Below are 57,671 nucleotides of genomic sequence, written 5' to 3' on the forward strand. Positions count from 1 at the left end.
CACACTGATACATCCCGAACTCAGAGGTGAAACGCTGCTGCGGCTACGATAGTTGGAGGGTTGCCTCCTGCCACAATTGCTCGGCGCCAGGTCTCTTTTTCCTAAAAAGCTCCTTAGTTCTAACATTGTACTGAGGAGCTTTTTAGTATTTATCTCTCTACTTTTAATATTTGCACACAAGAAATATTGAACACAACACGACAAAGATATATCGCGCTTTAACTTATCTAGTCTGGGGGAGCCTTCAAAATTATCTATACTAATTGCAAAACTTGATAATAATCATAAACTTACTTTTCTAAAACTCTTAAAAAAGCGTCGTTTTGCTAAGGCTGGTAGCGCAGAAGAGAAACGTAGCAAAAATTTGATTTCTTCCCACTTTGTCCATAATTGCTAGACGCTATATATATCAATAGGCTTCAGTTAAAATCCCCCAGCCTGCTGTGATCCCCTTTTGAAAGCAGTGCTGTTTCATTCCCTGAAAGTCCATAATTTACAAGCGTATCAATCAAAAAAGTCAGGTTGTTCAACAACTTAATTTCCTGATGAACCAGGCCATCGCACTTAAATTTTCTGCTTGAAACAGTAATTTTTCGATTGTCGGCTCACTAAAATTTCTGACTGATACTCTTGAAAAAATCCTAATTTGAGCGAATGAAACAGCCCTGGGGGTAGGTGGATTGGGGGATTCTTCTGAAGATTAAAACTTTAACTGAACTCTATTTATCTATAAATTAGACATTTGCTCCAGTTGCAGTTCCACCCAATCGTTGTTGAATTTTGGCTTTAGCTGCTTTAAATTCTGTAGCGAGTTGCTCACTTTGTTGAGTGTTCAAGTTATTGCGGATGGCAGCAAACATTGTGCTTTCTTCTTGACGAATGTGGTCGCCAACGATATCCATCAGATTTCTGATTCTATCTTTGAATTCAGAGGTTGAAGGACTCATACCTTTAATTTGATTTAAAAGCCGCTTCATTTCAGCTTGTTCATCATAAAGTTCTTGGGTATCGCTTTCACCGTAGAAGGAACGAACTCTGGGGTAAACTACTTCCTCTTCAGCTTCAGCATGGGCAGTTAAATCTTTGTAGATTTGACCAAAGTATTCTTGAATCTTTTGAGGATTATTGCTTTGGAGCAATTCAGTAAACAAGATATTTACTTTGTTATGATCCAAGCGAATCACGTCTTGGATGTTCATATCTTGTTTGTCAGAACCTTGGGTAACAGCACTACCTACTGCGCCGCTAAAGGCTGCGATCGCATCTTGAACTCTTGCCCAAATTCCTTGGTCTGCATCTTGTCCAGTTAACTCACGCACACCTAAGATTTCGAGAATACCTTTGAGTTGCTCTTGGTGAGCGCGGTTTTCAAAGTTAACAGGATTGATAGGCCCAATTGCTGCCATCACATCAGCACCAACTTTTTGTGCTGCTTTATGTACTAACAAGCCACTCAAAACTTGTTGATGCTTTAATAATTCGTGCTGGGATACTTTTTCGTAGAAACTCAGCTCCGAGCCTTGCATCAGTTTGCGAACTTGTTCAACCATTTGCTGAACAGTTTGTTTCGGTTCTTGTTGAATACCATACTGCACAATTACAGTTTCTATAATGCCCAGATTTTTGCGATCATCTTCCAGAAAATCCCGGATGCGATCAGAGATTTCACTATCTGTACATTCCCTCAAAAATAGCTCTTCATTTTCAATCAGTAACTGTTGAACTAATTTAATACTAGCTAATTTACTAGCTATAGCATTACGCTTTGTATCATCTAAAGTTGATACCATTTTGAAGTTCTCCTCAAAAATTAATCAGATTATTACTAGTCACAGCTTGTCATAAGACTTAATCATCTTTCCTCTTTCTTTTGAGCGATTAATTGCGTCACTTCAGATAGAAAGGGATGTTTTTTGAACATAATAAAATCTGATTCTACTTTTGGATATACACAAAAGAAATTTTGTCTCCATCGTTAGATAGATAAAATTTTTAAATTATTTTTCTAAATTTTTCAAAGAGAGTCAAACACGAGATAAGAGTGCAATGTCAGAAAGCCCTGGAATCGGAGAGCAAGCACTAAATAAAGCTGCCGAAATAGGATTATCTAGCCAATTGGATGAGGTAGAAAATCTAGATGTCAATATTAAAACTGACCCACTAAAAATGGTTCAGGGACAAGTAGATGCTGTAGAAATATCAGGTGAAGGTTTGGTAATGCAGCAAGACCTCCGAATGGAGGAATTAGAAATGCAAATGGGAAATGTTGCCATCAATCCTTTAAGTGTAGCTTTTGGCAAAATTGAACTGACTAAACCAACAGAAGCTAGTGCCAGAGTTGTGTTGACTGAAAATGATATTAACCGTGCTTTTAATTCTGAATATGTACGATCGCAACTTCAAAACCAGAAAGTACATATTAATGGTCAACTCATGAGTATAGAACCGCAATCTGTAGAATTTAGCTTACTTGATCATCAAAAGATATGGCTCAATGCAACTATTCAATTAAAGGAAACCTGTGAAACTCAAAAAGTTGCTTTCTCGGCAATACCTAAAGTCAGTGCTAATGGAGAAACTGTATCTTTAGCAAATGTCGAGTATGGGGAAGGGGATGAAATTTCGCTCGAATTGACAAAAGCTTTAATTGAGCAAACCAGCGAAATTCTGAATTTATCTAACTTTAATTTAGAAGGTATGAGCTTGCGAGTTAAGCAGATAGAAATAGAACCAGGTAAATTAACTCTGCAAGCAGAAGCTTATGTAGAAAAGATTCCCTCAGCTTAAACAAAGGATAATTATTTATGGAAATTATGGAAACTTCAGAAACAACATCGGCTTCTAGTCCTTTTCCCAATATTCCACCGATTATTGAGAGTGATGATCGAGAGTATCGTGATACTGGCGTACCTAGCACAGTTGCGATCGCGGGACATCCTTTACACCCTTTAAGTGTAATTTTCCCGATAGCCTTTTTAGCCGCAGCTTTAGGAAGCGATTTTGGCTATTGGTTAACTCGTGATTATTTCTGGGCGCGGGCTTCTTTGTGGTTGATTGGACTGGGATTGGTTGGAGGTTTAATTGCAGCTGCGATCGGGTTAAGCGACTTTTTGAAGATTGAGCGAGTCCGTAAACGCACGGCTGGTTGGGCGCACCTGATCTTGAATGTTTCTATCTTAGTTTTAACGCTGTTGAACTTTCTTTTGCGTTGGGGTGACGCAGAAGCCCGGATTTTACCTTGGGGATTATTAATATCTCTAGTAGTGGGAACGTTGACTAGTGTTTCTGGGTGGTTTGGTGCAGAACTTTCCTATCGCCATAAAATTGGTGTAGTAGGGGCTGGTAGTAAAAGATATCCATAATTTGATTTGAGATTCAAGTTATGACGGCTAAAATTTTAATTTGTAGAAAATGCGTCACAACCGTAACTCAAAAATATTCATCATCTTTTCTTTGCTCATCGTTACAGCGATGGGCTTTTTATTTAGGGATTGCTAACTAAAAAGATATCCTTCCCCTACACCCCCATATCCTTACAGACGTACACCCTCTTTCAGATCAGAGGGTAGGGTAAAAAATAAACATATCCTCTATTGAAAATTGGATATTTTGCTTATGATATATTTGGTTGTATTTTAGGTTGGTTGTGGCTAGGAAAATTAAGGAAAATAGGCAATGCAAAAAAGAGTAAAAGTCAAACCTAATTCTAAACAACAAAAAGTTGAAGAACAAGCAGATGGAAGTTTAACTGTATATTTAAAATCGCCGCCGATTGATGGGAAAGCGAATGAAGAATTAATTAAGGTTTTAGCTGATAAATTTGATGTGCCGAAGTCTTATGTCAGTATTAAATCAGGTTTATCTTCTCGACAAAAGTTGATTGAAATTCAAACTGAGATTTAATATTCCTACTATTTTAGTTATTGGTTTTGACTAAACGTTCATCTAGCCAAGCTAAAGCTGCACCGGATGTCTCTGCTAGGATGCTGATGAGACGATATAAAGCGATCGCACTAATCACCACAGCCGAGGGAAAACGATTCTGCAAAAGTGCGATCGCTGTAGCTTCAAATACACCTATCCCCCCAGGCGCACCGGGAACTACTAGCCCTAACAGCCAAGCAATACTAAAACCCCCAAATAATAACGGAAATTGGCTAAAGTTGATGGGGTAAATTGCCAACATAGTCAAAATAAACCCCAAACTACGCAGTCCTAAAAATCCGACTTCTCCTAACAAGGGGCGAAAGGGATAACGTTCAAGATTGATAGTTACTGGTGACTGATTACTATTAAGCGATTTTTTATTTTTTAATCTGTATAAAAGGCGAATTACTGGATTTAAAAACCAAGGATGTATGCCACAAAGTATCACAAATAAAATTACAAATTGTAATATTTGGAGAGCTAAATTAGTCTGAGTCACAGCCAACTGACTGCCAAATAAAACCACAATTATCAAAGCGGCTGCTGCCATAAGTAATGGTTCTAATAAGACACTAATGGTTGCTATCCCTCCAGAAATATTGGCATTTTTTGCAGCCATAATCCGCCCATAATAATGCCAAACATTACCCGGAAGATATTTGGCAATATTAGTTTTTAAATAGGCTTGAATAAATGGAATCGATGGTACGGGTTGATTTAAATCGTGCAAAACCCAAGTCCAAATCCAGCCAGCCCACGTATGTGCTAATAAAGTTACCCCTGTGGCGATCGCTAAAATTGCCCATCCTGCTGCATCAATTCTGATAGTTGTTACTCCTACCCAATTATCCTTTAAGGCTTTAGCAACAAAAAACAGTGTCCCACCCAAAATCAACCAGCGTAAAAATTGCTTCATCACTTTAGCTAAGTCTTATCTCTCTACAGTCAGATGTAATTATTACATAATCATTGAATATAATGCGACTTAAGCCAGATGTTTGATTAATATTTAGTAATTAATATGGGAAATTGTTGGTCAAACAAAAGTCAACTAAAACAAGAATTTAACTTGCTTAATTAACTATTAAACCAGTAAATAAACTTGTTCATAGTTGCAAGGAGGTAATGATGACAAATTTAACGGCGTTATGGAAAAACTTCAGAATACGCCAAGTTATAACAGTATTTTTGGCAGGTATGATTTTGATAGTCAGCACTGCTTGTAGTAGTGGAGATGTGACAGGGGCAAATCCTCAAAATCCTGCTGTACAAGCTGGTGGTGCAAACAATCCTTATAAGAATGGTGGAGATAAATATACTAGAAATTTAAGCAATAACGCTTATTTATCTTCTAGTTTATTAATTGCTACAAATCCAGAATCAGAAATCCTCTACCCTGGTGCAGAAACTCCTCAAGGTAGAGTCGAAAAGGAAAAAGAATTACCAATAATTACAAAGGAAAACTTTCAAAAACCTGAACCTGGAAATTTAATTCAAAATGAACCAGATTTAGGAAGTCGTGTGCAAGAACGGCTGGAAACTGTCAAAGAACAATTTCAAGATGCAAGCAGCTTTGTTAAAGAAAAAGCTGATGAAGCAAGTGCTAGACCAGAATTGCAAAAAAATCCGGCAGTCGGCAGATAGAATTTTTGTTCTAGTGTGGGAGACTTCCATAAATTTTTAACTGATACCAAATTGAAACAGGAGTAAAACTATGAACAGAGTCATTAATTGGTTCAAGAATATTCGCCCTTTGAAAGTGTTAAGTGTTTTCTTAGCAGGTGTTTTTCTGATTTTGACCCAAGCTTGTAACAGACCTACTATTGCAGGTCAACCACCACAACCCAGCGCCCAATCACCTAATACTGAGCGTTACGATCCCACCAAATCTTATAACCTCAATTCTCCTGAAGGTGGGATGAATAACTTTAGTGATGTAGATCCGAGAGCGAAAAATTTTGAAAAAGCTGCTAGAAATCGAGCCGAAGATTTGAGCCGCAATGCCGAAAGAAATATTAACGAAAAAGGTATTGATAGCCCAGAACAATATGCTCGGAATTATCGCCAAGGTACACCTTTACCAGAAAGAATAAAAAACTTAGGTGAAGATATTGGTAGTTCTGTTCAAGGAACAGCCGAAGGTGTAGCGAAGGGAACAAAACGTGGTTTAGAAAATATCAAAGAAAACACCAGTAATACAGCTCAAGACTTAACTAAAAATGCTCAACGCGCAGGCGAAGATGCTGGTGATACAGTAAACCGGACATTGAGAAATATTGACTAGAATTTAGTTAATTTCCAGTAGGAAATAAAAAAGAGAGGAGTTAGAATCATTTTTTCTAACTCCTTTATTCTTATTGGTATATAGCAATCCTATAGCAATCCTAAATGAGTTGTGAAAAGATATTTTTTTTTAACGAACCGCATAGACGCGCAAGCGGCTTCCAGCAGGGTAGGACGCAAAGGACACAAAGAAGGAAAAGAAAGAAAAGAAAGAGAATTTCATAAATTATTTTACGAATACCAATGTTGCAGGGCAACTCTGTGAACTTCTCGCCAAGGCAGATTGTGTTGTCTGGCTAATTCGGCGCAGTCTTCATATTCTGGCTGTACATTGGTGATTGATTTATCTGGTGATGTTCCTTGCCATGCGACTTTGACACGTACTTTGCCATATTTTGTTTCTACTTGTTGAATTTCTCGTTGCAGGATGGCGCGTTGTTGGGTGGTGCGGCGAATACCTAAAGTGCTGGTTTCACGGAATAAAACTGCTTCACATTGGGTTAAATTATCCTGATGACAGATAACTGTTAATAAGATACCAGGACGGGATTTTTTCATACCTATGGGTTGGGTGAAGACATCCACTGCACCTGCGGCAAATAAGGCTTCAAACACATAGCCAATTGCTTGGGGACTTAAGTCATCAATTTGAGTTTCGAGTACGGAGATGGGTTCTAAAATCGGGCTGATTTCTTGAAAATTGCGGACATCTGCCTGAAGGCTGGTGCTTTCACCCAGCCACAGGCGTAGTATATTGGGAATAGGAAGATTGATAGTTCCCGCTCCCAATCCCACTTGTTTAAGTGTCATCGATGGCGGATTACCAAATTCTTTGACTAATGTGGTAGCGATCGCAGCTCCTGTTGGTGTTACCAGTTCCTTTTCAATGCCGTTACTGTAAACCGGGCAACTTCTCATTTCCCATAATTTCAACACTGCTGGCACTGGTACTGCCATTTGACCATGTGCAGCCCGCACTGTACCGCCACCTGTTGGCAATGCCGCGCAGTAAAGTAAGGGGAATCCTGAGCGATCGCTATCAATGCCCAACCAATCTAAACCCAAACAAGTGCCGACAATATCTACAATCGCATCCACGGCACCGACTTCATGGAAGTGGACTTTTTCAGGGGCAACCCCATGCACTGCCCCTTCTGCTACTGCTAATTGTTGGAATACTGCTAAACTCCAAGCTTCCGCCCGTGTTGGTAACTTTGCCTGACGAATCATCTGCTCAATTTCTGGCAGATGGCGGCCATGATGGTGATGATGTTCGTGGTGATGGTGATCGTGATCATCCTCCACTAAATCCACATGAACCTTAGTTGCCTGTTGACCATTTTTTTGGACAAGTTCCGCTCGTAAATGGTACTCTTGGGCAATTCCTAAATCATTTAATTTTGTAACCAAATACTCTACAGGAACACCCAGACTGACTAAGGCTCCCAGGCACATATCGCCAGAAATTCCCGTTGGACATTGAAGATAAGCTATTTTACTCATAGGGGTTAGTCAATAGTCACTCGTCATTAGTTATTATCCCCCTGCTTTCTTGTCTTCCTTGTCTCTCGTCCTCCTTTTCCAAATCACCGTGTTTCTATGGCAAAAATTTTCACAGTGCATCCGGATAATCCCCAAAGTCGTCGAATAGAAGAGATAAAGTCTGCGCTCTCACATGGGGCGGTCATGCTTTACCCTACTGATACGGTCTATGCGATCGGTTGTGATTTAAATGCCAAGTCGGCGGTGGAAAGAGTGAGGAAAATCAAGCAGTTAGCGAATGATAAACCACTAACATTTTTATGTCCTTCATTGTCAAATGTAGCGACTTATGCGTTTGTCAGCGATACAGCTTATAGATTGATGAAGCGGCTGATTCCCGGCCCTTACACATTTCTACTCCCCGCCACTAAGTTAGTACCGCGACTGGTACAAAATCCTAAGCGGAAAACAACTGGGATTCGCGTACCGAATCATACTGTATGTCTGGCTTTGCTAGAAGCGTTAGAAAACCCGATTATTTCCACTTCAGCACATTTGCCAAGTTATGAGGTTGATGATGGGAAATTTAGCTCAGAAGGTGAACCGCAGCTATCACGGGTAGAGTTATTTGATTATCTGGATAACTTAGTGGATGTAATTGTAGACACTGGTGAAGAACCAACATATCAAGTATCGACAATTTTGGACTTGACGGGAGATGAACCAATGATTACAAGACGGGGGTTAGGTTGGGAAGCAGTAGCAGCTTGGGTTTAAGAAACATACTTCACAAACTGAAATTGCCGTTTCGCAAACCTAGGTTAAAAACGCTCCAGTTTGGGGATTGTCATACTAAGTCATGGCTGGGAGTGGGTAGTCAGGATAGGAGTAAAAGTATATCTAGCAAGGATTTGCACCAATTGTGGACGCGATGCTTATATTTGTGTTGTCTGCAATTTGGTTACGGTGTCAAAAAGCGACACATTACTTTCACTGTAACTTTTTTAAATTTCCTACAGTCATATACATAAGCAGTGCTGGCAATGAATCTTGTATGGATGAATACTTAATAACTTTCCAGACAAGAACGTTTTCAGATGCTATCTTTGCGTTGTAGTTACGGTGCTATACCCTACCCTAGGAAAATTCATGAAAGCTAACCTTGTAAATCTACCAACCTCCACACCCAATTTTGTTGTTAGCAATGTTGCTATTGAAGAATTCTCAGAGGCAGATACTTTAATACAATTGCTGTGTCAGGAAATACAGGCGCAGGTCAAGGCAAGTTCTGGATGTGTAAAAGCTGTAGCGCAACGCATAGCCAAAGAAGTCAGAAGAATTTGTGATAAAAGTTCCCGTATCCAAACATCTGGACAAGTTCAATCTTGGCAGCTAACTTTAGCAAAACATCGTCTGCACAAGTGTCTGCACTACTACCAACTTGGTTCTCGGCGCGGACGGGTAGAGTTACACAGTAGTTTGGGTGCGATGGTTTACCGTCATGTTATGCCATCCGGCTCAGAATACGGATTTGACGCACGTTACAATTTAATAGAAGATTTTCTGCAAGCTTTTTATATTGAGGCGATTAAAGCTTTCCGCCGGGAAAATGAATTGGCTGAAGATTATCAACCACGCACTCAGCTGCAATTAGCAGAATATATGGCATTTACAGAACAGTATGCCAAACGCCGCATTAATTTACCTGGCGGTAATAATCAACAGTTAATTATCTTACGCGCCCAAGGTTTTGCCCGTCGTCAACCCCAAGAAACTCCTGTAGATATTGAAATGGCGGTGGAGTCAGCGAAGGGTGAAGATGCAGAATCTTACCAACGTAATCCAGCCGTGCAGCAAATTCGCTCTAAAATGATTGCTCAAGGTCATGGTGATTTGTCGGAAGAATCAGAACGCGATCGCGTCATCTCAGAATTAGTAAAATATTTAGAATCTCAAGGTCAATCTGACTGTATCGACTACCTCAGCTTGAAGCTGCAAGACCTGTCTGCACCCGAAATTGACCAAATTCTCGGTTTAACTAGCCGCCAGCGTGATTATCTGCAACAACGCTTTAAATATCATGTCGAAAAGTTTGCCAAGCAGCACCAATGGCAATTGGTTCATCAATGGTTAGGTGCAGGTTTAGAACAAAAATTAGGTTTGTCTTCTCAGCAGTGGGAAACTTTTATCCAAGTACTTTCCCCCCAACAACAGCAAATTTTGCAATTAAAAGCAGCCAGACATAGTGATCAAGCGATCGCTAAAGCCCTAAAATGTACTCCCAAACAATTACAAAAACGTTGGACTCATCTCCTAGAAATTGCTTGGTCTATCCGTAACGGTAATAGCGAAGTCCAAACCGGTTGAGTTTCAGTGCAGAGTATCGCTGAAGTCAACACACAGAACACAAAAGTTTTCTTCACCCAAATTTATCTGCGTGTATCGGCGGTTAACTACTCTGAATCTCAAGCATTTTTCACTACTTTCTTAGTACACAAGTACCAAAAATATCCTACTTTTTTCCCCTTTGAAAATTCATATTAAGTAACTGTCTATATGTCCCTGCTTCCATGAAATTCTAGAATATATAGAAAATTGACGGAGGACTTGAGAATGACTATGACTCAAGGCAAACGGGCAAATCAGGCAGGGCGGATTTTAGAAAGTAATGTAGACGCAATATTAACCGGACATAATTATTTCCAAATCGGAAATCATGTCACCAAAGAATATCTTTTAACTGCTCATTTATTACCTAAACGCTACGCTAAACAAGTTTATATCGGCGCAGGTCTTTATAATACTTTGTTAAAAGTAGATTTTTTTGTTGTTGGCTTACCCATCACACCCACTGGATTAATTATTGAATGTAAATGGCAAGAAAGTGGCGGTTCTGTAGATGAAAAATTTCCGTATTTGAGTATGAACATTCAAGAATATTATCCAGCTCCAACAATTGTGGTGATTGGTGGTGAAGGTATGCGCGAAGGTGCAATTCAGTGGCTCAGACAGCAAGTGAACCTAAATCATAACTTACTCGGAGTTTACAGTTTAGATAGGTTTATTGCTTGGGCTAACAAAAATTTTTAGTAAGAAGTAATTAATAATTCGCTGATAAGTCCTCGCTTTTTAGTATTAGAGTTAATCGAGCGAGATGCAGCGATATCATAAATATTAAAACTGATTTCTGTGTAGATTTTTCTGATAAATTCGCAATCGGAATTACAAACCATCACCTTAACACCACGATTTGCTAACTCAGCACAAACATTTCGCAACCGGATTTGGTCTTGTTCACCAAAAGAATTGCCATTATAACCAGTAAAATAACTAGTATTGCTAATAGGATGATAAGGCGGATCACAAAATACAAAATCATCGCTACTATTAGCATAATTCAGCAAATTAATAAAATCTGCTTGCCTAATTTCCGATGACTTCAGAGCTTGAGATGCGGCTCTGAGTAAATTTTCCTGACAAATACTCGGATTTTTATAACTACCTAAAGGCACATTAAATTTACCTTGAGAATTAACTCGATATAAACCGTTGTAACAAGTTTTATTGAGATAGATTAACCGCGCCGCTTTTTCTAAATCATTATTAGTTGTATGAGAGCGGACACTATAATAATAATCTCGATTATGTTTAGCTTTATGCTCTTGTAATAAGCTAATTAAATCTTCCACTTGATCCCTAACGCAGCGATAAGTAGTAATGAGTTCAGCGTTAATATCTGTTAAGATTGCTGTGGTTGGTTGTAAATGAAAAAAAATCGCACCACCACCTAAAAATGGTTCATAGTAAGTCTGATAAAACTTCGGAAAATAATTAATATATTGTTGGATTAACCTACTTTTACCCCCTGCCCATTTTAAAAATGGACGTGGGCAAATTTCTGGAAGCATTTGAATAACCATTGACTGATAAGTTCACTAATTTAAGCTAGTAAATATAACAAAATATCGCTAATGCAGCATATTCTATATTAAGTGAGTAATTTTCATCTGCATAGATTACAATTAGGTAGATAAAGCATATCAAAACAAACGTCAGTTCATAACAAGGCAGTTTAGATTTCCATGTTTGACGGATTTTGGGATAACGTTTTTCGCTACCCCCGCTACTTAGTTACTATCCTCGTTGGGCTTCTGGTGAACACATTCGAGCCATTATTGCCCTTGTTAAAACGTCCAGTCACCTTAGTTGCTGTTGTCGGCTTATTACTGGGCGGTCTTACCTTTGTAACTCTTACCCTCCGCGCTATGCTGGGTTTGAGTGCAGTTTAGACTGGGAACGATGGGAGGCTGTTGCTTTTGGTGTTACTCAGCACTCAGCAACGCCACTTGCTACAACGGAGGAAACCTCCGCAACGCAGTGGCTCCTCAGCACTCAGCACTTTATTTATAACCTCTGTGAACAGGCAAAGATTTTATGGCTACAAATCGCCGCGTTTCCCGTGTTGCTGAATTAATCAAACGGGAAGTTAGCCAAATGTTACTCAACGGCATTAAAGACGACCGTGTGGGTACAGGTATGGTCAGTGTCACTGATGTAGACGTTTCTGGCGATTTGCAGCACGCCAAAATCTACGTCAGTATTTATGGTACGGAAGAAGCTAAAGCCGAAACAATGGCAGGCTTAAAGTCCGCCACTGGTTATGTACGTAGTGAACTTGGCGCTAGAGTCAGGCTACGTCGCACCCCAGAGGTAATTTTTATCGAAGACCGTTCTATAGAACGCGGTACTAAGGTATTATCGCTGTTGAATAAACTCCAGTATGAGCGATCGCTAGAACCTGACGACACTGAAGAAGACATTGGTGCAGAAGAAGATTAACAATAGTCATTAGTTATTGGTCATTAGTCCTTGGTCATTAGTCATTTGTATTGACCAAGGACAATTTTTCCAGATGGTTATGCAATTTGGATATGTTTTAGCTTATCTGTCAAAATATTCAGTCATACAAAACTTTCTTCTCTAACCTCTATTGTTTCTCTGGTTTGGGAGTTTTTTGATTATCTTGCTTTTCTTCGGGCGGAAAAGCTTGTTTACCGACATTTTCGGCTGCTTGTTTAAATAAAGGTTCGATTTTATTGCGCCAGTATTGAGTATCGGGTAACTTTTCGGGATGATTTTTGTAATCTAAAACTTTATCCCAATTACCATCGTCAATTGCTTTGTTGATATCATTAAATAGAGCATCAGCCTTAGACCAATCTTGCTGCCATTGGCTAATGATTTTACCTGTTTCTTGAATACCAGCAGAAGCATTGGCAGGAATTGACTTTAATAATGCGATCGCACCGACTAAATCTCCTGACTCATACTTCTTCTTCGCTTGTTCAACAACCTTATCGCTATTTTCATTCACTTTTGCTGGTTCTGATTTTTCTCCATCAGCATTTGCTGTCTGTGGTGGAGTTGTGGTTTTAATCGCTTTTGGTTTGGGAAGGGGTCTGGCTGCAATTAGCGTACTATCATCAACCGTCTTAATTGCAATACCTTTATCCCGCAGACAACCCAGCCATTCATCATTGTTAGAAATCACATCTGCATAAGCCCAAGCCAAACGCCCAGAGTTTAATCTCACTTGTATCCAATTGCGTTTTGTCCGCAGGCCAGTCACCTCAAAAGCTGTGTCCTCACCAATGGTTTTGAGAACATTATCAGAATTAATCGAACTCGGTTCCGAACGAATATTAGAATTACCTGTTACCATTGCCAAGCACTTATTCCCCGCATGAACGTTTTGACCTGTAAAATTAGCGGTGAAATTCTTAACATTCGGATAGACATTCGCCACCAAAGCCGCCACACTACCAGCTAAAAGTATCCCAATTAATAATGGTAAGGGGTCAGATTTACTAGAAGTTCTGCGGGTAGGTTTGCTAACACCAGGATTTGCTGGCGCGAGTGCGAGAGTTGGTTGAAAAGACGAAGCAGGTTTAGCCCCAGAGTAAGCATGATTTATCAGGGGTTCTGGTGGTGCAGCTGGTGTTAACACAGGACTCATCACATTTACACAAGCTTGCAGTGCTTCGGTGGCTGTTTGGTAGCGGTCTTTAAAGTGATAATGCACCATCTTCGTTAAGATTGATGCCAAGCGATAGCTAACGGGGGCCAAATGTTGCCAGCGAATCTCGCCTGTATCTGGGTCTTCTTGTAACTCAGAAGTTGATACCCCTGTAATTGCTTGAATGGCAATCATCCCTAAAGCATAAATATCACTATTGGGGCGAGGTTTACCTTGTCCTTGTTCGGTAGGCATATAGCCAGGAGTCCCAATAACTACAGTGGCCGTAGTTTGTCCACCCACCGTCACCATTGAGGAACTTAACTGTTTAACTGCGCCAAAATCTACTAAAACTAATTTATGATCTGAAGAACGGCGAATAATATTATCTGGTTTAATATCGCGGTGAATCACACCTTGCTGATGGACAAACTCTAAAATCCCTAATATTTCCTGTAACATTTGCAAAACTTGATTTTCATTCCAGCGTTGACCAGAAATGAGTTCATCAGTTAAGGGATGTCCTTCGATATATTCTTGAACTAAAAAGAATTCCTGATTTTCGTCAAAGTAAGCCAGCAGCCTGGGAATTTGGTCATGATATCCCAAACGTTCCAAAGTTTCTGCTTCGTTTTGGAACAGGCGTTTGGCAGTTTCAAAAATTTTGGGGTCAGAACTGGTAGGCTTGAGGTGCTTGACAACGCAGATAGGGTTTCCTGGCCGCCTTGTATCTTGGGCGATGTAGGTTTGACCAAACCCTCCCTTCGCCAGCACTTGAATTACTTGGTAACGATTATCCAGTAGCTTACCGATCATATTCCCTCCCCAGAGTTATTACCTAATTTTCCAGCTGGTAATAAATATCTCCAAATTTTTTTCCTTGAAATCCGCTATCTTGAGAAAAGATTTGAAATAAATACGTAGCTTTTTTATAAACCCTGTTTATTAACTGTGCCAATTTTAGATTTTAGATAGCCGATTTTAGATTTTTTTGGTTTATACTCCGCCAAGTCAAGGCGTAATATCAATCAACTTTCAAAATTTAAAATCCTCAAACTCTTTACCCTAGCGGTTAGAGTCAATCCAAAATCCAAAATCCAAAATCCAAAATCGTTTGACGACCGATGCCACCTAAAATAACCAATCCACTTGCATGGCAACAGGCTGAACTCCTCATGCAACCAGCTTTCATTAGAGTTGTGGATAACATTCGCAAGCAACTCGACGCATCTGCTTGGAAGGGAACCTACCATGATGTGCTGATTTGGCCGCCTAGTACCACTGATGAAATAAAAGCCTTGGTAACAAGACTGTTGCAAGAGATGGAAAGTGCCGCACCAGAACAAGCAGAGGAAATCCGTAATACCCTGTCTCGGTTGCCAATGCCCCATCCAGGATATCATTTGCAATTGCAACGTCAAGAGCAGCAAGTCAGCGTTGATTTGTGGGAATTGTGTTATCAAGTTTGTTTCGCCAATTACAGCCCGGAGAATGAGGCTGTGGATATTGATACTAGTTTAATTGATGAGTTGGGTGAAGTAGATTGGCAAAATCTGGAAAATAAGACAAAAAATTTAGTGGCGCAGGTGTTTGCAAGTTTACCTGATAGTTAAGTAAAAGTATATTGACTGAGTTGGCGATCGCTCCAACTTCAAGTAGGTTTTAGCCCTGAACTCTGTGTGAAAATTAATAAAACAGAGGATAATTATTCACCATGACGGAATTACTTGAACAAGCAATTATCAAACTCAAAAGCTTACCAGTTAATCAACAAGATGCTATGGCAAAAATGATTCTCGAAGAACTGGAAGATGAACAGCAATGGGATGCAGCTTTTGAGCGTTCTCCAGATGCACTAGCTTTCTTAGCTGCCCAAGCAATGGCAGAATATCAAGCAGGTAAAACTCAACAACTAGATCCAGATACATTGTGAATTCTCGCATCACGTCTCAGTTTCGCCAAGCTTTTGGTAACTTACCTGAAAATGTGCGAGAGCAAACCCGTCAAGCATATCGCCAATTTAAACAAGACCCAAACCATCCCAGTTTACGTTTCAAAAAAGTGCATTCAGAATTACCTATTTATTCTGTGAGAATCAGCAGAAGCTATCGAGCCGTTGGACAGTTAGAGGGAGACACAGTTATTTGGTTTTGGGTGGGGTCACATACAGAGTATGAAAGGCTACTATCTCAGATGTAATATACCAGCTATTACAGGCAATAATTATGGGGAATGGAACGCACCATCAAGTAAGCCTGTCGGACTACGCTCAATTTAGCTGTGTTTATTTCTGGTCATCTGTGGTTTAATTGTCAAAACTTGGGCATTACCCAACATCCATCATTCCAACACTGCTCATGATTGACATTGACGGTTCCTACGGGGAGGGAGGCGGACAAGTTCTCCGTACTTGTCTGAGTTTAGCCGCTATCACGGGTGAACCTATTCGCATTGCCAATATTCGCGCCGGACGCAAAAAGCCAGGGTTAGCGCCACAACACCTGACGGCAGTCCGCGCGGCAGCGAAGATTTGTCAAGCTCAATTACAGGGTGATGCTTTGGGTTCGATGATGCTGGAATTTATTCCCAGTCGCCCAGTGCAGCCGGGAAACTATACTTTTGATGTCAGTGAAGTGCTAGAAGGTGGTTCGGCTGGAGCAATTACTTTAGTTTTACAAACAATTCTTTTACCTCTAGCTTTAGCCAAGGGTAATTCTCAAGTAACGTTGCGCGGTGGTACTCATGTTATCTTCAGCCCAACGATGACATATATTGAGCAGGTATATCTGCCGATGCTTCAGCGTATGGGTGTCCAAGCATCTGTGAAATTAGGTGCTTGGGGGTGGTATCCCCAAGGCGGCGGAGAGGTAACATTACAAGTGAGTGGTGGTAGTCAACTCAGTGGCATAAATTTACTCAAACGCGGTAATTTACGCCAAGTACGGGGACTGGCGGTGGTGACGGAATTACCTGCTCATATTCCTCAACGAATGGCAAATCGGGCTGAAAAAATATTACGCATAGCTGGTTTCCAGGTTTCTATACAAGCCTTACGGGAAAGAGGTGTTGCTGCGGGGGCTGGGATTTTTCTGACGGCTGAATATGAGAACAGCTTGACGGGATTTGGTGGGTTTGGGCGGTGGCGCATGTCATCGGAAAGGGTGGCTGAAATTGCTTGTGAACAACTGTTGAAGTTTCATCAAACAGGTGCGCCTGTTGATGAGCATTTAGGAGATCAGTTAATCTTGCCAGCAACTTTGGCTACGGCACAAAGTCAGTATCACGTAGCGAATATTAGTACCCATTTGACAACCAATGCAAAGGTGATTGAGAAATTTGGGCTGTCGCGGGTAATGGTGGATGAGGTGGAAAAGATTGTGAAGGTAGTGCCGATATAAACATGACTTACGCACAAAGGTTGTCTGTCAAGAATGGGGTAGGGGTGTAGTTGAGCAAAAATCCTTACACCTCCCTCAAACCCTTGATTTCGTGTCTTTTTGTGTAAGTTCTATTTTTAATCCAACATCTAAAATCTAAAATTGGTAAACCGCACCTTTCAGGACGGTAAGCACAACTCTTGGTTGATTTTAATATTTGTTACGTTTCGTTACAGTAGAGACATCGAGAGGAAAAACTAAATCTCTCGGCAGCTTTCAAAGGTGAACGACATGAATGGCACAATTCGCGTTGGTAATCTCTTCGGGATTCCGTTTTACATCCATCCGTCATGGTTTTTGGTGTTTGGCTTAGTAACCTGGAGCTATAGTAGTGGCTTGTTAGCACAATTTCCTCAACTGTCTGGGGGGTTAGCGTTGCTACTAGGATTGATGACGGCGCTGTTATTGTTTGCTTCTGTCGTCGCCCATGAATTAGGACATAGTTTTGTTGCTTTGCGCCAAGGAATTGATGTTAAATCCATCACATTGTTTATCTTTGGCGGTTTGGCGAATTTAGAAAAAGAATCGAAAACTCCCGCAGGCGCTTTTTGGATTGCGATCGCTGGCCCGTTAGTCAGTTTATTATTATGTGGCATCGTCACAGTAATTGGTGTGACAACGCCTGTATCGGGGCCACTGGCAGCAGTTCTGGGTGTTTTAGCTTCCGTTAACTTAGCTTTAGCACTGTTTAACTTGATTCCTGGCTTGCCTTTGGATGGTGGTAATGTCCTCAAGGCTCTAGTGTGGAAAATTACAGGCAATCCCTACAAAGGTGTGACCTTTGCCAGCCGAGTTGGACAGGTGTTTGGTTGGGTGGCGATCGCTTCTGGTATACTGCCACTGGTATTCTTTGGCAGTGCAGCTAACTTCTGGAACTTATTAATCGGCTTCTTCCTGTTACAAAATGCTGGAAATGCAGCCCAATTTGCTAGAGTCCAAGCGAAACTTGATGGATTAACAGCCGCAGATGCTGTCACCAGCAATAGCCCAATCATTTCTGCAAACCTCAGCCTGAGAGAATTTGCTGATGAACAAATTCTATACAAACAAGACTGGAAACGCTTCTTAGTGACAGATGATGCAGGACAATTAGTTGGTGCGGTGACACTCGATGACTTACGGAAGATTCCGACAACTCTGTGGACAGAAACTCAAGTTCAAGAAATCATGCGCCCAGTTGCTGCATCCACCACAGTACAATCAGATCAACCACTCTTAGAAGTCATCCAACTACTAGAACAACAAAAACTCTCAGCTTTAGCTGTAATTCGAGAAAATGGCGTACTCGTGGGGATTTTGGAAAAAGCAGCAATTATTCAACTTTTGCAAGGACAAGCTTTAACTAACCCCGCATAAATGTTTCATCACTAAAGACTCCTTCTCACACCTCCTTCAGTTCATCTGAGGGAGTTTTTTTGTGGGAGGTGTGGGAGGTGTGGGAGGTGTGGGAAGATAGTGAAGAAATCTTTCCCCCCTGCACCCTGCACCCCTGCGGTCTTGATGATCAGTCTTTTACAGGACACGATATCACTCTGCATCTATGCCTAATTCTTGTAGCTTTGCTAATAATGCGGCTTGACGCTGACGTTCAATTTCCAATTGTGCGATCGCATCATCAGCACGTTGGCGTTCTTGTTCCGCACGTTGATGTTCTTGTTCCGCGCGTTGGCGTTCTTGTTCGGCTTGTTCGGAACTCCACAGCAACAAATTACCTGCTTCATCCCACCATCGCAACCAATAAATATTCATCCCTAAGCGAGTTCCGCGCCAAATTCCTAAAAACAATTCCAATTCAGGAATCCAAAAGTGTCCTGATTCTGTTGGTTGTTGCACAACATATCGCCCATTTTCCAGACGCAGAACTTCTAAGCTGACTTCGTAAGGATTAAAAATTACATAAACGGGAACTTGTAATATTTGTTCGTAAAAATAGAGTTTCCCATAGGGAAAAGTGGGACGAATTGAATATTCGCCGTTATCGGTATCTGATAAAAATTCCATCACCACAGCCACATTTTCACCTTCGATGTTGGGTGTGTAGCTGCGCCGAATCACACCTGTACCCACTGGTGACACACGGGGTATATATAGCCAATCAGGTGCTTTAACAACGGTTTTTTGATTAATACTAGCAACGATGCCAAAGTTAGATGCAACTAGCATCTCTGGTTGAATGCGATTGGCTGTAGCTAATGCTTCTGTTAAAGCTGCTGCTAAAAAAGGCTGTTGAATATTTTCCACTGGATCATCGGGCAGAATAAAATCATCTGGGAGTTTTTCCCAAGTGACAACAGGGTTTTGGCGCTGAGGTGCGGCTAGAACCATGATAGATAAAATGTCGCTTGTGGACTTGGAAGCTCATGCAAATATTTTACAGTGCTTTTTCGATAGCTTACCCCTGTACCCAGTCCCAAGAAAGTTACTTTTATCTCTAGTTAGGGAACTCTAGCAATTAAGGTTTTGTTTTATAAGGACTTCTCATGGATAAATCCATTGTTCAGTTAGTTGACGAGTTACCCAGCGACAATATTACAGTCAAAGTTCTCAAAGCCCTGGATTATGTAGCGCCGGGGCAATGGGATAATTTGGTGGGATTTGATAATACTGTGCGTGCGATTACTGGTGAAACTGATGCAAATGTGATTCAACGAATCCGCGATCGCGCCGATAGCATATACTTAGATCCACAAAACGGCTATCAAGCGGCTGTCAAACTATATCAAGTCATCGACAAAGCCGATGCAGCAATGGGAACTGCGGCTTTAGCTAACAAAGTGGGCGAAAAAATTAGTTTTCTCTCGTTTTTAGGTAACATTACGCCCAAAGCCGATGTCACCCAAACAATTGACTTAGTTCTCAAAATTGCTGTCGAAATCATCGCCTTCTGTAAAATCAATGGAATTCCCCAACCGAACCCCCAAGAATTTGCCAATACCTTAGCAAATAACTATCAAAATGCTTCCCTGATGCGGATGGCAGCTTTGGTATGTATCGATGGTATTTTACCTTTAGGCCCCGACTTTTTAATTAAAATTCAGGAAATTATTGGCGGTGCTAATGCTAATGATGCGATCGCCCAAAACCCTGTCTTCCAAGCTGTTAATAGTTCTTTACCTGGGAATAGTCCAGCTGATAAGGTTGGTTTTCTTTCCCAAGCTTTTAACTCAGTCCAAGGCTGGATGAATGGCCTTGTCGCTAAGACAGGAATCACGCCACAGTCAGTTGCTAGTGGTTTGAGTAGTTTTGTGCAGATTGCTGATGATAATTTAGACTTTGTAGCCGCAGTTTTAGATCAAACTACAAATTATTTTGAGCATACAGGTATTCAAACTGTTGCCCGCACCATCATTTTACAAGCTCACACTCTAGTCAAAGCTGAAATTGCTGAAGAAGCCAAAAAACCACAAAAACAAGATACCGCATCTGCAACCAAATCTAAATCAGATACCAGCCAGTATGCAGTAAATAGCACGGTAGAAGTCTGGGACGAAGAAGACGAAGAATGGTACAAAGCCACAATTCAGAAAATTAAAGACGACCAATTCTATATCAATTACATTGGCTATGGCTCATCTTCTGATGAGTGGGTTGGTGAACAAGATATTCGGATTCGTGATATTGAATCATCCGATGATAATGGATTTGCTGTAGGTCAAAAAGTCAAATGTTGGGATGACGAAAACGAAGAATGGTATACTGCCACAATTGAAGAAATTCGCGGTCAGCAATACTTTGTGCATTATGCTGGTTATGACTCATCTTATGATGAGTGGCTTGATTTAGAAGAAATTTGCTAATACAGTAGTAACGTCTCCACACATATCTTGCACCAGGCGACTGAAGTCGCGGCTATACAGGCAAAACCTACCTGCGCGGGTTTCAAAAGATTATTTTTACCTTAGTCCGCGCAGGCGGACTACCCTGCGGGAAGCCCTTCGGGTTCAGCAGTGAGGGAGTCGGGAAACCCGCCCAACGCACTGCTTCACCGCTTGCGCGTCTACGTTTGTTTAGCCGCGAATTCCATTCGCCAAGGCTAGGTGCAAGATGTGAATCTACATAGTTTTGGGTTTTACTTAACTAACAAAATTCCTTCAGTTACAAGACGTGTAATTAAGGGAATAATATCACCCTCTAAATCTAAATCGGGTGACCAATCAGCAATATCAAATAAACTAAATTCATCACAATTGAATAAATTTTCTACTAATTTTTCTGGTATACCTTTAAGGTCAATTTGTTTAGAACCAACCCGCACTTGATATTGTGTATCATCAATTTGTTTAATCCGAATTCGATGCAGTGGCGACCAAATAAACTGAGTTGTAAATAAATTCGGAAAAATATTAGTTCCCATTTGAGCGGGTAAACTAACTAATAGCTGCGGTTGATGTTGATAATTGAGCGATTCTATATATCTTTGTAAAATATCAGGTTGCTGTAAAGTTTCAATTAAATGCTGACGTAATGCACTTAACTGTTCTTCTATCACATTTGTATTGCTATTAGCGATCGCGGGTAAACTTTGCCGCCAACTGACATTTTCGCATAAATCTTTGATCAGCCAATCAAGCCAATCAAGTCCTGTTTGACATTCAATCCCAACAGTCAGATGAAGAGATGGCTGTTCGCAAGCCACAGCATAGTGCCAATGTCCTTTAGGGATGTACAATAAATCTCCAGCCTGCAACACACATTCTAAATAAGGCGGCTGTTGTGGTTGCTGCTGTTTTGATGATGGCATATCTGCGGTAGGATATAAAACTGTTGGTTCATAAACAAACCATTGTTTTTCACCCTCAATTTGCAAAATAAAGACATCATGAGTGTCGTAGTGACAATCAAACCCTTGCTGTTTGGCTGGCGAACAATATAAATTAACGTGGGTTTCATAGCCAATTTCATGGCGCATATTTGCTGCGAGTTCAGCGACAGCCGGTATTCGATGATGTACACCATTGATAATTAGTGTAGCGCCTTGACGCAGGCGATCGCTCCATTCTTGCCGATTCCGTGTCTCTGGCAAAGACTTGCCATTCATTGAAAAGCGTAAATCTGGTTCTTTGAGTTTGTGATAATTCAACAGTTCATTCAAATCTTTCCACGAAAAAATTTTTTGCCATCTTTGACAATTCTCCGTAGAAAGATGAATTGCTTTTTTTGTCCAGAACTCCGTAAAAAATTTATCTACTGGAAAGTTTGCTAGTAGTTCTTGTAAAGTTTTCATATCATATTAATATTGTCAAAAACTGCTTTCAATTCATCAATATAGTTATTAATAAAAAATGGGCAGGATATAGCAGTTCTATTTGATATATGAACAAAAGAAATCACAGAGATGTTGGTAAATTATTTAGAATTGCTATATCAATCAATGCCCCTGACAAAATTACCAAACTCAGAAATTTAATTCTAAGCCAACTTAATTATGATTAGCTTTTTAGTCACAAATGCTAATCGTCATCATCATCATCTCCACTGTCACTATTACTATTGCTGTTGCTATTGCTGTTGCTATTGCTGTTGCTGTTGCTATTACTGTTGCTATTGCTGTTACTGTTGCTGTTGCTATTACTGTTGCTATTGCGGTTGCGTCTGCGACCGCGCTCACTATTATCCGCTAAGATTAGTTCAGCAGATTCGCTACCTGCTAAGTCAACTACACCAAATTCAATGAAAGATGTAGATTTTAACTCAGATTGTGATGCAAGATTAGCAGCCTGAACAGATTGACTTCCTACAGGTAAAAACAAGCCGAAACTAGCACCGACGAGTAAACCAAGAATAATTTTAGGATTCATGTGCAACTCTTTATTAAGTACAAGATAGACTAGTAGTCAGAAAGCAAGCTGAAATTTCTTGTTTCTTCCTTAATGTCTATACTTGAACTTATGGATGAAAAAAATATGAATAACTGATGAGAAGATTCTCATCTACTTTTTGATATAGATATTTCATTTAAATAGCACAAGATTAGATAATTTTTTCGCATTCAGTCCGAGTAGGGGATGTAATTTACCATCCTGGAGATAGATAATTTTAGTAATTGCAAACTTCTATCGCATAACACTGAATTTTAGCCAGAGTATCCTGGAATTCTGGTAATCAAAAATACTGTGTTATAAAAATAACATTATTTATAATACTTAGTAATTCTGTTAATTTATACCTAAAAGGCTTGCCGAGTAACAAGACTCGTAGACTAGACTAGTAGCACAAGAGAACAATTTGCGAGGAAAATATGATGAGCGATCGCGACTATACATTAATCCTAGATAAAAGCGGTAGTATGTCTACACCTGACCAAGCTGGTGGTAGAAGCAGATGGGATATAGCGCAAGAGTCTACTCTGGCTTTAGCACGAAAATGCGAACAATTTGACCCTGACGGCATCACTGTATATGTATTTTCTGGCCGATTCAAGCGTTACGACGATGTGACATCAGCTAAAGTTTTACAGATTTTTCAAGAAAATGACCCTGCTGGTACTACCAACTTGGCTGGTGTACTCCAGGATGCAACCAATAATTATTTTCAACGTAAAGCCGCAGGGAAAACCAAACCCAACGGTGAAACAATATTAGTAATTACTGATGGTGAACCTGATGATCGCAAAGCTGTATTTGAAGTAATTATTCAAGCATCTCGTCAAATGGAACGAGATGAAGAATTAGCCATTTCTCTGATTCAAGTAGGCTCAGATGCTCAAGCAACTAAGTTTCTCAAAGCTTTAGATGATCAATTGCAAGGTGTTGGTGCAAAATTTGATATCTGCGATACCATCACTTTAGACGATTTAGAAGAAATGAGTCTTGCTGATGTCTTGATGAATGCAATTACCGATTGAGTTGTTAATAGTCAATAGTCAATGATTAGTAAATTTCTTAGTTTTACCAAATGACAAATGACTAATAACCAATAACTAATAACTAATTGGAGAACTTAATTATGCTAGACAGCCGAGATTATACTCTAATTATTGACAAAAGTGGTAGCATGGCAACCCCAGACCAAAAAGGTGGAAGAAGTCGCTGGGTTGCAGCCCAAGAATCGACTTTGGCTTTAGCCAGTAAATGTGAACAATTTGACCCCGATGGGATTACTGTTTATGTGTTTTCGGGAAGATTTAAGCGTTATGAAAATGTCACTACTAGTAAAGTTACACAAATCTTCCAAGAAAATGATCCATCAGGAACAACCGATTTAGCCGCAGTTTTAAAACATGCCACTGATGATTATTTTCAACGGAAAGCGGCAGGGACAACAAAGCCCAATGGCGATACAATTTTAGTAGTAACTGATGGTGAACCAGACGATCGCAAAGCAGTAATGCGAGTCATTATAGAAGCTTCGCGGCGGATGGATAGAGATGAAGAACTCGGAATTTCCTTTATTCAAGTTGGCACAGATCCCCAAGCAACTCGGTTTCTGAAAGTATTAGATGATGAATTGCAAGGTGCTGGGGCAAAATTCGATATCTGTGACACCATTACAATGGAAGATATGGAAGATTTAAGTTTATCCGAAGTTTTGCTCAACGCCATTAACGATTAGGCTCATAATTCAGCACTATGATTATTTTATCCGCGTGCATTTCTGTGCATCTGCGGTTAACTTTCATTTTAGCGATCGCTCACAAATAAAAGTAACAAAAATGGACTCTATTGATAAACTATTAGCTCAAATCAAAGCGGAATATGATCCCGCCAAACCCGCGCCTACACCACAACAACCAAAACCAGATATAGTTACGCCATTCATTTCTACACCGCTATCTAAGTCACAGTCGATTATCGATAATATTTTGGCTGATGTAAAAGCCGATATCGAAGCGCAAGCCGCAGCCGAAGAATTGCAAAGACAGCAAGAACTAGAACAAGAACGCATCCGCCAAGAACAAATCAAAGCTCAACAATTAGAACTTTTACAAAAACAAGCCAAAGAATGGTTAGATAAATTAGATCCTTTCTCTCCCGAAGGATTATGGTTTGAAAAATTTGCTGAAGCCTACCCCTCAAAATTAGCCGCAGCAGTTGAATATTTACAGACTAATTAAATTTTCCTAACATATCTGATTACTAATATATCTAATTTGTTTACTCAACCAAACTACCATCTTCCTTGTCCCTAAATAATAGGGATGTTTTTGAATTGGAATATTCTATTCTGAATTCCGAATTCTAACTCCTGAATTCTGTTGTAAATGTTCAACAGCCCAGTCGTGCATTGCATAAAGAATTGGTTTCAGACTTTCCCCCAAAGTTGTGAGGGAATATTCTACTTTGGGAGGGATTTCAGCATAAACTTGTCGATGTACTATGCCATCTTCTTCCATTTCTCTGAGTTGCTGAGTCAACATTTTTTGCGTGATTCCCGGTAAACTGCGTTGCAATTCACCAAAACGTTTGACACCAGTTATTAATTCTCGAATAATTAAAACTTTCCAGCGTCCACCAATTACTTTGAGGGTAGTTTCTACTTCACAAGTTAACCTGCGATCGCTTTCTGCTTCTGCTTTCATAGTAACTTTTTAGTCAGTAATTATATATAGTCATCCTAAATGATTTAAAAACATCTCCCTCCCTTGTCTCATTTACTCACAAAAAATCAAACCAGACTCCCATAATCCCAAGCAGCTGCAAAAAAATCACGTTCACACAGCATAGCGTAACGGTAAGTTGAATGAACCAAAGCGTGATTTGTGGCGTAGTTATCCACCAAACTTTCTAATTGCTGAGTTAGTGGTTGAAAATCTGCACTACTGTAAGTCCGAATCCAATCTGCATATTGATGATGGGGGATACCATGACAAGCTAACTGTTCCCCCAAAAAAGCATACAAACGCATACAAGGTGACATCGCCGCAGCAATTATCCCAACATCACTACTCCAAGCTGTAGCTAACAAAAAATCTGTGTAACGGCGGGTAGCTGCGCCTAGTTCTACAGAGTGTAAATTAACTCCCCACTTGGCTGCATAGCTTTGATGTAATTGCAACTCGGCTAAAACTCCACCGACTAAATTGTGAAATATATTAAAACCTTTCCAGTCTGGTACTTTAGCTGCGGCGATGCTATAAGCACGGGCAAAAGCTTCTAAGAAAAAAGCATCTTGTCCCACATAGTAAGCAAATTTAGACGGTTCAAGTGTACCATCAGCGATACCTTGTACAAAAGGATGCTCTAGACAAGCTTGACCTAAATCTTGATTTGCCACCCATAATTCATGAGATAAAGTCATGAGTCATTTGTTGTCAATACAGTGAAAGAGGCAGAAGATAAATCTGCCTCCGGTTAGACTGCTTAAGCAGTTCAGTAATATTTCCATAATTGATTGTGACACGTATGTATTGTAATTTCCAACGCTTATGCAACACTGGGTTAAATTTCATTACAGGTTACAGGTTATCTGTATGATGGACTAAATTACACTACGCATACCAAAAGATTTGCTTTGCAAACAAACCCAGGAGAGACATAGTTAATACTACGCCTCTCCTGGTTTCAGAGTATGGATGTCCCTCACACTAGCGGTTCGGAACTCTGGAAGATTTGGACAAACTTTAGTCAAACCGAACTCTGTGTAGCTTGTTTTTTAGTCACCTACCAACAACCAGCACTAGCAACGTATCAGGACAAGCTGTTGTACTTTTACGCTCTGTATTTTATGGGTGCTAGTAATCTTTGATTCGCAAAGTCAGGACTTGTGGACAATTAAAAATTAAAAATCCAATTTCTGGTTTTTAATTTTTAATTTCTCCATTGCTAGTTTTAATTTGTGGTTTGCGCTGCTAACATCTGCTTCAGCTTTTCTAGTTCAGATGCCCAACGGGGATCTGGACGAATTGCATCCGAGTCTGCTGTGGTAGTAGTTTCGCGTCCACCACCGCTACGCTTAGACTTCTTAGAACCTTTGTCACGGCGATTCCCTTCTTTATTGCTGCTAGGAGTGGGGTTGCTGGCAGCTTTTGGCGCTTGTTCTTCGCCTTCATCACCCTTGGTACGGGGCAATGCTTTTTCTAGCTTAATTGGGGTATCTTTGAACAACTGACCATTATATTTTTCAATAATTTGATCAGCTTGTTCGTCATTGTTGACGGTTAAGAAACCAAAACCACGACATTTACCAGTTTTCCGGTCTTTAATTAATTTCGTGGTGACAGCATCGCCCTCATCTGCAAACACCGCTTGCAAGTCTTGGCGATCTATTTCTTCTTTTGGCAAATTGCCTATGTATAGGCGAACGGACATGAACTATACCTCCAGAGTTTAATGAACGAAGCAAGGCAAGAGAACAATCACTTGGTTTTGGCTGTTAATTAAATAGATGCTTTTGATTAAATTTGCCATAAACCAATTTTTTTACTCCAAACTGTCAACTTATACAATACAGTTTTTCGTTTGGATAAAGCTTGTATATTACAAAAGCGCATACAACGCTCAGTTAATACCACCTTAATTCTAAAATTTGTAAATTTATTAGCCTACTGTCTGCCACAGTAAACATTTTTTTTTGATGTCCTTGCCCGCAGAATTCAACACCATTCCTTACATTATCACGGTATCTTCTACGTAGCTAGTTCAGAACACACATTTCCGATTATATTGCGAATTAATAGTAACATAAAATACATTTTTTTCTCAAGAGCGAATATCTGAAACAAAAACCAGCCATTGGCTGGTCTAGCTGCTGCTGTGTTGGGAGGATAAAAGAGGCACTGGCGCAAGCATCTAACAACAATTACTTAGCCGGAATGCTAAGTTATGCTGGTTGTTAAATATATTGTTAATAAATGTAACACTTGTAAAGAAATGTTGCAAGTTTTGTTTTTGCAGGAGTTACGCATAAAGGTTGTCTGTTGAGGATGGGTTTAAGGGTGTACGGGTGTATGGGTTTTGAACCTACTCCCAACTTATTCAAATCTGACTAGTACAGGTCGGCGGAAATGAAGATACCATTTCAAGTTAGTGAAAAGCTTGTGTTCTCAGCTTTTTGACTTTTAACTTTTAACTTTTAACTTTTGCCTTGTTGTACTAGCCTATGAGAAAAATATAAGCACCCCAAGCTTGGGCGGCTACGGCTAAGATGGTAGACCAAATGGGATGAGGGCTGGAAATGGTGGTTCCTGTTTGAGTTTGGACGGTGTGGATATCCAGCCAAGGTGTTGCGCCGCGACGAAACCAGCCTGTGACAGTAATTTGCCTACCAATTAAATCTTGCAGTTGGTTTTTCTGCCCCAAGCATAGCCAAGGAACGTGGTGTAATTTCACTAAGCCTGTACTGGATTGTAAGATTAAGTCTTGGGCAAGAGCGTTGGCTGTACCGGGACGACCTAATAATTTGCCAGCCAGACAAACAATATTGCTATCAATGGGGATGGCAGATGGATTGGCTAACAAGTTCGGTAAACTTTGATCAGCTTGCCCAGTCGCAGTTTTGAGATTTGGGAAAAAACTATTCATCCGAATGACCAAACCAATGCTAAAACCAATCAGTAGGCAACCACTGACAAAATTCCAATCTTCATAAATCCATTTCAAGTTTAAAAATTTGAGACTAAAAGCTGTTTGCCAACTCAGCCAAATCAACCCCGCAAAACCAAAACCTACGGGAATGCCTAAAAAGGGAGAGATTTGTAGTAAGAATGATTGGCGTGTAGTTTTAATAAACTGTTCGCTGCTGAGGTGCAGTTCGGTTTCTATGTGCCAGTGACGGGCGATTTGACACAGCCATTGAATGCGCTGACCGATGGGTGGATGGCTATTGTTAATGGCTAACCAGTGACGATAGGGATTGAGATAATCCCAGAACAATGCGGATTCAAAGGGAATATGCCCGGCAATGCTACCCAAAGATAAACTTTGTTGATAGCTGATGGGCATGAGCAGATTCAAACTTTCGAGCTGACAATTGGTGTGTTGTACTTGTTGAATGTCATGAGCAATGCCGATCGCAATTTTTAAGAAAGCCCGAATTAATGCGTTAGGATTACCAGTGATTTCGGCTGCTAGGCGATCGCTATAATAATGACGTGAGCGCGACAACCATAAAGCTGTCCCAGTCAATAAACACCAGATTCCATAAGTCAGACTGGAAAATATATTAAACGGCCACTGCCAAAAACCGGGAGGAACATTGTTTCCCCACTGAGATATTTGCTGATATAAGCGATAAATCGGCAAAGTCAGCAGCAATACCAACGACATCACTAAATAATCACCGTGGGCAATGTGTCCCAATTGAGTAGCATAAATCACGGCAATTTCATCATCTGCCAGTTGATTTAATAGTCCTTGACTGACGACAATTCGCGCATTACGAGGCAGATTGCCATAAGTGAAAGCAATGGGTGTATTAATGGGGATAATTCGCAGATGGGGTAATTGCCAACGTTTTTGCTGACAGTAACGTTGCAGGACTCTGGCTGTTTCTCGGCTGCGGCTGTGTAAGATATCTTTTGATAGGGGTTGCTGACTACAAAACTGCCCTAATAACCAATCAAGTAACCAAGGGGAAACCGCACTGGCGATCATTAAAATGCCAATTACTACTAGCTTGGGGTCACAGTAGAAAAACTGCAATGGTTCTAAATACGGCAACTTGTCTAAAATGAGGTTTACCGAGACCATTGCTGACTTGAAAAAGAAGTCTATCACCCAAAACAAAGCCACAAGACTTCCCAGGGCTTTTAACCGTAAGGGCAGTAATTTCGGTTTACGTAGAGGTTGCCAGACTTTGGCGCGTTTTGCTTGTCGCCAGTAAATATTTAATCGCTGAGTTGGTGTATATTCAGCCGATTCTATAAATTGATTTTGTGATCCGACAGGCGTTTCGATAAAAGTATTTTGATAATTCCCTGATTGTGCGGTTTTTTCCAGCACAGGCTGTTGGACTCGTCTGGATGACACCGCCGATGAATTGCCGGAGTTGGTCGGTTGTTTTGATGTTTGTGAAGATACTTTTTTTGTTTTTTTACGTTTTGTTAAATGTGTCAGAGCGCGTTCAGCCCACTCTTGAACTTGGGGATTTTGGCTATCTCTGAGAGTTTGACACAAAGCGATCGCCTTGCGGGCTTCACCAGTGCGGGCATAAGCCATAACTAACCCCACACGAGCTTGTAAGCTAGTCGTGCTATTGCCTTTACTACTAGCCACAGGTTCGAGTTGAGCGATCGCTGTTTGGTAATCTCCCTGCTTGAGGGCAGTTAAACCAGCCTCCAAAGATGATTCAGCGCGTGAAGGCATAGAATTTCTGGCACTCCAATCTCTGCTAACTGACAGAATAAGGTAAAAGGTAAAAGGAAAAAGGCAAAAGTAAAGAAGAACAAAGTCGCTCACCAGTCCCTAGACTGCTGCGCCTTGCGTTTGAGATATAAGATTTTCTTTTTACTTTTCACTTTTAGCTTTTGACTTTTGATCCACGGTGATATAACAACGCGACCCCGCGATGCCGTGGACATCAACTATACCCGATAAATAGAACTCAGGAGTCAGAATCTAGAACTCAGTAGCCAGAAGTCAGGAGTCAGAATGAATTTATTCTGACTTCTGCATTCTGTTTCAAGATTCCACTGATGATTGACCATAAAATACCGGGGCGATCGCGCTTAATTTTAAATCTGGATGGTCTTCTAGTAACTGATGACAATTCCATTCATTGCGGAATAGTAACACTGGCCGATCCATACTGTCTTTGACTGTGGTGGTGTTAAATAAACGTCCCACCTTGTTCAAAGCTTCCCAACCACCTTCTACCCAACGGGCGACGCTGTAGGGTAATAAATCGAGAATTGTTTCTACGCCATACTCGTTCTGTAGGCGAAACTGCACCACTTCAAATTGCAACTGACCCACCGCCGCCAAAATTGGTTCGCGTTTAGCTTCATCAGTTGAGTACATAATCTGCACAGCACCTTCTTCGCGCAATTCCGAAATCCCTTTTTGAAATTGCTTAAACTTTGAGGGGTTGGGGTTTCTGAGGGTGGCAAACAGTTCTGGTGAAAAATATGGAATTCCCTCGTATTCCAATTTCTGCCCTGTGTAAATGGTATCGCCGATCGCAAATACGCCGGGATTGTTTAAGCCGATGACATCACCTGGATATGCGACATCAATCGATTCCCGTTCTTGGGCAAAGAGTTTTTGCGGACGCGATAAACGTACGGCTTTGCCTGTGCGGGCGTGATTGACTGTCATATCTTTTTCAAATCTGCCAGTGCAGACCCGGACAAATGCGATGCGATCGCGGTGTTTTGGATCCATGTTGGCTTGCAATTTGAACACAAAACCCGAAAACTCAGAATATGTGGGCGGAACTTCCCCAACGCTGCTATTGTGAACGCCTGGTTTTAAGGCATAGTCGAGAAAAGACTTGAGGAATAACTCTACGCCAAAGTTGGTCATGGCGCTACCAAAGAACACTGGGGTCATTTGACCTTGATGCACTAATTCCAAATCTAATTCCGGGCCGACTCCCTCTAACAGTTCCAAGTCATTTTTGAGTTGGTGGTACAAGTCTTCTTCTAGCAGCTGTTCAATTGTGGCATCACCCAAGTCAACAACAGTATCACGGGCTTCTTTGCTACCGTGGGCGCTGCGTTCAAACAAGTGAATTTGTTGCTGCTGACGATCAAATACACCCTTAAAGCGATCGCCCATCCCAATCGGCCAATTCACAGCATAAGTCTGCAACCCTAGTTCCTGTTCAATTTCATCTAACAGTTCTAACGGTTCTCTACCCGGACGGTCGAGTTTATTCACAAAGGTGAAAATCGGCAAACCCCGCAATTTACATACTTCAAATAATTTCCGGGTTTGCGGTTCCAAACCTTTCGCCACATCAATTAACATCACCGCATTATCAGCAGCAGCCAGAGTCCGGTAAGTATCTTCGCTAAAATCTTGGTGTCCGGGGGTGTCTAATAAATTAATCTGACAGCTTTGGTACTCAAACTGTAAAACCGTCGAAGTAATCGAAATACCCCGTTGCTGTTCCATCGCCATCCAGTCGGAAGTAGCCTTGCGCTGCGCCCGTCGTGCTTTCACCGCACCAGCTTCGTGAATTGCACCTCCGTACAACAGTAGCTTTTCTGTCAGCGTCGTTTTCCCCGCGTCAGGGTGAGAAATAATCGCAAAATTGCGTCGCTGTTCTACGGCTTGATAAAGTTCTGACTGAATTTCAGTTGACATAATTGACCTAAATGTATTAACTACCCTTGTTAATTTACTTAACTTAATTTTTCTCTACTTTAGTAAGTCTTTTAATCTTAAAACAACGAGGCTCGTGATAGGGTCAGAAAGTGCTGAGTCATTGGTCATTGGTCATTAGTTCTTATCTCTATCTTCAATACTCTAGCCCCCAGCCTCTAAACCTTCAAAGGAAACAAGTATGTACGACCCAGATAAACGCAAGATTTTCTCTGCCTTGTGTCACGGAGCGATTTTCTTCAGTACGCTGTTTATGTCTGTGGGGATACCGATCGCTATGTTATTCATTGCTAATGATCCGGTAGTCCTAGAAAATGCCAAAGAATCTATTAATTTTCACCTGAATGTTTGGATTTATGGAATTATTATTACAGCATTGCTCTGGTTAACTTTTGGTTTGTTATTCCCTCTAGTATTCCTCGGATATGCGCTGCATTGGGGATTAACAATTTGGGCGATCGCCAGTGTGCTTACCAAGCCAGACCAACCCTTCCGCTATCCCTTCATTTTCCGTGTTCTATAACACAGCCAGGGTAATTGCTAATAAAAACTTGAATATTGTTAACAAAAACATTTGCAAAACTTTCTGCGGTTTAATGTTTTTAGATCAGAATTAAAAATTAATATCTCTCTGCCCAAACTGTTAGCTAGATGAAGTAGCAACCAAGTTGTAGAATACAAAATTGCCCCACAGCTTCATCAAGAGTAGGGCAAAGGACAGTTAAGCACTGTTTGTAGTTTGTCTGACAGTAGTAGAGTTTTTCTCTACTTTTGTGCCGCTTTGACTTGTGTCCATTACATCGTTTCCTTGACAAAAACTATGTTTCCCATACAACGTCCCCGTCGTTTGCGTAGCCACCCCCAACTGCGTCGGATGGTACGTGAAACCATCCTCACAACCAACGATTTAATTTACCCCCTGTTTGCTGTACCAGGTGACGGAATTGCCAAGGAAGTTAAATCTATGCCGGGAGTCTACCAATTATCGGTAGACAAAATTGTGGAAGAAGCCAAAGAAGTTTACGACTTAGGCATTCCCGCCATTATTTTATTTGGCATTCCCGAAGATAAAGACGCTGATGCTACTGGTGCTTGGCATGATTGCGGAATTGTCCAAAAAGCTGCCACTGCTGTTAAAGAATCAGTTCCCGACCTGATTGTCATTGTTGATACCTGCTTGTGTGAATACACCAGTCATGGTCATTGCGGTTACTTGCAAGTGGGTGATTTAACCGGACGAGTCCTCAACGACCCCACCTTGGAATTGCTCAAGAAAACCGCCGTTTCTCAAGCCAAAGCTGGTGCAGATATCATCGCGCCTTCAGGAATGATGGATGGTTTTGTCCACGCAATTCGGACTGCATTAGATGAAGCTGGTTTCCAAGATACACCTATTTTGTCTTATGCTGCTAAGTATGCTTCCGCTTATTATGGGCCTTTCCGGGATGCGGCTGAGTCCACACCCCAATTTGGCGACAGAAGAACTTATCAAATGGATCCTGGAAATAGCCGAGAAGCCATAAAAGAAATTGAATTAGATATTGCCGAAGGTGCGGATATGCTCATGGTTAAGCCTGCGTTGGCTTACATGGATATTATTTGGCGGGTGAAGGAAGCAAGTAACTTACCTGTTGCAGCTTACAACGTTTCCGGTGAGTATTCCATGATAAAAGCTGCGGCTTTGAATGGCTGGATTGATGAAGAGCGTGTAGTTATGGAAACTTTAACTGGCTTTAAGCGTGCCGGTGCAGACTTGATTTTAACTTACCATGCCAAAGATGCAGCTAGATGGTTGCGGTAAGTGGCTTTTTCTGAGTTATCAGCAAATCTCACGCAAAAATGCAAAGGCGCAAAATATTTCTTAGTGTTTTGGTGTTTAGGCGTGGGATTATTTGTCTTTTATCCTTTATTACATCGATGGTGGAGCGATTTGTTGTCTACTTAACCAGTCGCGGAAGTGGGAATGATAAAGACTGTAATAGGTTTCGTCTGAGTTTTTTTCTTGTTGCAAGAACTCTAGCCAGTTTTCTAGAACTTCTTCAACTTCAAATTCATCTGTCTCTAGAATTTCAGCAATTGCGGCGGCTGATATTGGTTGTTGCTGCTTGACTAATTCATTCAATACCGCAAGCTTAAATTCTGAGTGTTCTTCTGGTGGCATGATTGTTTGTGAATGCTGCTGATAATATGTCTCTAAACCTGGAGGGAGTTGATTGTATTGGAATGGTTCAGAGTAGAAATTATCAGCGATCGCATTTATGATTTGACTGAGATACATAAAATTATTTTCCGATTCAGTGGTGAGGCGCGTGCAGAATTCCTGCTCACTGATATGGTGGTTATTTAGCCAATATTTTAGATCCCCCCTAGCCCCCCTTAGTAAAGGGGGAACTTTGCCCCCCTTTTCAAGGGGGGTTGGGGGGATCTCTTCTGCGGTTAGGTACTTCTGAATATAACCCTCAACATCTCGCCGATTTTCTGCCTCATAATCTGCTAAATCAAGACTTTGGAACGGTGCTTCAATTAACAAACCTGACTTTTCTGGGAAAAATGGTCGGCGGCTGAGGAGAAAATAAACCCCATCAGGAAGATAACGCGGGAGATAAAACAAATTTGCACCAGGAGATTGACTATTGCGGTCAATAAAATTTAAGCCATCAATTGCAATAACTAACTTTTGATTGGGTGCTAACCCATCACTGATTTGCTGAAGTAGCAAAGATAAAAACCAACTCCCTTGTGTAGTGTTTTCCGGTTGGTTATCTAGAGATATTATAAACATCTCTATTAATTGCGTGCAGATATTTTTTAAGAATTCCTCAGCACGATTTTTACCCGCAACTTCTACGTTGTAATAAACAACATCAGGATTATCTAGGGCATATTTAGCTAAAATTGCACTTTTACCGCTACCGGGTGCGCCAATGATAGTAAAGTAACCGCGCTGATAGCGGTGAATAAATTCATTAATTGCCGCGAAGACAAAATTGCGCCCGATAAAATTGTGGCTTTTTACGTTAATAATTTGCTGAAATTCCGTAGGGTGGCTTCTGGGATGATTAGTAGTGTGCGGTGTGGGTGGTGAATTCATAATTATGAGAATATAGTTAGCTGCTTGTCTAAGACGGTTCGCTAACATATTAGTTCAGGAATTGCGAAAAAGTATTATACTTTAATTTTTTAAATTCAAGGGACTTCCTTCCAACTTCAAAAAATGTACCCTTCCTAATGCTTCCCCAACAAAGATTTTTGTACCATCGGGTGTAACCACGCAGGAACTAATTGTAATCTCTCCAGTGAAAGTAGCAATTACTTCTCCTGTCCGCCAATTCCAAATTTTGAGTAGTCCATTGTCATGTGAACCAGAGATTGCGTAGTTGCCATCTGGGGTCACGACGACTACACGCACATTTTGATTACCATGACCGTTGAAGGTTAGTTCAATTTTCCCAGTTTGCCAATTCCAGACTTTGAGGGTACTATCATCAGAAGCAGAAATCGCGTATTGACCATCGGGGGTCATAGCAATTGAATTTACAGATTCAAGATGACCTGTTAGGGTGCGAACAATTTTCCCAGTTTGCCAATTCCAAACTTTGAGTGTGCTGTCAGATGAACCAGAAATCGCATACTTACCATCTGGCGTAATAGCGACTGCCGACACGCTGTCACTATGACCTTTTAGGGTGCGGACAATTTCCCCAGTTTGCCAATTCCAGACTTTGAGTGTGCTGTCGAATGAGCCAGAAATTGCATACTTATCATCTGGGGTAATAGCGACTGCACTTACCCCACTACTCTCATCAATGAGAGTACGTAAAATTTCTCCAGTGCGCCAATTCCAGACTTTTAGACTGTAGTCACTAGAAGCAGAAATTACATACTTGCCATCTCTAGTAATGGCAACTCCATATATCCAATGATTATGACCATTGAGAGTACGTACCACTTCTCCAGTATCCCAACTCCAGACTTTGAGTGTGCTGTCAGCAGAAGCTGAAATTGCGTAGTTTCCATCGTGGTTTGTAGTAACAGCTCGTACCCAGAAAGTGTGACCATTGTGGATATGTTCGATTTCATTGATTTGCCAGTCCCAAACTTTAAGTGTGGCATCAGCAGAAGCAGAAATCACGTACTTATTATTCGGAGTCAAGGCTAAAGCAAGTACTGAGTTACTATGGCCTTTTAGGATACGCACTACTTCTTGAGTTCGCCAATTCCAGACTAAGAAATTAGCGTCGCGTGAGCCAGAAATTATATAATTCCCATCTAAAGTAATAGCGACTGCCCATATTGTGTTATCACGCTCTGGACTACGGTTATTGAGAGTACGAATAACTTCACCAGTTTGCCAGTCCCAGACTTTGATGATACGGTCGAATGAACCAGAAATTACGTACTTTCCATCTGGGGTAATAACAACTGCTGACACGGTTTTATTATGACCTTTGAGGGTGCGGACAATTTCCCCAGTTTGCCAATTCCAAACTTTGAGTGTGCTGTCAGCAGAAGCTGAAATAGCGTACTCGCCATCTGGGGTAATAGCAACTGACCACACGCTGTTACTATGACCTTTGAGGGTGCGGACAATTTCCTCAGTTTGCCAATTCCAAACTTTGAGTGTGCAGTCATCAGAAGCTGAAATAGCGTACTTTCCATCTGGGGTAATAGCAACTGCCCCCACGCCTTCACTATGACCTTCTAGGGTGCGGACAATTTCCCCAGTTTGCCAATTCCAAACTTTGAGTGTGCAGTCACCAGATGCTGAAATAGCGTACTCGCCATTTGGGGTAATAGCGACTCCATACACTGGTTCACTATGACCATTTAGAATATGTACAACTTCTCTCTTTTGCCACTTCCAGACTATGAGTGTGCAGTCATCAGATGCTGAAATAGCGTACTCGCCATTTGGGGTAATAGTAACTGCCCTCACTAATTTACTATGACCTGTTAGAGTGCGTCGTAATGGCCCACTGGGAGCAATTAAGCTAGGTGTAAGAGGACGTAACCAGGGTTTTGTTTTCCAGCACTGTGCAACCTCCAGCATTGACTGAATTTCTGGCATTTCTTTGAAGTACAACAAGCGCCCTAACAATTGCCCTGCAAGTTGTGTTTTATCTTCTGCTAAAATATGTGCCGATAGTGATAGTGCTTCTTGTATTAATTCTAGTGATTTAATGTTTTCTGAAGGAAATTCTGTGTGCTTTGATTCTGTTGATTCTGCCAGCAAATTATAATCCTCAATGAGCGGCTGCACTCCAAAATCAGGATGGTTAATTTTTGCCTCCAGAAAATCAAAATCAGTTAGAGTTTGGTAATACTTCTCCAATTTTCCTGACTTCACCAAGCTTGAGGCTAAATTACCCAAGTAAGCACGTTGAAAAGCAGGAGTTTGTGTCGCTAATTTGTCTGCAAAACTTTCCATGTCACGCCATCCTACTTACAAGGTAGTCTGCAATGCCTTGATTAACTTCTTGAAATAACTTTCGTCTAGAATCTAAAACCCTTTTTCCTTTCAAGAAGTCTAGAAAACTAGCATGATAAATGCTGTAGCAGTTTTCTTCTTTAATATTTTGCAGCTTCAAGTACTCAACCCACTCATCTAAAACTAATTGCACATGATATTCTTCTTGTTTGGCAATAGCCGCTATCATTTCGGAAGGAATTGGTGTGCCAATCTCCACTAAAATAAACAGAATAAATACTTTTAAGTTCTGGAGTTCGTCATCCATTTTCATGCGATCCCAATGGACTTGATAATATTGTTGTAGACCATCGGGTAATTGCCTTAAACTCAAGTCATTATATTCACCCTTAGCAATTCCTGGCAAAACATAACGCAGGTACATAAAATTATTTTCACTTTTAGTTGCTACCTGCTCAACAAAATCTTGATCAAAAATATTGCGGTTTTGAATCCATTGTCTAATTGCATTCTTATAGTCTGGATCAATATCTAAGAAGAACCGAATATATTCTTTAATGTCTTCAAGGCTTAAACTAGCATACTGACTTACCCTTAAATCTAGCTCTTCTGTCGGGATATCTGGTGCTGACAAGCGTTTTCTATCTATAGTATATGGTCTTCTAGTCAGGAGAAAATAGATACGTTCAGGAAGTGCTGTTGGTAATTCTAAAAGATTCCCGCCTGTTTCTTGTACCACTTCATCCAGTGCATCAACTACAATTACAAGATATTCTCCAGCAGGTAGTTTTTTGCTAACCTGTTCTAATAAATCAGCTAAATTAGCCTTCTCGACATTTTGCAACTGGTAACGCTTAATTAATTGTTTGCGAATACTTTCTAGAAATAGCTCGGCACGATTACGACCATCGGAGCGAATATTAAAATAGCATGGTGATTTATTGTCCCAGACGTATTTAGCAGCAATGGTACTTTTCCCCATTCCTGCATCACCCACCACAGTAAAATAACCTCTAGAATGTTGGTTGCGAAACTTCTGAAATGTGTCAAATACAAATTGACGACCGCAAAACGAGCGAATTTTTTCTCTAATTAATGACTTAAATTCTGCGGGATACTCGTCTAAATTCCATTCAGGAAAAGGCTGAAAATCAGTAGAGCAGCTTTCTTTAGCAACTTCAATAAATTTTTCACCAAATTCTTCTAACTCTGATCGCAGATCAATTCTTGACCGTTGAATATCGATTTTTAAATTTTTTTGCTGCAAAAACTTTTCTACTTCTTTGTAAAAACCCAAGGGATTGTTAGAAGTATAAGCACTCCAAAAAGCCTTTTTAGTTTCTTTCTCTCTAAAAAGATTTAAAATTGCTTCTGGCTTATTTACACCATACTTAATTAAAGAATAAACATAAACGCTATCAACATCTCTGGGTGGTTGTATTGGATCAAAATTGAATTGTTTTAAAAGTCTAACTACGCTTTCATTACGTTGAGCTTGATTAATAACTAAAGAAGCCGCTGGTTTAGCAAGACTTTTAAGGGCATTAACTACAGGGTCAATACTCATTTTTACTATGGATAGAGATAATTTTTACACCTTTTAACTTATCTTAGCGAAAGATAGTGCAAATTAGCCTGTATTAAGCCATATTACTGCTTTAGCTATCTCATGCAGAGGCAAGGCAGCGCGTTGGGCGGGTTTACCGACTTGAAGCGACTGCCGCGCAGAGGCGCAGAGAAGAACGCTAGAGGTGTTGTGATTGTCTTTGGTGAGGTGCGATCGCTCGATTATCCTGAAAATATCCTGAAAGGTGGAGCGATCGCTTTTTCATTTCAACTTCAGAACCTCAAACTTCGACCTCAGAGGCTCAACTTTCATTTTCTCCAGTCGAAGTTTCACGTCTAAAAGGCGATCGCTAATTAAAAAACATTAAACTCTATGATAAGAATTCAACAATTGCTGATTTCAGTATCGTGAGGATGATATAAAAAAATTATCAATATACTTTTAAGCAATTACTAACCGCAACCATAGCAAAATCGTTATGAAATTTAATTATTTATTAACACCAGCACTGATTGGCGTTTCAGTTGCTATTGTGCAACCGCAGGCTGTAGCCCTTTCTTCAACGGAAGTCAGCAAAGTTGCGAAAGCGATGACGGTGCTGATTGAAAATCAAAATGGTTCTGGTTCTGGGGTAATTATTCGTCGAGAGGGTGATACTTACACTGTATTAACCGCTAAACACGTCATTGATAACCCAGATAAATATACAGTTATCACTCCTGATGATAGCCGTTATGAGTTAAAGTACGACACTGTGAAAAAGATGCCAGGAGTAGATTTAGCTATTGGGCAGTTTACTAGCAGCAAAACTTATCCTGTGGCGAAATTAGGCAACTCTGATGACATTAGTGAAGGTGCAACATCTTATGTGGCGGGGTTTCCTCGGCCAAGTGCAGCTATTTCTATCTCAATTTACAATTTTGTGGAAGGGCGGGTCACTGCTAACGCTTCTAAAGCCCTGCGGGATGGTTACGCTTTAGTTTACAGTAATGATACACTGCCGGGGATGAGTGGCGGCCCGGTGCTGAATGACAAAGGTGAGTTAGTGGGGATTCACGGTAGAGGTGACACCGCAGAAAATTATCAAATTTCTGATAAGAATCCCGATGTAATTATTAAAACTGGCTTTAATTTGGGTATTCCGATTAATACTTTTTTGCGGACTTTACCAAAAGCTGAGGTAGGTACAAGAGTCGGTGCGTTGACACAACCAACTCCTAAAGAACCAAAGGCAGATGATTTTTACATTCAAGGCGGAGATAAGTATAAAAAAGGTGATTATAAAGGAGCAATAGAAGCTTACAATCAAGCTATTCGGCTGAATCCTCAGTATTCTTATGCTTTCAATGATAGGGGAAATGCGCGTTATTATTTGGGTGATAAGCAAGGCGCTCTGAAAGATTACAACCAAGCTTTAAAAATTAATCCTGAATATGCCTTTGCTTATTACAATCGCGGTAATATTTTGTATGATTTTGATGATAGACGGGGGGCGCTGGCTGATTATAACCAAGCTTTGAAATTGAATCCTAATTATTCTTCTGCTTACAATAATCGCGGTAATGCCCATTATGCTTTAGGAGATAAGCAAAGGGCGTTGGCTGATTATAATCAAGCTATTAAAGTTGACCCAGGGAATGCGGAAGCTTATTATAATCGGGCTAATACTCGTGCGAGTTTAGGTGATAAGCAAGGAGCAATAACTGATTACAATCAAGCGATTAAAATTAACCCTAACTATGTTTTTGCCTATAATAATCGGGGTAATACTCGTTATGATTTGGGTGATTATCAAGGAGCGATCGCAGATTATTCTCAAGCTGTGAAAATCAACCCTAATCATTCTTCAGCTTACAACGGTAGGGGCAATTCTCGTTATTATTTAGGTGATAAACAAGGGGCAATTACTGATTATACTTTAGCTTTAAAAGCTAGTCCTAATAATGCCGAAGCTTATTATAATCGGGGGAATGCTCGCTCTGATTTGAAAGATTTACCAGCAGCGATCGCAGATTATAACCAAGCAATTAAACTCAATGCTAATTATTCGGCTGCTTACAACGGCAGAGGTAACGCCTTTTATTATTTAGGTGAAAAACAAAAGGCACTTGCAGATTATAGCCAAGCCATCAAGAGCAATACTAATAATTCTGAAGCTTATTATAATCGCGGTAATGTTTACTTTGATTTAGGCAATAAACAAGGCGCGATCGCTGATTACAGTCAGGCAATCAAAATTAATCCTAATTATGCTTATGCCTACAATAATCGCGGCAATGCTAAGTATGATATTAATGATTTACAAGGAGCCTTGACTGATTATAATCAAGCTTTGAAAATTATCCCCAATTATACCTTTGCTTACTACAATCGCGGCAATGTGTACAGAAACTTGGGAGACTTAGAAGGTGCGATCGCTGATTATAATAAAGCGATTAATATTGATGCTAACTATGCCCAAGCCTACCATAACCGGGGTTTAGCTCGGTATGATTTAGGCGAAATACCAGCAAGTATCACTGATTTAGAAACGGCAGCGAATTTGTATAAAATGCAAGGAAACACAGCCGCTTATCAGCAAGTGTTAGAAGTAATTAGAAAACGTCAGCGTTAGCAAGGACACAATATAGATCAAATGGCCCAATATCAACGTAAACTTGCGTATGAGATGGATTCATGGGATCTATACGTTGCCCTCAACAAATGACAGGTAATAACCGTTGTTGATGGCCGTTCAGCAGATGCTTTTGCAGAAGAACATATTCCAGGCGCGTTGAACCTACCACACAAAGAAATCTGTTTCAATTCAACTGAGATGCTGGATAAGTCACGATTCTATGTTTGCTATTGCATCATACTCTGAGGATAAAAGGTTGGGTAGATAGTAACATCTCCCAGCCTTTTATTTTTAGATCAAGAAGTGCTAATCATCACAACCAGCCACTTTTCAAACAACCTCTTAGGAACAAACAAAGTAAATTCACGTATTTTAGTCAGACAGCTTGCACAATTTTTGAATTAAGTAATTTTTGCCGCCTGATTCATGAGTTGTTCTGCCAAAATGGAGAGATAGCCTAGCTGTGAGATTAAGCTTAAAGCAGGTAACATAGCATGAATCGGTGCGGACTTGTCCAAGTGTACTTATTTAGTTAAGCTATTCGCCAATTTTGGTAATTTTAACAAATGCTCTATCTGAGAAATTTAATTTATCATCCCACAGCTTGCCCAACCGCGATTTTGAAGTCAGTTAACTTGGAATTACCGCCTCAGCAATTAGGTTTAATTATTGGCCCTAGTGGTTCTGGGAAAAGCACCTTACTCGAAATCCTGTCTGGACTGGCCGAACCAACTTCTGGCGGAGTGTTTTGGCGAGAACAACCACTCATCGCCGAACAATTACAACAACTAGCTGGAATTGTGTTTCAGTTTCCTGAACGGCACTTTTGCGGCGGGACAATTTTAGAAGAATTGCGCTTAGGACATCCAGAGTTAGGAACAGAACGAGTCAAGCAAGCCCTCAGCGAAGTGGGATTAGAGCATTTATCGTTGTCTGCTGCGCCTTATGCTTTAAGTGGAGGACAGCAACGGCGTTTAGCTTTAGCAGTGCAGTTAATTCGTCAGCCAAACGTCTTGTTATTAGATGAACCGACAGCCGGTTTAGATTGGTCAATGCGCCAGCAACTAGTTAATTTATTGGCAAAACTCAAACAAGACTGGACATTGTTAGTAGTAACACATGATGCTGGAGATATGTTAGCGATCGCTGACCGTTGTTGGACACTCAATCACGGCGAACTGCAATCAGTTGATCCAGCGACACTTAGTAGTAAAGTGAAAGAACCCCAACCAGCAGCGTGAATCAAAAATAAGGGTGTATGAAGATAAGGGAGACAAGGAAGAAGAGAAGAACTAATAACTATTGACTATCTACCATTGACTATTGACTAATGACAAATTCCACCACTCCCTTGCTGCCAGAAATGGCAGAAATTTGGCAGCAAACCCTCAATTGGCAACCAACTACACAGCAACAGACACAATTCCAGCAACTTTATGAGTTAATTCTGGAAGGTAACAGCCAATTAAACTTAACTCGCATCACCGCACCCCAAGAATTTTGGGAAAAACATCTCTGGGATTCCTTGCGGGGAATTGTACTAAACAACCAATTTATTGCATCTCTCCAAACAGGTGCATCTGTCATTGATATTGGTACAGGTGCAGGTTTTCCCGGCGTTCCCGTAGGAATGATTGCACCCAACAGCACAATTACTCTGTTAGATTCCACCCGCAAAAAAATTGCTTTTATCGATAAAGTATTAACTACACTAGAACTCAGCAATTGCAAAACTCTCGTTGGCAGAGTTGAAGAAATTGGTCAACAAACTCAGCACCGCCAAACCTATGATCTTGCCCTGATTCGCGCCGTCGGTACAGCTTCCGAATGTGCAGAGTACAGCCTACCATTAATTAAAAAAGGTGGTTTAGCCGTAATTTACCGAGGTACTTGGACAGAAGAAGAAACCACAGTTTTGCAAAATGCTGTGAAACAGTTAGGTGGTGAAATTGCAGCAATTGAACAATTCACGACTCCCCTAACTAATAGCATCCGCCACTGCTTATATTTGCGAAAGATAGCAAGCACACCGCCTCAATTTCCCCGCGCGGTTGGTGTCCCGCATCAAAAGCCATTGTGACCTTGAAATACTTATGAGAGATAAAAGTATGACAAAGATATCATAAGGATTGCGGTTAGCCAAGTGATTTCCTTCTACATTCCTAAATATTTCTGCGAAAATTGAACACTTGTAACTTTTCTTACCGCAGAAATTACAAGACAGCATAAAGCTATCACTCCGCAAGAATTTATCAATAATTGTGCTATCCAAAAATTTTGAAAGCCAAACTTATTAGTTATTCTATTCATCAAATCAAGTACTGGTATATGAAATAAGTAGATACCAAAAGAAAATTCACCAATAATAATTAAAAATCTTGGCCAATTATCAGTTTTTTTTCGCGCTGCCAAGAATAATAATATTAATGAAAATGAAGAGAAAAAGGATGAAGCCTTAATTTGGGAGTCTGCAAAAGCTGTGAGATTGTAAACTCTCCAAAGGTAAAATGCCTCAAGTATAGCTAAAAATATAGAGCCTATATAAATTAAAATAATTTTTTTGAAATTCTGATTTTTAATAGTTAGTTGACTTTGAGTTGCTAGAATGCCCAAATAGTAAAAACTAACCCATACAGTAAAAGGAAGCGCGTACCAAGGAAATCGAACATCATAATGAAGATACAAGCGAGAAAAATATAATCCAAGAAGCGATAAAGGAGACAGTGATAACCATAAAAAGTTCTTAACTATACTTTTTGTAGACGTAAGCATTAAAGGTGTCAACAAAATTAGCTGCACAAGAACGATTATAAAGTAATAAGGGACTAAAATCTGCCCTGTTATTACATCTATAATAATTTTGCTCCAATTCCATTGATAATTATGCTTATAAAATAAAATTATTAAAATACACCATGAAAAATAAGGGATCAGTATCCTGCTAAGTCTTTTCTGATAAAAATCTAAATAATCTGATAGTTTCGTAAACTCATAATTTGGTGTAAAATAACCAGAAATGAAGATAAATGCAGGAACGGCAAAATTAAGTAATTGTCTAAAAATCATGGATAAACCATAATTCAGATCAGTCTCATTATTAATACCAGATGCGTGAATTGCAACTACTGCGATAATCGCTATTCCGCGCAAAGCTTGAAATGATAAATCTTTATTCTTCATTTTTGTAAAAACTTTAGAGGCTGATTTTGAATGTACTAAAAAGGTGTATGGCAATACTGAAAACCCAATTCATTCAAAGAATTTAATATTTCTTCCATCTTCACATAGAAACAGATAAATTTGTACTTCACTAGACTAGGAAAGGTTATGAGAGGGTTCGTGCATTTTGGGAAATAATTGGTATGAGTGCGATCGCCTCTCAAAATTCAGCACTTTGAAGTTCTAAAAATTCACAATCATACAAATTTACTAATTTAACTCATAGTAATAATAAAGTCCTGGTTTTCAGTAGATTTCCAGAGATTCCAGTAATTACACGTAGGACGATCAGCAAATAAGTAGATATCTTGATGAAGTGGAAATGAGTATCATTAATTTTCACTAGAAATTCCCACATTTTAACCAATTTTTGAAGCATAGGACTGCGAAACATCTCTCAATCATCATTAAGCTTCAAAAGGTCATTCATTTCAATCAACAACACAGGGAAATAATTATGCAAGCTGCTGAAAAACTGAGCAAAATTGTCAGCAATTCTGACGCATGGATTTTGAGTAGTGCAGAGTTTCAAGAATTAGCAACAGAACTAATCAAACAAGGTTTAGTAGCTCATTATCCATTTAACGGCAATGCAGATGATAGCAGTGGAAACGGACTTCATGGATCTGTCTATGGTGCAACACTCACCAAGGATAGATTTGGGAATTCTAACAGTGCTTATCAATTTGATGGCATTGATGACTATATCGAAATTCCCCACAATGATTTGCTCAACCTTACAGATAACTTTACTATTTCCCTCTGGATTAACCAACCAGAAGATAATTCATTAAAGGGTTACAGACTAATTGACAAAACGACAGCAGGTGTCAACGATGGCTATAATTTTGATACCTACGATGGCAGTACTGGTAGAAGATTGCGTCTCACTGGCGGAAAACAAAATGTATCTGCTCACACTGCTTATTCTCTCAACGAGTGGCATCACGTAGCTGTAGTTTTTTCTAAAGGTGTATCAACCTTTTATTTAGATGGTAATCTTGATGGTTCAGGACAACATCATAGTGAGACAGTTAGTACTAATTCTTTAACTTTAAAAATTGGTGCAGCCCATAACTCTCATACCGAATTTTTCAAAGGTGTGATAGATGATGTGCGAATTTATAATCGAGCATTATCTGAAGTAGATATTCAAGAACTTTATGAATTTCCAACTGCATTTAGACAGTGTGTTTTAGAATTTAATGGTCAAAATAACTATGTATCTTTACCTGCTGTAAATATTGATTATTCTCAGGGCTTTAGTGTAGAAGCATGGGTACGCTACAACAGCTTTAAATATTGGTCAAGAATTATCGATTTTGGCAATGGTGTAAACAGTAATAATATTGTTTTTGCCAATCCAGAAACCACTAATCAACTAGCGTTAGATGTCAAGACTAGCGCCGGAGAAAGACGAATTACTAGCGCCGCAGTTCTAGAAACTGGCAAGTGGATGCACTTAGCTGCAACAATTGATCAGTCGGGATTGGCGAAACTTTACAAAAATGGTGAGTTAATTCAAAGTGGACAGCTACAACTCCCAGCAAATATTAACCGGACACAAAACTACATTGGTAGAAGTAACTGGCCACAGGATGGTTACTTTGATGGTCAAATATCAGAAGTGCGGGTTTGGAATATTGCTCGCAGCCAAGCAGAAATTCAACAGCATCTGCACAGCAGACTTGCAGGAAATGAGGACGGGTTAGTTGGCTACTGGCAGTTAAATGAATGTTCCGGTACTGTTGTAGCTGACAAGACTAGTCGTGCAAATAACGGTACAGTTAATGGTGCGATTTGGCAACAGCAAGAACTACTCATCAAACCTGCACCCGCAACTAACATCGAGCCTGAAAAAAATTCTACAAATGCAGCAGTAAATCTAGCAAACAATAGCAAAATCAGGCTGCAATCCTGGAAAGGTGATTATTTACATCGTCCAGACTCTCAACAAGGTGTCACCACTTGGGGTACAGGTGTCGGTAATGAGTGGCTGGTGAAGTCGGTAAGCGATCGCATCATCAAACTAAAATCTTGGAAAGGTGATTACTTGCACCGTCCAGATTCAGAACAAGGTGTTACCACTGGGAGTACAGATGTTGGTAATGAATGGCTGGTGGAGTCGGTAAGCGATCGCACCATCAGGCTAAAATCTTGGAAAGGTGATTACTTACACCGTCCAGACTCTCAACAAGGTGTCACCACTTGGGGAACTGGTATCGGTAATGAGTGGAAGCTGGAAGTTATTCCTGTTGAAGATAGTAAACCGACTGCGGAACAAGTCACTCCTGTTGCACCAGTCACACCGCCATCACCGCCAGAAACCAATAATCTTCCCGTGGTAGAACAAGTCAAACCTGTTCAACCAGTCACACCACCATCACCGCCAGAAACTAATCATCTTCCAGTGGCGGAACAAGTCACACCTGTTGAACCAGTCACACCACAACCAGAAACCAATAACCTTCCAGTGGCGGAACAAGTTGCACCTGTTAAACCAGTTACACCGCAACCAAAACCAGACACAAATCATGTCAAAGCTAACAACAATCAGCCTCAGACCCCAACCAAGGCTAAATATGATAAAACCGACCTAATTGTTTATTTATTTCTGATTTTGCTGGTATTACTGATAGCTTGGCAGCTATTTAAGCAGTAATTAAGCACAGAACTAAAATAGTTAAAGATAGAGAGCGATCGCATCATCACGGCGATCGCTTTTCATTTTATCTCTATCACCTGTCACCTATCACCTGCTATATATGATGAGGTATGGCGATCGTACATCTGCTTTTTTCCCATCTCATCGCTAAAAAAAGCCCCCATTGTGGCACTCTGAGAGACAGGATTGTTTAGTCTGAATATTTTAGCTACAAAAATTTACTGAATGAGTTATGCAAACTCTGCCTACACCTACAAGCTCAAACACCACATCTAGTCAACCCACCTTTGATACTACAATCAAACGGCGTAAAACTCGGCCAGTCAAAGTAGGCAATGTCACCATCGGCGGCGGACACCCTGTCGTGGTGCAGTCAATGATTAACGAAGACACTCTTGATATTGATGGTTCTGTCGCCGCAATTCGTCGCTTGCACGAAGTCGGCTGCGAAATCGTTCGTGTCACAGTGCCTAGCCTCGCTCACGCTGTAGCATTGGCAGAAATTAAGCAAAAAATCATTACAACTTACCAAGATGTACCTATCGTGGCTGATGTACATCACAATGGTATGAAAATTGCTTTAGAAGTTGCCAAACACATCGAGAAAGTACGGATTAACCCAGGCTTGTATGTGTTTGAAAAACCAAACGCCAACCGTACCGAATATACCCAATCTGAATTTGAGGAAATTGGTGATAAAATCCGTGAAACTCTAGAACCTCTGGTAGTTTCCTTGCGCGACCAAGGCAAAGCGATGCGAATTGGGGTAAATCATGGTTCCCTAGCAGAAAGAATGCTATTTACCTATGGTGACACCCCAGAAGGAATGGTGGAATCGGCTTTAGAATTTATTCGCATTTGTGAATCATTAGATTTCCGCAACTTAGTGGTTTCGATGAAAGCCTCTCGCGTTCCTGTTATGGTAGCCGCCTATCGTCTGTTAGCCAAGAGGATGGACGAATTAGGGATGGACTATCCTTTACATTTAGGTGTAACAGAAGCAGGTGATGGTGAATACGGCAGAATCAAATCCACCGCCGGTATTGCCACCTTACTAGCAGATGGCATTGGTGACACTATCCGCGTCTCCCTCACAGAAGCACCAGAAAACGAAATTCCTGTATGCTACAGCATCTTGCAAGCATTGGGATTGCGGAAAACAATGGTGGAATATGTCGCCTGTCCTTCCTGTGGACGCACCTTATTTAACTTAGAAGAAGTGCTACATAAAGTCCGGGAAGCCACCAAACACTTAACTGGGTTAGACATAGCTGTGATGGGTTGTATTGTCAACGGCCCTGGCGAAATGGCAGATGCTGACTATGGCTATGTAGGCAAAACTCCTGGTTACATTTCTTTATATCGCGGGCGAGAGGAAATTAAAAAAGTTCCAGAAGACCAAGGTGTAGAAGAGTTAATCAATTTGATTAAAGCCGATGGGCGTTGGGTAGATCCATAAGAAGTGTGAAATGTAAAGTGTGAAGTATGAAGTTATGTAAAAATGCTTGGGGCTGCTTTTCTGTAAGAAGTGACTGTTGTTAGGTACGCAAGAGCATCACTACAAGGAATAATTGAAGCTCAATTTCATACTACCCTTCTCCGAAAGGGAGACGCTACGCGAACGGGAAGCCGCGCAAAGCGCGTCTACATCCTTCATACTTCAAACTTTCAACTTCCCAACTTCGCCGGATTGTCAAGTATTTTCATGAAATTAGAAATACATACCCGGTCTTTGCAGAATACCTGTGTTAGATTGGGCATACTGACTATTATTTTCCCTCTGACACAGCTGTCATTATGGTGATTACAAAAAGTAGGCTTGTTTTGGGTGCTACGGCAGTAACACTCTCCACAATTGCTGTTACTAGCTTGGGCATTCACTCGCGTGGTCAGGCTTTATTTAAAGCAAGTCCCAAGGAAACAGTAGATGAAGTTTGGCAAATTGTTAACCGCCAATACGTAGATGGCACTTTTAACCAAGTAGATTGGCAGGCTGTTCGTAAGGAGTACCTGAACAAGTCCTACAGTAATCAGCAAGAAGCCTATAAATCTATCCGGGAAATGCTGAAGAAGCTTGGTGATCCTTACACCCGGTTTATGGACCCGGAAGAGTTCAAAAATATGCAGGTTGATACCTCTGGAGAACTCACAGGTATCGGTATTACTATCAGTCAGGATGAAAAAACCAAGCAATTGGTTGTGATTGCGCCTATTGAAGATACACCAGCATTTAAGGCGGGAATCTTAGCCAAAGATATCATCCTCAAAATTAATGATAAAAGCACTAAGGGTATGGATACAAACCAAGCTGTATCCTTAATCCGTGGCGAACCAAATACTAAAGTTACACTTACAATTCAGCGTAATGGTGCTATCAAGCAGTTCAACATCACACGCGCCAGGATTGAAATTCATCCAGTACGTTATTCGCAAAAAAAATCACCAGCAGGGAATATCGGTTACATCCGCCTGAACCAATTCAGTGCTAATGCTGGTAAAGAAATGCAAAACGCCATCAAAGATTTAGAGTCTAAGAAAGTTGCTGGCTATGTTCTCGATTTGCGTGGCAACCCTGGTGGCTTGTTATTCTCTAGTGTCGAAATTGCCCGGATGTGGCTAGATAAAGGTACAATTGTTTCTACCATTGACCGCCAAGGCGAGCAAGAGAGAGAAGTTGCCAATGGTCGCGCCCTCACCAATAAACCATTAGTAGTTTTGGTAGATAAAGGTTCTGCTAGTGCTAGTGAAATTTTATCGGGAGCTTTAAAGGACAATAAGCGGGCTGTTTTGGTAGGTACTCAAACCTTTGGTAAAGGATTGGTACAGTCTGTGCGTCCTTTAGATGATGGCTCAGGATTAGCGGTGACAATTGCTAAATATCACACTCCTAGCGGTAAAGATATTAATAAGCACGGGATTGACCCCGATGTGAAGGTAGATTTGAGCGATGCTCAACGGCAAGATTTATGGCTGCATGAGCGTGACAAACTAGCCACTATGGCTGATCCACAATATGCTAAAGGCGTGGAAATTTTAGGTAAGCAGATTGCGGCCAAAGGTATCACTAGCGCGGAGAAAAATTAAGGTTTTAGTTAGATGGGTTGGCATTTACCAGCCCTGATTAATCCAATCCGCCGCGCGATCGCTTCTTCTTGGGAAGCAAATGTCCCCCATTTTTCAATAATCTCTGGATCATCGTCTCTAATTAAGTTGCTGGGGACGATTTCGCAATTTTGGGCTTTGCGCTTGACAATATACCAAAGTTGTGTATTTTCCATTGTTAGTTATTAATAATTTTTTCTACTGCAACATTAATATTAGGAAATGCCAATGGCTGAATTGTACCAGCCGTTAATGTTTGTTTTGAGGTATATTCTCCATTGAGAATTTCTCGAAAAATGACGATATTTTGTTTTTTTAAATTCACAACCCAATATTCTAAAATACCTGCTTGGGCGTAGATTTTAGTTTTGATCTCTAAATCTTTTTCTAAACTAGAGTTAGCATACTCAATCAACCAAAAAATATTTTCTGGATATGGATGATGGTGTTTATATTGCCGCCCCAAACGTTGGACAATGGCAATATCTGGTTCTGGTTCAGAGTTGTTAGGTAAGGTAATTGGTTTAGCTTCACGAATTGAGGCTCGTTCACCCAGTAACTTTGCTAGATATTCACCCGCTTCATCACTAGAATAAGCATGAGGTTCGCTTTCTGGTGATATTTCGATAATTTCTCCTTGCAAAAGTTCAACTTGGCGATCGCTTAAAATGCCAGCCTCAATCATGCGATGATATTCGTCAATCGTCCATTTAGCCACAATCACACTCATGACGATTGATTCCTCCCATGTCAATCATGATGTTATCTTAGCAAGAGGGTGAGAAGTAAAAAGTAAAAAGTAAAAAGATAATCCCCATAAATAAATTTAGGGGATTTAATCAGGACGTATTATTTCTCGATGCTCCCCATCTCGAAATAAAATAACTCATGAATACCGTAGTTACATCAGAAAAAATTCATCTCCCTGCTGGTGCTGTCCTCAAACTTTTAGGAAACTGGCAAGACTACCAAAGAATGGTATCAGTTTTAGGCGATCGCTCCATCCCTCGGATTAAATATCGACCAGGGGAGATTTTATTGATGGCACCATTACCAGAACATGGAAGAGATACAAGCTTACTGGCGTTGGTTGCAATAACTATACTTGACTATTTAAACCGTAAGTATGAGTCGTTTACACCCATCACCATGAGTTTGCCAGAGGTTAGCGGTATTGAGTCTGATTTTTGCTTTTATATTGAAAATTGGCCATCAGCAGTCGGTAAAAGCCGGATTGATTGGCAAAATGATCTGCCGCCAGATTTAGCCATTGAAATAGATGTTACTAGTTATACCGATATTAATGATTATTTAGTATATAAAGTGCCGGAAGTCTGGCTGCTGAGAAATAAACAGTTGTTAATTTATAGGTTACAAGGGGAAGATTATACACTGAGTGAAAGCAGTTATTTTCCTAACATTCCAGAAATTGTACAGCAATGTTTCCGAATTGCGCGGGAAGACACGACAAGCGAAGCAATTAGATGGTTGCGGAACTTTCTTGTATCCACACAAAAATGATTCACAAAGGTAGATAATTTTTTATAGATACTTTTGAGATGCAACCACCGATGAACGCCGATGAACGCCGATATGAAAATACAGAAGATTTTAAGATTTTGGATGTTCAAAATTTGGATGTAAACTATGGCGGGATTCAAGCACTGAAAAAGATTAATTTAACTATTAATAAAGGTGAGGTCGTTACTTTAATTGGTGCGAATGGTGCTGGTAAAACTACTACACTCAGAGCTATATCCAAAATAGTTAATCCTGTGCGTGGCGAAATTATTTATAGTGGACGCAATATTACCCGCCGTCAACCTCATGAAGTTGTGAAATTGGGGATTGCCCATTGTCCAGAGGGGCGGAGAGTTTTGGCGAAGCAAACTGTTTTTGATAATTTATTATTAGGTGCTTATATCCGTTCTAATCAAGCAGAAATTAAAGCTGATATTCAACGTCAATTTGAGTTATTTCCGCGATTGTTACAACGCCGCAATCAGTTAGCCGGAACTCTCAGTGGTGGTGAACAACAAATGTTGGCGATCGCAAGGGCTTTAATGAGTAGACCACAATTGTTATTGTTAGATGAGCCAAGCTTGGGTTTAGCACCAGCAATTGTCAAAGAAATCTTCGCAATTATTGAAAATTTAAGGGCGACAGGTGTAACTATTTTATTAGTTGAGCAGAACGCAAATTTAGCCTTACAAATTGCTGACCGGGGATATGTACTCGAAGCTGGTTCTATCACTTTAACAGGTGCAGCATCAGAATTAATTAGTGATGAGCGGGTGAAAAAAGCTTATTTGGGATAATAATTAATTTTTGATGATGATAGGTCAGTACCGAGGAATTAGAGATAGGTTGATGCCGAATTATTTTAAATTGTGACTGTAAAGATACTACCCCTAGATTGATTATTTTCAATGGTAATTGTGCCGCAATGTGCCTCGACTGCCATTTTACAAAAAGCTAATCCTAAGCCAATTTGCGACACATCAGGCATCCTGGTTCCTACTTCATATTTCTCAAAAATAATTTTGCGTAAATCTTCAGAAACCCCTTTGCCAGAATCAATCACTTGTAATTTAGCCCCGCCTGTTGGTAAATATTCCGCACGCAAGGTAACTTGTGAATTTGATGGAGAAAACTTAATGGCATTAGTGAATAAATTATCTAAAACGCGGCGGAACATTAAAGCATCGATTTCAATTGTGTCACCGGGGTTTGGTAATTCACTAATGAAGGTGATTTTCTTTTGAGCGGCGATCGCTTCGACATCGGATAATGCTGACTTACACAAAGAATGTAAATCGACTGGACTGTAATTGAGAACCATTTTGCCTGATTCCAGCTTCGCCATCAGCAACAAGCTATCAATTAAAGATTGGAGTTGTTGTCCAGCCAGTAAAACTTGCTCGACTTTGCCTTGTTGCTGTTTTTGAGATAAGCCGGGAAATTTCAGCATCTCAGCCCCTAAAACAATACTAGCCAAAGGATTTCGCAAATCATGGACAATCATGTTTACCATGTCTTCTCGCAGTTTGAGCAATAGTTGCAGGCTGTCATACTGCTGTTTAATCCGCAACATAGAATTAACTCTGGCGCGTAATTCTACACCATTAACGGGTTTACTAATAAAGTCATCTGCACCTGTAGCCAGACATCGAGCTAAATCTTCTTTAGCTGTTAATGCCGTCACCATAATAATTGGTACTGCTTGCCACTTGGGTTGGGACTTGATGCGTTTGCAGACTTCCATTCCATCCAGATCAGGCATCATCACATCAAGCAGAATTAGATCAGGCTGAAAACTATCAAGGCGACTTAGGGCTTGTTGACCATCAGGAGCATAGTGTAACTGGTAGTTTTCACCATCCAGCAAAGTTTCAACAACATCAAAGTTATCCGGTTCATCATCAATGACTAAAATAGTGGGTTGAGTATCCATTGAAAATTTTTATTATCTTTCTAAAAGTTTTTGAATTGTGGCTACAAGTTGTTTAAGTTTTACAGGTTTAGTTAAATATTCATTTGCTCCAGCAGCTAAACAAGTTTCGCGATCGCCTGGCATTGCTAAAGCTGTCAGCGCAATCATCGGGATATTCACAAACTGCTGATCACCACGGATGCGGCGCATTGCCTCTAAGCCATCCATTCCCGGCATTTGAATATCCATCACAACTAAGTCAGGGCGTTGAAATTTCACCAGATCAATAGCTTGTTGTCCATTGTTGGCGAAAATCAAATCATAACCGCGACTTGCCAGATAACCAGACATCGTATCAATATTTGCTTGATTATCTTCTACTAGTAAAATCACAGGATTAGCTAACGCTGCTTCTGGCGATAAATAGAGATTTTGTGTTTCAGAAGAGGTAGAATTTCGCAGTTTGCTGATCATTGCCTGGAGTTGCTCGCGGGTGATCGGTTTCACTAAATATTCAAATGCACCTTGAGCCAGTCCTTTGGCACGCTCATCTACCACAGAAAAGATAATCACAGGAATATTTTGAGTTTGGGGATGAGTCTTGAGTTGATGAAGCACATCCCAACCCGATAGGTTAGGTAGTTGCAAATCCAAGATAACTAGGGCAGGTTGAACCCGTAGCACTTCTTCTACTGCTCCTTCGCCTTGAGGATAGGTAATGGGTTGGATTCCCATTTCCTGGAAGTAGCGAGTAATTTGGTCTGCGGCTGCTACAGAATCTTCGATAATTAAAACCTGAGCATTCTCAGCAGGCCAGCTATGGCTGGGTAATGAAGCCGTAATTGGTGTTGTAACTATATGCTCACTGGTACGGCAGGGAACGCGGACAGTAAAACAACTTCCTTCGCCAACTTTACTGCTAACTGAGACTGTTCCTCCATGCAGCGTGGCAATGCGCTGCACTAGTGCCAAACCTAAACCTGTGCCATTGTAATGACGGTTCAGACTACTGTCAAGCTGAACGAATGGCTGAAACAATTTGCCCATTTCTTCTGGAGCAATACCAATGCCAGTGTCAGTCACATGAAAGCAAAGATGGGCATTATTTGTGGGTGAAGTGATTTCTGTTGTTTCCTGCCGAACTTCGATGGTGACAGAACCTCCTTCTGGAGTGAATTTGACTGCATTGCTTAGTAGATTGATCAGTACTTGACGTAGACGACGCTCATCTACTTGGATGCTGTTGATATTGCCATCAATATAAGTATGGAGGCGGATATTCTTTTTTAACGCCATTTGTTTGACAAAGGTGAGACTGGCATCACACAAACTTCTGACGGAAACATCACTTAATTGCAATTCCAGTTTGCCAGACTCGATTTTTGATAAGTCGAGGATGTCATTGATTAGTTCGAGTAAATGTCTGCCACTACGTTCAATGGTGGCGATCGCTTTGACTTGACGCTCATTTAGTAAGCCAAACACATTTTCTTGTAAACCCTCCGACATCCCCAAAATCGCATTTAGGGGTGTTCGCAATTCATGGCTCATGTTGGCAAGAAATTCGTCTTTGAGACGTGTGGCGCGAGCCAGTTCAATGTTAGTGTTCAGCAGTTGCTTATTAGTTTCTCGTAGTTCTTCTTCAGCTTGTTTGCGATCGCGAATATCAAATAAGGTGGCACGATTATATAAATAATTGCCATCAGCATCTTTCACCGCCGTGGCGTTAATCAAGACTGGTAAGATTGTGCCATCTTTACACACCATTTCATACTCTAAATCTTTGACCCAGCCCTGTTGTTTGAAGCGAGAATAGTTCTGCTCAAAGGCCAAGCGACTATCTGTGGTAAAAAAGTTGACCAATGGTTGATCAATCATTTCTTCACGGCTATAACCCAACCATTGTAATTCTGTCTCGTTAACTTTAATAAACCGCCCTTCTTGATCTAGGGAATGATAGCCACAAGGAGCATTATTGTATAAATCTTCAACTTCAGAGGCATATTTCGCTAGAGCTTCTTGGGCTTGTTTGCGATCGCTAATATCAGTTATCCGCACTATATTCATGGTACGTCCGGCCACAGTAATGGGCTTGGCGGCAATGTTTCCCCAAAAAATATTAGCTTGCAACGTCACATATTCAATTTCGCGGCTCCAGACTCCTTGAGACTCCATTTCTGCCATAATTGCCTCGGTTTCCTGGGCTGTGAATGGTTTACGCTGGAGGGTCTGACCACTAATATTCATTAATTCAATTTTGTCAGCCGCCTCAAATAATTCCACTGCCCGACGATTACAATCTAAGGTGAGGAGCGTTGACGAATCAACTAAAAAAATTGCATCGGCCGATTCGTTAAAAATGGCTTCCCGCAAATCTCGGTTGCGGATCAGCTCTTGTTGAGCTTGTTTGTGATCGGTAATGTCAAAGTTCACACCAATCACTCGTACAGGTTCACCTTGCGCGTCTCGTTTGAGAATACCATAGCCTTTGAGGAAACGAATTGCGCCACTCGGCTGTATAATCCGAAACTCAACATCATATTCTTGCTTGCCTTCAATCACTTGCTGAATGTTCGCTAACATATAATCCCAATCTTCTGGGTGCAAGAAATTCAACCAAGCTTCATAAGTACCACTAAACTCCCCTGGACTTAACCCGTACAGTTCATACATTTGGTCATCCCAAATTTGTTTTGCTTGGGTAAAATCATATTCCCAAATGCCAAATTTGCCTGATTGTAGTGCTAAGGTCAGCCTTTCTGAGAGATGATGCAGTTGTTCTTCGGTTTGTTTGCGACTGGTAATATCTGTGAGTGTGCCAATATAACCAATTACTTCACCACTGGCGTTAGTCTCGGCTAACACATAACAGTGAAACCACTTCACACTACCATCGGGAAGTAGATGTCTACCTTCGTTGTAAAAAAGTTCATTTGGTGCTAATTCTGCTTCAAACCATTCCCGGAGAATTCGCTCACTGTCTTCTGGGTGTATAGCATCCATCCAACCTGTACCCAATCCGTCCGAAGTTGGTCTACCTGTCATTTCACTCCAGCGATCATTAATGTAGACACAATTACCTGCCGTATCTAGCCGGAAAATAGCTACAGGAGCGGCTTTGGCTAAGGTGGCATAACGGTGTTCACTGTTCCGTAGAGCTTCTTCGGCTTGGCGGCGATCGCTGATATCTGTTAATGTTCCAATGTAGCCAGTGATGTTACCATTGATGTCAATTTCAGGCACTGCCTGGACATAAAACCAACTGATACTACCATCTGGACGCAGATGTCTA

The 57,671-nt window shown here is 40.6% G+C and carries 53 protein-coding genes (1 of these 53 running past the window's edge); 32 read left to right on the forward strand and 21 right to left on the reverse strand.

Annotated elements, in window-relative coordinates:
* Positions 1-734: 734 nt before the first annotated feature.
* The gene (locus H6G74_RS08300) at positions 735-1,790 is read right to left on the reverse strand and encodes a hemerythrin domain-containing protein (protein WP_190967217.1); all 1,056 of its coding nucleotides are present in this window, start codon (positions 1,788-1,790) and stop codon (positions 735-737) included.
* A 256-nt stretch (positions 1,791-2,046) separates the two neighbouring features.
* Between H6G74_RS08300 and H6G74_RS08305 the strand changes: the two genes are divergently transcribed.
* From H6G74_RS08305 to H6G74_RS08315, 3 genes are all read left to right on the forward strand, one after another.
* The gene (locus H6G74_RS08305; RefSeq protein WP_190967218.1) at positions 2,047-2,787 is read left to right on the forward strand and encodes an LmeA family phospholipid-binding protein; all 741 of its coding nucleotides are present in this window, start codon (positions 2,047-2,049) and stop codon (positions 2,785-2,787) included.
* A gap of 26 nt (positions 2,788-2,813) precedes the next feature.
* On the forward strand, positions 2,814-3,362 hold the full coding sequence (locus H6G74_RS08310) for a DUF2231 domain-containing protein (RefSeq protein WP_190967337.1): 549 nt from the start codon (positions 2,814-2,816) through the stop codon (positions 3,360-3,362).
* A gap of 313 nt (positions 3,363-3,675) precedes the next feature.
* The gene (locus H6G74_RS08315) at positions 3,676-3,903 is read left to right on the forward strand and encodes a DUF167 domain-containing protein (RefSeq protein WP_190967219.1); all 228 of its coding nucleotides are present in this window, start codon (positions 3,676-3,678) and stop codon (positions 3,901-3,903) included.
* Positions 3,904-3,916: 13 nt separating this feature from the next.
* Here H6G74_RS08315 and H6G74_RS08320 read toward each other — a convergent pair whose 3' ends face one another.
* Positions 3,917-4,843, reverse strand: coding sequence for a lysylphosphatidylglycerol synthase transmembrane domain-containing protein (locus tag H6G74_RS08320; RefSeq protein WP_190967220.1), 927 nt, complete (start codon positions 4,841-4,843; stop codon positions 3,917-3,919).
* A 212-nt stretch (positions 4,844-5,055) separates the two neighbouring features.
* On the opposite strand from H6G74_RS08320, the gene H6G74_RS08325 reads away from it, so the two are divergent.
* Complete coding sequence (locus tag H6G74_RS08325; RefSeq protein WP_190967221.1) at positions 5,056-5,571, forward strand: DUF6658 family protein; 516 nt, start codon at positions 5,056-5,058, stop codon at positions 5,569-5,571.
* A 70-nt stretch (positions 5,572-5,641) separates the two neighbouring features.
* On the forward strand, positions 5,642-6,211 hold the full coding sequence (locus H6G74_RS08330) for a hypothetical protein (RefSeq protein WP_190967222.1): 570 nt from the start codon (positions 5,642-5,644) through the stop codon (positions 6,209-6,211).
* A 230-nt stretch (positions 6,212-6,441) separates the two neighbouring features.
* Here the strand turns inward: H6G74_RS08330 and larC are convergent, their stop codons facing one another.
* Positions 6,442-7,713, reverse strand: coding sequence for a nickel pincer cofactor biosynthesis protein LarC (larC, locus tag H6G74_RS08335; RefSeq protein ID WP_190967223.1), 1,272 nt, complete (start codon positions 7,711-7,713; stop codon positions 6,442-6,444).
* Positions 7,714-7,809: 96 nt separating this feature from the next.
* On the opposite strand from larC, the gene H6G74_RS08340 reads away from it, so the two are divergent.
* The 3 genes from H6G74_RS08340 to H6G74_RS08350 all read left to right on the forward strand — a co-directional run bounded on the left by H6G74_RS08340 (position 7,810) and on the right by H6G74_RS08350 (position 10,782).
* Entirely contained in the window at positions 7,810-8,469 is a 660-nt protein-coding gene (locus H6G74_RS08340) for an L-threonylcarbamoyladenylate synthase (protein ID WP_190967224.1), read from the forward strand.
* 372 nt (positions 8,470-8,841) lie between these two features.
* Positions 8,842-10,059, forward strand: a complete 1,218-nt coding sequence (locus tag H6G74_RS08345) for a HetZ-related protein (RefSeq protein WP_190590991.1) — start codon at positions 8,842-8,844, stop codon at positions 10,057-10,059.
* A gap of 246 nt (positions 10,060-10,305) precedes the next feature.
* Entirely contained in the window at positions 10,306-10,782 is a 477-nt protein-coding gene (locus tag H6G74_RS08350; protein WP_190590993.1) for a PD-(D/E)XK nuclease superfamily protein, read from the forward strand.
* Here H6G74_RS08350 and H6G74_RS08355 read toward each other — a convergent pair.
* Positions 10,779-11,612 (reverse strand): DNA adenine methylase, encoded by an 834-nt coding sequence (locus tag H6G74_RS08355; RefSeq protein ID WP_190967225.1) that lies wholly within the window; start codon positions 11,610-11,612, stop codon positions 10,779-10,781. The genes H6G74_RS08350 and H6G74_RS08355 overlap by 4 nt on opposite strands.
* A gap of 162 nt (positions 11,613-11,774) precedes the next feature.
* Between H6G74_RS08355 and H6G74_RS08360 the strand changes: the two genes are divergently transcribed.
* On the forward strand, positions 11,775-11,981 hold the full coding sequence (locus H6G74_RS08360; protein WP_190967226.1) for a DUF751 family protein: 207 nt from the start codon (positions 11,775-11,777) through the stop codon (positions 11,979-11,981).
* Between the two features lie 145 nt (positions 11,982-12,126).
* Positions 12,127-12,531, forward strand: coding sequence for a 30S ribosome-binding factor RbfA (rbfA, locus tag H6G74_RS08365; protein WP_190967227.1), 405 nt, complete (start codon positions 12,127-12,129; stop codon positions 12,529-12,531).
* A gap of 148 nt (positions 12,532-12,679) precedes the next feature.
* Here the strand turns inward: rbfA and H6G74_RS08370 are convergent, their stop codons facing one another.
* The gene (locus tag H6G74_RS08370) at positions 12,680-14,524 is read right to left on the reverse strand and encodes a serine/threonine protein kinase (RefSeq protein WP_190967228.1); all 1,845 of its coding nucleotides are present in this window, start codon (positions 14,522-14,524) and stop codon (positions 12,680-12,682) included.
* A gap of 308 nt (positions 14,525-14,832) precedes the next feature.
* Between H6G74_RS08370 and H6G74_RS08375 the strand changes: the two genes are divergently transcribed.
* The 5 genes from H6G74_RS08375 (at position 14,833) to H6G74_RS08395 (ending at position 18,501) form a co-directional block, all read left to right on the forward strand.
* A complete protein-coding gene (locus tag H6G74_RS08375) occupies positions 14,833-15,321 on the forward strand; it encodes a hypothetical protein (RefSeq protein WP_190967229.1) in 489 nt (162 codons plus the stop codon).
* Between the two features lie 101 nt (positions 15,322-15,422).
* Positions 15,423-15,641: a hypothetical protein gene (locus H6G74_RS08380; protein WP_190967230.1), complete on the forward strand. Its 219-nt coding sequence runs from the start codon at positions 15,423-15,425 to the stop codon at positions 15,639-15,641.
* Positions 15,638-15,907, forward strand: coding sequence for a ParE family toxin-like protein (locus H6G74_RS08385; protein ID WP_190967231.1), 270 nt, complete (start codon positions 15,638-15,640; stop codon positions 15,905-15,907). Before H6G74_RS08380 ends, H6G74_RS08385 begins: the two co-directional genes overlap by 4 nt.
* 158 nt (positions 15,908-16,065) lie before the next feature.
* A complete protein-coding gene (gene rtcA, locus H6G74_RS08390; RefSeq protein WP_190967232.1) occupies positions 16,066-17,106 on the forward strand; it encodes an RNA 3'-terminal phosphate cyclase in 1,041 nt (346 codons plus the stop codon).
* Positions 17,107-17,376: 270 nt separating this feature from the next.
* Positions 17,377-18,501, forward strand: coding sequence for a site-2 protease family protein (locus H6G74_RS08395; RefSeq protein WP_190967338.1), 1,125 nt, complete (start codon positions 17,377-17,379; stop codon positions 18,499-18,501).
* A gap of 171 nt (positions 18,502-18,672) precedes the next feature.
* On the opposite strand, the gene H6G74_RS08400 is transcribed toward H6G74_RS08395, so the two are convergent.
* Positions 18,673-19,470: a Uma2 family endonuclease gene (locus H6G74_RS08400; protein WP_190967233.1), complete on the reverse strand. Its 798-nt coding sequence runs from the start codon at positions 19,468-19,470 to the stop codon at positions 18,673-18,675.
* Between the two features lie 155 nt (positions 19,471-19,625).
* Here H6G74_RS08400 and H6G74_RS08405 point away from each other — a divergent pair, with 155 nt between their 5' ends.
* Entirely contained in the window at positions 19,626-20,942 is a 1,317-nt protein-coding gene (locus H6G74_RS08405) for a Tudor-knot domain-containing protein (protein WP_190967234.1), read from the forward strand.
* 272 nt (positions 20,943-21,214) lie between these two features.
* On the opposite strand, the gene H6G74_RS08410 is transcribed toward H6G74_RS08405, so the two are convergent.
* Together H6G74_RS08410 and H6G74_RS08415 are read right to left on the reverse strand one after the other, a co-directional pair.
* Positions 21,215-22,369 (reverse strand): cupin domain-containing protein, encoded by a 1,155-nt coding sequence (locus tag H6G74_RS08410; protein WP_190967235.1) that lies wholly within the window; start codon positions 22,367-22,369, stop codon positions 21,215-21,217.
* A gap of 226 nt (positions 22,370-22,595) precedes the next feature.
* Positions 22,596-22,943 (reverse strand): hypothetical protein, encoded by a 348-nt coding sequence (locus H6G74_RS08415; protein WP_190967236.1) that lies wholly within the window; start codon positions 22,941-22,943, stop codon positions 22,596-22,598.
* Positions 22,944-23,383: 440 nt separating this feature from the next.
* On the opposite strand from H6G74_RS08415, the gene H6G74_RS08420 reads away from it, so the two are divergent.
* From H6G74_RS08420 to H6G74_RS08430, 3 genes are all read left to right on the forward strand, one after another.
* Positions 23,384-23,989: a vWA domain-containing protein gene (locus H6G74_RS08420; protein ID WP_190967237.1), complete on the forward strand. Its 606-nt coding sequence runs from the start codon at positions 23,384-23,386 to the stop codon at positions 23,987-23,989.
* Between the two features lie 101 nt (positions 23,990-24,090).
* Complete coding sequence (locus H6G74_RS08425; protein ID WP_190967238.1) at positions 24,091-24,696, forward strand: vWA domain-containing protein; 606 nt, start codon at positions 24,091-24,093, stop codon at positions 24,694-24,696.
* A gap of 100 nt (positions 24,697-24,796) precedes the next feature.
* A complete protein-coding gene (locus H6G74_RS08430; protein WP_190967239.1) occupies positions 24,797-25,198 on the forward strand; it encodes a salt stress protein, Slr1339 family in 402 nt (133 codons plus the stop codon).
* Positions 25,199-25,303: 105 nt separating this feature from the next.
* Here H6G74_RS08430 and H6G74_RS08435 read toward each other — a convergent pair whose 3' ends face one another.
* Together H6G74_RS08435 and H6G74_RS08440 are read right to left on the reverse strand one after the other, a co-directional pair.
* Positions 25,304-25,663 (reverse strand): winged helix-turn-helix transcriptional regulator, encoded by a 360-nt coding sequence (locus tag H6G74_RS08435; RefSeq protein ID WP_190967240.1) that lies wholly within the window; start codon positions 25,661-25,663, stop codon positions 25,304-25,306.
* 86 nt (positions 25,664-25,749) lie between these two features.
* Positions 25,750-26,382 (reverse strand): TenA family protein, encoded by a 633-nt coding sequence (locus H6G74_RS08440; RefSeq protein ID WP_190967241.1) that lies wholly within the window; start codon positions 26,380-26,382, stop codon positions 25,750-25,752.
* Between the two features lie 270 nt (positions 26,383-26,652).
* Between H6G74_RS08440 and H6G74_RS08445 the strand changes: the two genes are divergently transcribed.
* Positions 26,653-26,829, forward strand: coding sequence for a hypothetical protein (locus tag H6G74_RS08445; RefSeq protein ID WP_190967242.1), 177 nt, complete (start codon positions 26,653-26,655; stop codon positions 26,827-26,829).
* Positions 26,830-26,912: 83 nt separating this feature from the next.
* Here H6G74_RS08445 and H6G74_RS08450 read toward each other — a convergent pair whose 3' ends face one another.
* The 3 genes from H6G74_RS08450 to prfC all read right to left on the reverse strand — a co-directional run bounded on the left by H6G74_RS08450 (position 26,913) and on the right by prfC (position 32,330).
* Complete coding sequence (locus H6G74_RS08450) at positions 26,913-27,392, reverse strand: RNA recognition motif domain-containing protein (protein ID WP_190967243.1); 480 nt, start codon at positions 27,390-27,392, stop codon at positions 26,913-26,915.
* Positions 27,393-28,175: 783 nt separating this feature from the next.
* Positions 28,176-30,386, reverse strand: coding sequence for a M48 family metallopeptidase (locus tag H6G74_RS08455; protein WP_190967244.1), 2,211 nt, complete (start codon positions 30,384-30,386; stop codon positions 28,176-28,178).
* Between the two features lie 315 nt (positions 30,387-30,701).
* Positions 30,702-32,330, reverse strand: a complete 1,629-nt coding sequence (prfC, locus tag H6G74_RS08460; RefSeq protein WP_190967245.1) for a peptide chain release factor 3 — start codon at positions 32,328-32,330, stop codon at positions 30,702-30,704.
* 199 nt (positions 32,331-32,529) lie between these two features.
* Here prfC and H6G74_RS08465 point away from each other — a divergent pair, with 199 nt between their 5' ends.
* Both H6G74_RS08465 and hemB read left to right on the forward strand, forming a co-directional pair.
* On the forward strand, positions 32,530-32,871 hold the full coding sequence (locus tag H6G74_RS08465; protein ID WP_190967246.1) for a DUF4870 domain-containing protein: 342 nt from the start codon (positions 32,530-32,532) through the stop codon (positions 32,869-32,871).
* A 297-nt stretch (positions 32,872-33,168) separates the two neighbouring features.
* Positions 33,169-34,149: a porphobilinogen synthase gene (hemB, locus tag H6G74_RS08470; protein ID WP_190967247.1), complete on the forward strand. Its 981-nt coding sequence runs from the start codon at positions 33,169-33,171 to the stop codon at positions 34,147-34,149.
* Positions 34,150-34,257: 108 nt separating this feature from the next.
* On the opposite strand, the gene H6G74_RS08475 is transcribed toward hemB, so the two are convergent.
* Genes H6G74_RS08475 through H6G74_RS08485 form a run of 3 tightly spaced genes read right to left on the reverse strand, consistent with a single transcriptional unit; the run spans position 34,258 to position 39,343 of the window.
* The gene (locus tag H6G74_RS08475; protein WP_313888469.1) at positions 34,258-35,487 is read right to left on the reverse strand and encodes an ATP-binding protein; all 1,230 of its coding nucleotides are present in this window, start codon (positions 35,485-35,487) and stop codon (positions 34,258-34,260) included.
* Positions 35,488-35,520: 33 nt separating this feature from the next.
* Positions 35,521-37,776: a beta-propeller domain-containing protein gene (locus H6G74_RS08480; RefSeq protein ID WP_190967248.1), complete on the reverse strand. Its 2,256-nt coding sequence runs from the start codon at positions 37,774-37,776 to the stop codon at positions 35,521-35,523.
* Position 37,777: 1 nt separating this feature from the next.
* Complete coding sequence (locus H6G74_RS08485; protein ID WP_190967249.1) at positions 37,778-39,343, reverse strand: NACHT domain protein; 1,566 nt, start codon at positions 39,341-39,343, stop codon at positions 37,778-37,780.
* Between the two features lie 102 nt (positions 39,344-39,445).
* Here H6G74_RS08485 and H6G74_RS08490 point away from each other — a divergent pair, with 102 nt between their 5' ends.
* The 5 genes from H6G74_RS08490 to rsmG all read left to right on the forward strand — a co-directional run bounded on the left by H6G74_RS08490 (position 39,446) and on the right by rsmG (position 44,040).
* A complete protein-coding gene (locus H6G74_RS08490) occupies positions 39,446-39,682 on the forward strand; it encodes a hypothetical protein (protein WP_190967250.1) in 237 nt (78 codons plus the stop codon).
* 139 nt (positions 39,683-39,821) lie between these two features.
* Positions 39,822-41,957 carry a serine protease gene (locus tag H6G74_RS08495; protein WP_190967251.1) on the forward strand — a complete coding sequence of 712 codons (2,136 nt, stop codon included), beginning with the start codon at positions 39,822-39,824 and terminating at the stop codon, positions 41,955-41,957.
* Between the two features lie 99 nt (positions 41,958-42,056).
* A complete protein-coding gene (locus tag H6G74_RS31800; protein ID WP_390849383.1) occupies positions 42,057-42,206 on the forward strand; it encodes a rhodanese-like domain-containing protein in 150 nt (49 codons plus the stop codon).
* 320 nt (positions 42,207-42,526) lie between these two features.
* Positions 42,527-43,201, forward strand: a complete 675-nt coding sequence (locus H6G74_RS08505; protein ID WP_190967252.1) for an ABC transporter ATP-binding protein — start codon at positions 42,527-42,529, stop codon at positions 43,199-43,201.
* Positions 43,202-43,290: 89 nt separating this feature from the next.
* Positions 43,291-44,040 carry a 16S rRNA (guanine(527)-N(7))-methyltransferase RsmG gene (gene rsmG, locus H6G74_RS08510; protein WP_190967253.1) on the forward strand — a complete coding sequence of 250 codons (750 nt, stop codon included), beginning with the start codon at positions 43,291-43,293 and terminating at the stop codon, positions 44,038-44,040.
* 74 nt (positions 44,041-44,114) lie between these two features.
* Here rsmG and H6G74_RS08515 read toward each other — a convergent pair whose 3' ends face one another.
* Positions 44,115-45,140 carry an acyltransferase gene (locus H6G74_RS08515; RefSeq protein WP_190967254.1) on the reverse strand — a complete coding sequence of 342 codons (1,026 nt, stop codon included), beginning with the start codon at positions 45,138-45,140 and terminating at the stop codon, positions 44,115-44,117.
* Between the two features lie 496 nt (positions 45,141-45,636).
* Between H6G74_RS08515 and H6G74_RS08520 the strand changes: the two genes are divergently transcribed.
* The 3 genes from H6G74_RS08520 (at position 45,637) to ctpC (ending at position 50,928) form a co-directional block, all read left to right on the forward strand.
* Complete coding sequence (locus tag H6G74_RS08520) at positions 45,637-47,841, forward strand: LamG-like jellyroll fold domain-containing protein (protein ID WP_190967255.1); 2,205 nt, start codon at positions 45,637-45,639, stop codon at positions 47,839-47,841.
* A 235-nt stretch (positions 47,842-48,076) separates the two neighbouring features.
* On the forward strand, positions 48,077-49,303 hold the full coding sequence (ispG, locus tag H6G74_RS08525; RefSeq protein ID WP_190594062.1) for a (E)-4-hydroxy-3-methylbut-2-enyl-diphosphate synthase: 1,227 nt from the start codon (positions 48,077-48,079) through the stop codon (positions 49,301-49,303).
* 338 nt (positions 49,304-49,641) lie between these two features.
* Positions 49,642-50,928: a carboxyl-terminal processing protease CtpC gene (gene ctpC / locus H6G74_RS08530; protein ID WP_190967256.1), complete on the forward strand. Its 1,287-nt coding sequence runs from the start codon at positions 49,642-49,644 to the stop codon at positions 50,926-50,928.
* 8 nt (positions 50,929-50,936) lie between these two features.
* Here the strand turns inward: ctpC and H6G74_RS08535 are convergent, their stop codons facing one another.
* Positions 50,937-51,122: a DDE transposase family protein gene (locus H6G74_RS08535; protein ID WP_190967257.1), complete on the reverse strand. Its 186-nt coding sequence runs from the start codon at positions 51,120-51,122 to the stop codon at positions 50,937-50,939.
* A 2-nt stretch (positions 51,123-51,124) separates the two neighbouring features.
* Positions 51,125-51,676, reverse strand: coding sequence for a Uma2 family endonuclease (locus tag H6G74_RS08540; RefSeq protein WP_190967258.1), 552 nt, complete (start codon positions 51,674-51,676; stop codon positions 51,125-51,127).
* Between the two features lie 158 nt (positions 51,677-51,834).
* On the opposite strand from H6G74_RS08540, the gene H6G74_RS08545 reads away from it, so the two are divergent.
* Both H6G74_RS08545 and H6G74_RS08550 read left to right on the forward strand, forming a co-directional pair.
* Positions 51,835-52,467 carry a Uma2 family endonuclease gene (locus H6G74_RS08545; RefSeq protein ID WP_190967259.1) on the forward strand — a complete coding sequence of 211 codons (633 nt, stop codon included), beginning with the start codon at positions 51,835-51,837 and terminating at the stop codon, positions 52,465-52,467.
* A 50-nt stretch (positions 52,468-52,517) separates the two neighbouring features.
* Positions 52,518-53,264 carry an ABC transporter ATP-binding protein gene (locus H6G74_RS08550; protein WP_190870973.1) on the forward strand — a complete coding sequence of 249 codons (747 nt, stop codon included), beginning with the start codon at positions 52,518-52,520 and terminating at the stop codon, positions 53,262-53,264.
* A 65-nt stretch (positions 53,265-53,329) separates the two neighbouring features.
* On the opposite strand, the gene H6G74_RS08555 is transcribed toward H6G74_RS08550, so the two are convergent.
* Positions 53,330-54,400, reverse strand: a complete 1,071-nt coding sequence (locus tag H6G74_RS08555) for a hybrid sensor histidine kinase/response regulator (protein WP_190967260.1) — start codon at positions 54,398-54,400, stop codon at positions 53,330-53,332.
* Between the two features lie 12 nt (positions 54,401-54,412).
* Positions 54,413-57,671 carry the 3' portion of a PAS domain S-box protein gene (locus tag H6G74_RS08560; protein WP_190967261.1) on the reverse strand. Its footprint extends 2,810 nt past the window's final position, so only the last 3,259 of its 6,069 coding nucleotides appear in the window; its start codon lies off the right edge, out of view; the stop codon is at positions 54,413-54,415.

This window comes from Nostoc spongiaeforme FACHB-130, from assembly GCF_014698475.1.
Taxonomy (GTDB): domain Bacteria; phylum Cyanobacteriota; class Cyanobacteriia; order Cyanobacteriales; family Nostocaceae; genus Nostoc_B; species Nostoc_B spongiaeforme.

What these genes read in the sequence shown, in the direction of transcription:
- H6G74_RS08420 (WP_190967237.1), top strand. Translation starts at nt 23,384, where the DNA reads ATGATGAGCGATCGCGACTATACATTAATCCTAGATAAAAGCGGTAGT.
- H6G74_RS08380 (WP_190967230.1), top strand. Translation starts at nt 15,423, where the DNA reads ATGACGGAATTACTTGAACAAGCAATTATCAAACTCAAAAGCTTACCA.
- H6G74_RS08485 (WP_190967249.1), bottom strand. Translation starts at nt 39,343, where the DNA reads ATGAGTATTGACCCTGTAGTTAATGCCCTTAAAAGTCTTGCTAAACCA.
- rtcA (WP_190967232.1), top strand. Translation starts at nt 16,066, where the DNA reads ATGATTGACATTGACGGTTCCTACGGGGAGGGAGGCGGACAAGTTCTC.
- H6G74_RS08345 (WP_190590991.1), top strand. Translation starts at nt 8,842, where the DNA reads ATGAAAGCTAACCTTGTAAATCTACCAACCTCCACACCCAATTTTGTT.
- H6G74_RS08350 (WP_190590993.1), top strand. Translation starts at nt 10,306, where the DNA reads ATGACTATGACTCAAGGCAAACGGGCAAATCAGGCAGGGCGGATTTTA.
- H6G74_RS08430 (WP_190967239.1), top strand. Translation starts at nt 24,797, where the DNA reads ATGGACTCTATTGATAAACTATTAGCTCAAATCAAAGCGGAATATGAT.
- prfC (WP_190967245.1), bottom strand. Translation starts at nt 32,330, where the DNA reads ATGTCAACTGAAATTCAGTCAGAACTTTATCAAGCCGTAGAACAGCGA.
- H6G74_RS08325 (WP_190967221.1), top strand. Translation starts at nt 5,056, where the DNA reads ATGACAAATTTAACGGCGTTATGGAAAAACTTCAGAATACGCCAAGTT.
- H6G74_RS08410 (WP_190967235.1), bottom strand. Translation starts at nt 22,369, where the DNA reads ATGAAAACTTTACAAGAACTACTAGCAAACTTTCCAGTAGATAAATTT.
- H6G74_RS08505 (WP_190967252.1), top strand. Translation starts at nt 42,527, where the DNA reads ATGCTCTATCTGAGAAATTTAATTTATCATCCCACAGCTTGCCCAACC.
- H6G74_RS08360 (WP_190967226.1), top strand. Translation starts at nt 11,775, where the DNA reads ATGTTTGACGGATTTTGGGATAACGTTTTTCGCTACCCCCGCTACTTA.
- H6G74_RS08415 (WP_190967236.1), bottom strand. Translation starts at nt 22,943, where the DNA reads ATGAATCCTAAAATTATTCTTGGTTTACTCGTCGGTGCTAGTTTCGGC.
- H6G74_RS08370 (WP_190967228.1), bottom strand. Translation starts at nt 14,524, where the DNA reads ATGATCGGTAAGCTACTGGATAATCGTTACCAAGTAATTCAAGTGCTG.
- H6G74_RS08305 (WP_190967218.1), top strand. Translation starts at nt 2,047, where the DNA reads ATGTCAGAAAGCCCTGGAATCGGAGAGCAAGCACTAAATAAAGCTGCC.
- H6G74_RS08465 (WP_190967246.1), top strand. Translation starts at nt 32,530, where the DNA reads ATGTACGACCCAGATAAACGCAAGATTTTCTCTGCCTTGTGTCACGGA.
- H6G74_RS08315 (WP_190967219.1), top strand. Translation starts at nt 3,676, where the DNA reads ATGCAAAAAAGAGTAAAAGTCAAACCTAATTCTAAACAACAAAAAGTT.
- H6G74_RS08550 (WP_190870973.1), top strand. Translation starts at nt 52,518, where the DNA reads ATGAACGCCGATGAACGCCGATATGAAAATACAGAAGATTTTAAGATT.
- H6G74_RS08455 (WP_190967244.1), bottom strand. Translation starts at nt 30,386, where the DNA reads ATGCCTTCACGCGCTGAATCATCTTTGGAGGCTGGTTTAACTGCCCTC.
- H6G74_RS08330 (WP_190967222.1), top strand. Translation starts at nt 5,642, where the DNA reads ATGAACAGAGTCATTAATTGGTTCAAGAATATTCGCCCTTTGAAAGTG.
- H6G74_RS08340 (WP_190967224.1), top strand. Translation starts at nt 7,810, where the DNA reads ATGGCAAAAATTTTCACAGTGCATCCGGATAATCCCCAAAGTCGTCGA.
- H6G74_RS08545 (WP_190967259.1), top strand. Translation starts at nt 51,835, where the DNA reads ATGAATACCGTAGTTACATCAGAAAAAATTCATCTCCCTGCTGGTGCT.
- rbfA (WP_190967227.1), top strand. Translation starts at nt 12,127, where the DNA reads ATGGCTACAAATCGCCGCGTTTCCCGTGTTGCTGAATTAATCAAACGG.
- H6G74_RS08520 (WP_190967255.1), top strand. Translation starts at nt 45,637, where the DNA reads ATGCAAGCTGCTGAAAAACTGAGCAAAATTGTCAGCAATTCTGACGCA.
- H6G74_RS08395 (WP_190967338.1), top strand. Translation starts at nt 17,377, where the DNA reads ATGAATGGCACAATTCGCGTTGGTAATCTCTTCGGGATTCCGTTTTAC.
- H6G74_RS08375 (WP_190967229.1), top strand. Translation starts at nt 14,833, where the DNA reads ATGCCACCTAAAATAACCAATCCACTTGCATGGCAACAGGCTGAACTC.
- H6G74_RS08495 (WP_190967251.1), top strand. Translation starts at nt 39,822, where the DNA reads ATGAAATTTAATTATTTATTAACACCAGCACTGATTGGCGTTTCAGTT.
- H6G74_RS08450 (WP_190967243.1), bottom strand. Translation starts at nt 27,392, where the DNA reads ATGTCCGTTCGCCTATACATAGGCAATTTGCCAAAAGAAGAAATAGAT.
- H6G74_RS08440 (WP_190967241.1), bottom strand. Translation starts at nt 26,382, where the DNA reads ATGACTTTATCTCATGAATTATGGGTGGCAAATCAAGATTTAGGTCAA.
- rsmG (WP_190967253.1), top strand. Translation starts at nt 43,291, where the DNA reads ATGACAAATTCCACCACTCCCTTGCTGCCAGAAATGGCAGAAATTTGG.
- H6G74_RS08320 (WP_190967220.1), bottom strand. Translation starts at nt 4,843, where the DNA reads ATGAAGCAATTTTTACGCTGGTTGATTTTGGGTGGGACACTGTTTTTT.
- H6G74_RS08310 (WP_190967337.1), top strand. Translation starts at nt 2,814, where the DNA reads ATGGAAACTTCAGAAACAACATCGGCTTCTAGTCCTTTTCCCAATATT.
- H6G74_RS08515 (WP_190967254.1), bottom strand. Translation starts at nt 45,140, where the DNA reads ATGAAGAATAAAGATTTATCATTTCAAGCTTTGCGCGGAATAGCGATT.
- larC (WP_190967223.1), bottom strand. Translation starts at nt 7,713, where the DNA reads ATGAGTAAAATAGCTTATCTTCAATGTCCAACGGGAATTTCTGGCGAT.
- ctpC (WP_190967256.1), top strand. Translation starts at nt 49,642, where the DNA reads ATGGTGATTACAAAAAGTAGGCTTGTTTTGGGTGCTACGGCAGTAACA.
- H6G74_RS08300 (WP_190967217.1), bottom strand. Translation starts at nt 1,790, where the DNA reads ATGGTATCAACTTTAGATGATACAAAGCGTAATGCTATAGCTAGTAAA.
- ispG (WP_190594062.1), top strand. Translation starts at nt 48,077, where the DNA reads ATGCAAACTCTGCCTACACCTACAAGCTCAAACACCACATCTAGTCAA.
- H6G74_RS08535 (WP_190967257.1), bottom strand. Translation starts at nt 51,122, where the DNA reads ATGGAAAATACACAACTTTGGTATATTGTCAAGCGCAAAGCCCAAAAT.
- H6G74_RS08540 (WP_190967258.1), bottom strand. Translation starts at nt 51,676, where the DNA reads ATGAGTGTGATTGTGGCTAAATGGACGATTGACGAATATCATCGCATG.
- H6G74_RS08425 (WP_190967238.1), top strand. Translation starts at nt 24,091, where the DNA reads ATGCTAGACAGCCGAGATTATACTCTAATTATTGACAAAAGTGGTAGC.
- H6G74_RS08400 (WP_190967233.1), bottom strand. Translation starts at nt 19,470, where the DNA reads ATGGTTCTAGCCGCACCTCAGCGCCAAAACCCTGTTGTCACTTGGGAA.
- H6G74_RS08475 (WP_313888469.1), bottom strand. Translation starts at nt 35,487, where the DNA reads ATGTTAGCGAACCGTCTTAGACAAGCAGCTAACTATATTCTCATAATT.
- H6G74_RS08555 (WP_190967260.1), bottom strand. Translation starts at nt 54,400, where the DNA reads ATGGATACTCAACCCACTATTTTAGTCATTGATGATGAACCGGATAAC.
- H6G74_RS08445 (WP_190967242.1), top strand. Translation starts at nt 26,653, where the DNA reads ATGGATGTCCCTCACACTAGCGGTTCGGAACTCTGGAAGATTTGGACA.
- H6G74_RS08490 (WP_190967250.1), top strand. Translation starts at nt 39,446, where the DNA reads ATGCAGAGGCAAGGCAGCGCGTTGGGCGGGTTTACCGACTTGAAGCGA.
- H6G74_RS08435 (WP_190967240.1), bottom strand. Translation starts at nt 25,663, where the DNA reads ATGAAAGCAGAAGCAGAAAGCGATCGCAGGTTAACTTGTGAAGTAGAA.
- H6G74_RS08405 (WP_190967234.1), top strand. Translation starts at nt 19,626, where the DNA reads ATGGATAAATCCATTGTTCAGTTAGTTGACGAGTTACCCAGCGACAAT.
- H6G74_RS08355 (WP_190967225.1), bottom strand. Translation starts at nt 11,612, where the DNA reads ATGGTTATTCAAATGCTTCCAGAAATTTGCCCACGTCCATTTTTAAAA.
- H6G74_RS08480 (WP_190967248.1), bottom strand. Translation starts at nt 37,776, where the DNA reads ATGGAAAGTTTTGCAGACAAATTAGCGACACAAACTCCTGCTTTTCAA.
- hemB (WP_190967247.1), top strand. Translation starts at nt 33,169, where the DNA reads ATGTTTCCCATACAACGTCCCCGTCGTTTGCGTAGCCACCCCCAACTG.